Source organism: Dyadobacter sp. HNCC25DJ184 (assembly GCF_056895215.1).
On record NZ_JBXHAQ010000005.1, the window covers coordinates 346,029 to 403,699 of the forward strand.

Below are 57,671 nucleotides of genomic sequence, written 5' to 3' on the forward strand. Positions count from 1 at the left end.
AGGTATTTTGAGCTGTTGTAGGTATTTTCACTATACCATATCGGATGATGAATAATCACCTTGCTGCCTGGATATTTATTAAGTATTTCTGAAACAATGGTGTGCAGGTTTTGCCGGTATTGTTCCTTCGAAACAGGAGATCCGTTCGGACCTTGAATGGCACTATCATTTGTCCCAAGCTTCAAAGAGAATATCAGTTGATGGTCTTTTTTGGTTACCAGCGAATCAGCAGCTTGAATAACTTTGGAGAAGAGCGTCCCGGAAGCTGGTAGCCAGTCTACTGTCGTCGAGCCGCTTCTTCCCAAGTTGACAAATAATACATCTTCAATGCCTTTTTGTGCTTTTAGATAGTTAACTGCATAGGTGGGTGGAGGAAATCCATTCGGTCCGCCTTTTCCTTCCGTAATACTATTGCCAATAAAAACAATGGAAAATTTGGCTGACTTCTGCTGTTGAGCCAAGCTGGTCAGGGCAACCAATAAAAAGAAAAGTGACGACGTAATCTTGATTTTCATTTGAAAAACAGGGGGATAAGATATATTTAATATATGAAACCAGGCCAACACGTTTTAGAATGGAAGCGTTATCCTGGTTTACCTGATAAGGGAATAGGCTTGAAACTTTACCTATGACAACGAAAATTCCACTGCGGCCCGCGCATGAATTTTAGTAGTATCAAAGGCGGGAACCCGAATGTTTTCCTGATTGATTAAAAGGGGGATTTCGGTGCAACCTAATATAATGCCCTCCGCTCCATTTTCAATCAATTCTTCGATAATGGTAAGGTATCGTTGTCTCGTTTCCTCCTTAACAATACCCTTTCCAAGCTCATCTTTAAGAGTCTGCTGAATAAAATCGCGGTCTTCCTGTCGAGACGGGACATTTGCCTCGATGCCTTCATTCGCCATTTTGGAGATGTAAAAATCCATTTCCATTGTGAATTTGGTACCTAGTAACCCAACCCTTTTTAACCCTTGATTTTTAATTTCTTTGGCAGTGGCGGTAGCGATATGAATTAGAGGCACATGGATATTTTGTTCCAATCGATCGGCAACGGCGTGGGCGGTATTGGCACAAAGGACAATGGCTTCGGCCCCACTTTTTTCAAGATTAAGGCAGGCTGCCAGCAGCAACTCATAGGTTGCAGCCCAATTACCAGCGAGATTATTTGTTACAAAATCATGAAAGTTAACGGAATAAATAATGCACTCCGCGAAGTTGATTCCGCCCAGCTTTTCATTTATTTCTTCATTGATATAGCGATAATAATCAACGGTTGACACCCAGCTGATGCCACCGACAAGCCCGATTTTCTTCATTTTAAGTTTGATTTTGGCGGCCTAACAGCCACGCCGAATATAATCAAAGGTATAGATATTGTCCTGAGCGGAAATACGAACTAAATACTAAAAAAGAGAAATTGCTATATTCAATGAAAAAATGGCAATGTACCCTAACGTACATTGCCATTTTTGAGAAACTATTTTCATCAAGCTAGTATGAACTTGGTCTTCACCCTAATATTTGCCGGAAACAATAAATGACTAGGTGTCCCCAACTAGGCGTCCCCAACTAGGCGTCCCCAACTATTTCCTGACAACACCTGACTAAGTCATCAGACTATTGTTAATCTTACCTAAGCCCGAACTCCCGCTTTAATAAGATTGCTAATTGGCCTGAGCCTTCTTCTTTTTTGTGTGGTCCACGATTGCGCCTGTAGCCGCGCCAACACCACCGCCGATCAATCCGCCAACTAAGGCACCCTCTCCACGTTTTTTGTCTACTAAGGCTCCGGTAATAGCACCGGTTCCGGCTCCAATCACAGCACCCTTGGCCGTATTATTCCATTTTTTCTTTTTCTTAGCCGATGTTGCGGGAATGTTGTTGTTCACCACAACCTGACGGTCTTTTTCCTCACGAATTGCCTCTTTTTCGGCTGCCAATTGCTCTTCACGTTGCGCATTTGCGGCAGTCACGGAGTCTATAATGGCCTGTTTTGCCATTACGAATTTCAAAGAATCTATGGTGTTTTGTTTGACCTTAGCCAAGTCAGCATCACTGTGACTCTGTGGGTTACAAGCATATAGCAGGCAAACAAACGATAGCGTCGCAACTAATAATTTCATGATTTCGATTTTTAGGTTTTAATAACGTTTATTAAACCTGGCGAAAAATTTTCATGCCAAAACGTTTCCTGTATATCGAAATAGTGAATTTGCTACCGCGCTTTTTCCTTTCAATTACTACTTCAGTTCCTGAAATTTTATGGATGAATCATATTCGGTATAATGGATATACTTCCTGTTTTCCATCCAGAGAAGCACAGTTTTATCGCCTTTTTTCTTGTATCTCGGAATAACGGGTCTGACATTGTCCAACTTTGAATTCCGGGTAATCGGTGTGATTTTCCAGGTTTTTCCCAAATCTTTTGTTTCTCCTTTTGACAGCTCAAAAACGTTTTCTATTTCATGTGAAAAATAGACTATTGACGGGTTGAGCGGGTCAATAGTAAGCCCTCCGGAGTAGTTTTGCTCACGCTCGATAGTGCCGTCTGGAGTTTGCGGGAACCACTTTCCTGAATTGATCAGAAAGTGATCATTCCATTTTTTACCGTCGTAAAATGAATAATAATATTGATGCTGCAAGTTGGTGGGATACCTTGTATAGGCTATCACTGGTCGTCCTTTTGGGTCAATAACAATATCAAATATCCACGCCTTCCCGCTTTCCGGAGTTGCCTGGTAAACAACTGTCGCATCGGAAGGGTTAAATGGCAATTTATCAACATCGGCAATTTTCGATCCGTCGGCGCGCCAAAAAGCTCCTTTTTCGTAATAGCAATAATATACCGAGTTAAGCGGCTCTGCATTTGGGTGTCCGTCCGTGAAAACCAGGTGAATTTTGGACTTGCCATCCGAATAGTACTTCACATATGGGCGGTTGTTGGTATCCAATTTTTTGGATGTGATCACCACAGTTGGGTCAGACCAGGTTTTTCCGTTGTCAGTTGAAGTTATAAAGTTGGGTTTAAAACCAATCCAGCGCCCAAAGCTGTAAATTTCGTTGTTTTCATTTTCCAGCTTAAACAGGTTGGCGTATGTATACGTCTCACGAGCAAATTTTTGGAGAAGTTCGGGAGTTTGAGGTTTGAACACCGTTGAGTCTGAAAAAGAACGGATATCAAAAGGATTGGCCGTGATATTCTGAATGATACCCATGCCATTTTTTCCTCCACCATGCCAGGTATATTGGGTTAGAATCTCATGATTAGCGAGTTCAAGAAAAGCAGGATTGTCGTGATCGTCAATTTCCAGTTTGGTATATAATCTTTTTTGGATGGTTTTGCCAGTTTTGAGGTCGAGAGACGCCGACACAATATCTCCGGATTTTGTCACCCAGCCCGTAATGATATGTCCATTTTTTTCACTCGTATATATCGCCCTAGGATCGCTGAACCAGCACCATGCACCGTCGTTGGTTAGAGTTTGGGGAGTTTGAGCGAAAGTGATTTGTTGAAGAGTGATAAGGGTTGCAAGTAGGAAAGTGGCCTTGGTCATATGATATAGATATTCTTTTCACGGTTCTACTTTGTGCTCGGACTGTTAAAATTCACTTGACGCATTTTCGCCGATTAGGATTTCCCTCTCCTTGATTTCTTCTTGAAGATTAACAATGTAATAAATCACCAAAAAGGCAACTATGTTAAATCCGATCTTGATCATGTTGTCATCAGTGGCAAAATTTAACTGAAAAGATCCGAAAGAAAAGTTAAACAAAATGCTAAGTTTTTCAGTAAAATCGAAAGAGATTACGAATGATAGACCAGCTTCAAACTTATATTTAAATCCAGGAATCGCTATACTAACGGTCTGGATAATCTGATTCGCCAACGAAAGTTTTAGCCAAAATTTAGGGTCTTTTTGCTTTCGTAAATTATTACCACAATAAATCGAAAACGAATAGAGTGCTGTAATAAAAAGTATTAGGAGCAGAACTAAACCGGTGATAGTTGAGGTTTTTGCGAGAAGCCAAATTACCATCCCGATCCCAATAGCTCCCCCGGCGAACTGATAGTACGCCAGTCGATCTATCTTAGATTTTATTTCCTTACTTAAATTATGGCTCATTATATGGAGCGAAGGGTTTGCGGCCAAAAGTTGCGCATTGACCCGCAGCAGCTTAAGTTTTTTAAACCTTCAAATGCCAATATTATTTAACAGTATTGGCATTTGAAGGTTTGAAAAAAGGACTATCTCGTCATTACCAACCTCGTTTGGGCTTCACCGTTTTCTCCGTCCACAAGTTGAACATTGAGATTGCCGTCTTTGAATTGATCACGATCAATTGCGACTACATAAGTGTGAATGCCTTGCGGGAGGTCCGCGGAAATGCCTTTATCATTTAATTTCACTGGCTTTCCATCTATCCAGCCAGTTAATCCTGTCAATGCGTTGAAAGCAAGATTGACATTTCCTTTGGTTAATACCTCTATATCGAACTTAATGAAAGTGTATTTTTTGCTGGCACCGGCTTCTATAACAGGTAGCTCATCCAAAGGCAATTCGCCTGAAACCTTACTATATATAGGCTCAAAAGCCACCTTTGAATCTTTGGCAATATAACCCGGGCCGTCAGACAAGAGCTTTTTGCTTACTTCCTTACTTGGAGAGACAGTGTTCCAGCGGCGTACAAATCGTGCGGTTGGAACACGGAATTTACCGGATTCGCCTAATTTTGAAAGGAAGCCAACGAGATTGATAAACTCGTCTTTACTCAATCCGGCAGTCAGTCCTGGAGGCATTAGTGAGCCCGGTACTTTTTCCATTACCTGCACCTGACTTTTAGGAATTGAAACCTCCTTGCCAGTCACATCGCGAATGACAATATCCGATGCGCCATCGCTTGCCAGATATCCCATCAATTCAGAACCGTCTTTTTTCACGACACGTTTCAGGTCATAACCTTCTTTGATTGACACATTCGGATACAAAATGGAACGGATAATAGTCTCTGCCGGAGAACTGGTACCCAAACTGCTTAAATCCGGACCAATACGTCCACCAGCTCCACCAATGGCATGGCAAGTGGTGCAGCTTAGCGCAGCTTTTCGGAAAATCAATTCTCCTTTTTCCGGGTCAGCTTTTTCGCTCACCAACGCGGCAAGTCCTGCAATATCCTTATCACTGAGCTCCTGAGGCATCTTTTGTTGTGGCAACATACCACCAGAAGCTTCTAGTGCTTTTTTAAGTGCTAATATTTCGGTGATGTTTTGACGAGTCCAGCCAGCACGATTTTGAACTAATATCCGGCCTGTTTTAGCAACAGATTCCGGTATTTTTTTCGCACTTACCGCTTCCGCCAGTGCATTGGAACCAGGATTGGATGGAATAAATGCAAGGAAAAGCTCTGACATGTCCGTTTCGGCTGGCAAAGTTCGCATCAGATCCGTGGCAATTCGTGCTGCTTCGGTTGGGTTCAACGGAGCAAGCTGAGCCGCGGCGATCATTCTCACTTCCGGCGTATTTTTCGAACCCGTCATGGCAGTGATCAAGTCGATGGCTTTGTTTTTATCAATTGAAACCAAGGATGCCAGTGCCGCTTTCTTCGTATTCGGTGTTCCAGTCTGAATCAGGGAAGTCAGGCGGTCGCTCAGGGATGTAATTTTCCAGAGTCCTGCTAACCGAATTGCACTCAGGTTCACAGCTTCATCTTCGGTACCGATTAAAGTAGCGATTCGTTCAGGGTTTTTATCTGGTTTTGTACTACGTTGACGTGCCGCATTCTCCAGGGCTTCCAGTTCCATGGTTTGCTTCTTGTCCTTGCTTTGTAAAGCCAGATCGAGAAGTATATTCATATCGGCAGTCTGGCCAGCCCGGGCAATGTTATTAAGCACATCTTTTTGATACTCTTCAGGAACCTGCCCTTTGCCATATAGTTGAACTAATTGACTCACCGCCGCAACTGAACTTGAAGATTTCAAAGCATATACGGTTTTTTTCGCATCTCCGAGGAAATTCGGATCTGTTTTCAATCGAGCCATCCAAACTGGTTCGAGTTCGCGGATGGTTTGCCAAAGCGCGAAATCCAGGAATTCATCCATTTGAGAATTCAACGCGGTCAGAGCCGTGCGTGCCGCTTCGGGTGTTTTTGTTTGACGGAGCGCTATAACAGCTTCTAGCCGAACCTGAGCGTGTTGATCCGATACTGACTTAGAAAGCAACGCAGGGACGTTGGCTATTTTGTTATGCCAGAATTCAAGTGCGCGCAATCCCGCTGCTCTCGCATTATGACTTTGCGCATTGATCAAATTCAGTAGCAGCGGTTCGTTGACTGTATTCAGTGCCTGATATACCCACAGTGCCTCCAGTAAATTGTGTTCATAGTTGGTATCCTTTTTATCAAGAGCGCTCACCCATTTGTCCAAAGCAGGCACAACTTCCCTGGCACCGCGTTCCTTCAAAACCTGACGGGTTTGTTGGCGCGTCCAGTCTTCCGGCACTTTTAAATATTCTAGAAGTTCATTAGCAGGCAGTTTGCTCAATTTTGGCACTTTTACCAACGGACGACCTTTGGCAGTTATCCGCCAGATACGACCATGCTGCTGATCACGACGCGGATCATAAAAATCTACCTCTCCATGTTGTATAATCGGATTATACCAGTCGGCTACGTAGATCGCGCCGTCAGGCCCAACCGTGATATCCACCGGGCGGAAGGCTACGTTATCTGTCCACATCAGATCTTCCGCTTGTTTGGAAGCATATCCGCTGCCTTGTTCTTCCAGCTTGAACCTGTTAATCCGGTTTGCCCGAAAATCGTTGGTAATCACACTTCCCTGCCACGATTCCGGTAAATGCCTTCCGGAGACAACATCTAAACCGCTATGTTTTGGTTGTCCCGGATTTAATCCTCGGATCACTCTTTCAGCACCTGGGGCAGTTACAAAAGTTGCTCCCGGAAAAGCATAGTTAATTCCTTCTCCCCCGGCACCGTCCGTTAAAAATGATTGTCCCCATTTGTCAAACTGGAGTCCCCATGGATTGATCAACCCTCTGGCATATACCTCCATGTCCAACGTTTTTGGATTCAATTGCCAAACGCCGCCGCCTTCCAGCCGTTTCACACCCTGAGGCGTTTCCACGTGGCTATATATGTATATGGATTGGTTGAAATACAGATGCCCCTCCGGCCCCCAGCGAAATGTGTGGATCAAATGGTGAGCGTCTCCCGTCCCGAAACCATTCAGAATTCTGGTTTTTTTATCGGCTTTTCCGTCACCGTCGGTATCTGCGAAATGTAGAATTTCAGTGGAATTTGCTACATATACACCACCGTCTCCTGGCAATATACCTGTTGGGGTAAACAGACCTTCCGCGAAAATGGTCGTTTTATCAGCCTTTCCGTCGCCATCCGTATCTTCGAGGACATAGATTTTGTCATTCGCGGCTTCTCCTGTTTTTAAGTGGGGATAAGCAGTACTGCTTACGACCCAAAGTCGTCCGTCCGCATCCCAGTTCATTTGAATGGGCTTGGCAACAAGTGGTTCGGCGGCCCAGAGAGTTACCTCAAAGCCATCTGCGACTTTGAAGGAGGCCAGTTCTTTTTGCACATCAGAATCCGGATCTTCCTTTTTATTTTCATGATTCACCGACGAAGTGCCGACCAGAAGCATGGGAAGAATGATAAGGGTATAAAGTATTTTAGATGATTTCATATGTTTGAGCTATTGGCGGTTAGTTACGGTCCGTCGCACGGTTAGCTTTTAGTTTCTTTTAAATGCAGATATATTGTTTATTCCAATCGAGGCAGTTCATGGGTAGCCTGACAGCTAATTGCTGACAGCTAAAAGCTTATAAATATGCACCCTCGGGGATCTGTTCAAAGCAATTTGCCCTTCCAGCCACTTGATGAGAATATTTTGTTCTTCCAGCCCTTTTACATGACGTCCTTGTTCGTAGGAACGAAAGCCGATGATATATGTCTCGTTCATAGGACGATATTGGAAAAAATGTAAGTCGTTCTTTTTCAATATCATATCACGAACAAGAGAGGCTTGAGAATAGGAAGGCCCTTGTTTGATTTCAATTCCTTTTTCCCAATCGGCGGCAGAAGCGGTTACGATTTGCATATCGTCGGCAGTCAGTGTGTAAAAACCCTTTTTCAGACCTGAGATTCGGAAAATCGGTACGTTGCTGGCTACCCAGCTGCTTTGTTTTGGAAGAGGCAATGGCAAATATTTTTCTTTGATCTCAAAAGTAAGGCCACCTTTTTCGCTGCCGGATTCCAGAATTTTCGCGTTTGCAGATGCAGTTGAACCTTGTTTGGCAACCGATATTCCAATCGTTTCTTTTTCCGATTTCAATCCCAATCCATTTTCGAGAATGTTGGCCAGATAATAATATCCAACTTCGTTCAGATGCACACCGGCTTCAATAATCGCCTCTTTTTTACTGGTTTCCCAGATAGGTGTATAAATGTCGATATACTGCTTTTTCCTTGTGGCAGCAATTTTTGCAATCGCTGATGCGTATAGTTCGATATCATGATTTCTTTTCGAAAGATTGATCGAAGTATCTGTGCTAACGACAGGTATAGGTGATAACAAGATTGACATTGCACCCAAAGAGTCGATTTTATCAAGCAGCTTGTTCAGGCCGTCATTAAAATGTGACAACCCGGCTTCTCCGTCTTGCGATTCCACACCACCATATGCGAGGAAAACGATATTGGGCTTCGCCGTTGCAATATTCTGCATCAGATGCTGATATGCTGTCGGCGGGTTGGTATAGGTACTTCGCGCCTCGCCCCATACGTTATCTCCCGTCCACCCGAGATTCCTGAATGTCAGTTCACGGTCGTTGTAACGGGTTGTCAACGCATATTCCAGATATCCATATTGGAAATCATTTTCAAATAGCGAATTGCCCAGAAAAACGATGCGGTCTCCGGTTTTTGGATCAAACATTGCTGGATTCGAAGGAGAATTTCCTTGCGCATCACAGGTGCAAATTAGTGATGGAATAAACAATAGGAGAATTGTAAATAATTGATACTGTCTTCTCAACATACGTGTTATTGGAAAATAAGAATAATGCTTTGTCCGGGTTGGATTTCGAATCTATCGATCCTTCCGTTTCCGGTATTCAACAAAGAATGGAATCCCCTAAAAATACCGTAAATGAAAAAGGAAAGGCTACCGATTTTCGGTAGCCTCATGGAATTTTCGAAAAAAATATTGTCGAAATTTATTTCGCCGGTGTAATAGTAATGTTACGATATTCAACCGGGCCGTGATCTCCCTGAACCAAAAGTGGTCCTGGCTCGCTTTCGTTGCTATCGATTGCGCCACCTGTAATACCCGGAATCTCCTGATTGCTGATTACCGTTTTGCCGTTAGCGACTATCGTTACCATTCTTCCGATCAATGTAATATCATAAGAATTCCATTCGCCAGCCTCTTTTGATACCATCTCACTTGGCGTCAGAAATCCGTAGATCGATCCCATTTGATCCAGTGCAGGCTCCATACCTTTAGCGTCAGTCACCTGAACTTCGTAACGGCCGCGGAGGTATACACCACTGTTACTTCCTTTTGGAATACGGAATTCGATATGCAGTTTGAAATCGTTGAATTTCTCTTTTGTTACCAAATTTGCACCTGATTTTGGGCTGCGAAGAATACCATTCTCAGCGATCCACTGATTAGTACCTTCGGCATGCCATGCATTCATTTGATTTCCACCGGTCAACTGGATCGGTTTTCCCCAGGTTGGTTGCGTAGTTCTGCGAAGCGAGGGAGCACGAACGCCAGTCCAGCTTTGTGTTTTTCCATCCACAGTCACTAAAGTTCCAGAGATTTTTTCACCCTGAACAGTGCCTTCCACTTTCAGGTCGTTGTCTCCTTTTTCCCATTGTGGTGGAATGGCGAAGTTGAATTTGCCATCTTTGAAATGCACTTCTGATATCGGACGCGCGCTTCCAACAACGCATACAAACTGCCCCACCAAAGTATGGTTGCCGGAATGTCTCACCTCCAGCCAGGCCGGAACGGCCTTTCCTTCAGCGTCAATGGTAATGTCCCAACGGCCTTCTATTGGAGAAGCGAGAGGCGCTTTTGCCTGCGCGGTAAATGCAAAGGCCAGTATTGTTACGGCCGCCAAAGTTAATTTTTTCAGCGCCTGAAACTGGGGAGCTGATTTTAATAGGTTTGTCATTTTGCAATAGAATTTATTAAAATGAAATGCACTTATCTTGGTTAAAGATATTCGGATGCCAATATATTGATATAGATCGAATCCTTAAACAATTATTTTTTCTTGCCATATTGGCACATGGTGTTATCTTCTTTCACGAAGTAAGATTTATAATTAATCGCTTTCGGATCTTTGCAACCTTTTAAATCAAGAAGCTCCACTTTTCTGAACTCAACTGGGTGGCTTTCGCTTTGCAGTGATATTGATCCATGGTCCAACAGTTTTCCGGCGATCATCAGAGACGGATCATTTCCGCTCACATTTCCACCTCCAAGTTGTGGTTTTGAATATTCCAGTACTTTTTCTCCATTCACAAAATGTTGAATCAAAGAGTCGCCCAGTACAAGTACTTCAGCTTTCACCCATTGATCTCCGTCATAAGTTTTTGAAGTTGAGTTGAGGCAATGTTGTGTGAAAAGTTTCCCATCGATGACGACGTTCGTACCTGGTGTGCACAAATTACAAGTGCTTCTTTTTTTGCCATTACCTCCCAGGAGTTGTACTTCGATAGAAGCCGGGAAATCCTGATCTTTGCCCATTGTAGCTGCTGGCTGGCCGTGAACCATGATGCCGCTGTTTCTCCATGCCCAGCCTTCCCCTTTCGGAGCCTGTTCGCCGACAAAGCGATATTCGACAGAGATTCTATAGTATGAGAAATCGCCTTTATAAAAAATGTGGCCGTATTTCTGTTTGAAGTCGTCGTATTGATCGTAGCTCACCACCATTTTTCCATCCTGAACACGGAAGGTGTTGCCAAAGTTATCGTTGAGGTCATTACCCCGGATTTTAACATCCCAGCCGTCCAGGTTTTTTCCATTGAACAACTGTTTCCACTCTTCTTTTTCTGCCTTTTTTTGCGCTTCTGCAGTCATGCACATTATGCACAGAAGTAATGCGGCTAGGATTTTCATAATTTCAATTAAGGATTAAGGTTTTTACATTGTTGGACCAATTAGAACTTCGCTCTCAGAACTGGCCCGGATTTTGAGAAGGTACGAAGTAACTATATTTATTGTAAAGTTCGGTAGCCGTTGGGACAGATCATACCACATTCAGTTAATTTTAGCATTTCAAAATCATTTAAGTTTAATAATCGGGTTTTATGAAGGAAGTCGGAGGTCAAGGTGTTGCAGTTTTTTGGTTTAGAAGAGATCTTCGTCTGCATGACAATGCGGGGCTATATCGCGCTCTTCGATCAGGCTATAAAGTGCTGCCCGTTTTTATTTTCGACTCGAATATTCTCGACATATTACAAAATCGAGAGGATTCGAGGGTCACTTTTATTTACGAAGAAATATTAAGGCTGAAAAACGAGCTGCAGACTTTAGGTTCGGATATGGAAGTCAGATATGGAAGTCCGCAGGATGTTTGGGACAAATTGCTGTCGGAGTACGATGTAAAAGTGGTTTATACCAACGAAGACTACGAACCATATGCGATCGAAAGGGACAACAATATCGGGCGACTGCTGACGAGAAATGATATCGAATTCAAAGCATATAAGGATCATGTTATCTTCGCGAAAAGAGAGATATTGACAGGACAGAATAACCCATACACAGTTTTTACGCCTTACAGTCGGTCATGGAGGGAAAAATGTACGGCGTTTTATATGTCATCATATCCTACGGAAAAGTACTTTTCGCAATTTTTTAAATTTAAAGCTACTCATGAAATCTCTTTACAGGAGATGGGCTTCAGTCCTGCACAAGGCAAATTCCCGTCGCGTGAGGTGGATACCGCTATTTTGGAAAACTATAAAGAAGAGCGGAATTATCCGGCAATCGATGGCACTTCGAGGCTGGGTATCCACCTTCGATTTGGTACGGTCAGTATCAGGCATATGGTACGTAAGGCATTTAAATCGAGTGGTGTGTGGCTCAATGAGCTGATATGGCGCGACTTTTACCAGCAGATTTTAGCTAATTTTCCTCATATCGGGGAAGGTAAATCTTTTCGACCCGAATATGACCAAATAAAGTGGCGGAATAATGAGCAGGAGTTTAAACTCTGGTGTGAAGGCAAAACGGGATATCCGCTTGTGGATGCAGGGATGCGGGAGCTGAATGAATCCGGGTATATGCACAATCGCGTCAGGATGGTGACCGCAAGTTTTTTATCAAAACATTTGTTGATTGACTGGCGTTGGGGCGAGGCTTACTTTGCTGAAAAGTTACTCGACTTTGATTTGGCAGCCAACAACGGAGGCTGGCAATGGGCGGCAGGCTCAGGAACCGATGCAGCTCCATATTTCCGGATTTTTAATCCGATGACACAGGCAACTAAATTCGATTCTAAGGGCGAGTATATAAGAAAATGGGTTCCGGAATTCAATAGCTTGAACTATCCGGAACCCATTGTGGATCATGCATTTGCAAGGGAGAGATGTCTGCGTGTATATAAGGAAGCCCTGAAAGGCGGGTAATTATTTTCCTCCGATCACTACTTCCACCATCGATTCTGGTCGAAGGTACTTGCCTGCCATTTCCATAATTGCCTCACTGGTTGTGGCGTGTATTTCGTGGATATACTGATTAAAGAAATCGGGTGAAAGTTTGTCGAGTAAAATAATTTTCTGCCTGTCAGCCACATCGAACGCAGTATTGAGCGAGCCGGCAAGCTCTCCCGACATAAAGTTCTTGACGGTTTGCAACTCATCTTCTCCAACCAGTTCCGTTTGCAAACGGAACATTTCTTTATGAATCTCGTCGATGGTTTGCTGGGTAAATTCCTTTTTTACATCGGTACCAATCATCAGATACCCATCTTTTGAAAGAGATACCATATGCGAAGAAATGCCATAAGTCAGCCCTTTTTCTTCTCTGATATTTTTCATCAACCTTGACCCAAAGTAGCCTCCGAATATTTCATTGGCAACCAGCATCGGAAAATAATCCGGATGATTACGAGTAAACAAACGGCGACCGATACGGATCGATGACTGAACACTGTCAGCCTTTTCTACCAATATTGCCTTACCAGCGTAGTCGTCAGGGACTATATGCTTGCTTGCCACATCTGAATCAGAAGACTGAATACCACCCAGATACTTTTTGGCAAAATCGATTTCTGTATCAGAGATCTGACCGGCCAGGATCGCAGTGAATTTCCCGGTTTTGATATTGGAGGCGTAATGGTCAACAATCTGATCCCGGGTCAGGTCGGTGATCTCTTTTTCGTTTTGAAATTGTCCATATGGATGTTCCTTCCCGAAAAGCGCAACCCTGAATTCGGTAGTGGCAAGATATGCCGTTTTTTCCCTGTTGACTTTCAGGTTTTGGAGCATGATATTTTTCAGTTCGTCCAACTCCTTTTCCGGAAATATAGCCTCATTGATCAAATCTGAAACAATTTCCAATACTTCCGGTAGAAAACGGGAAAGACAATAGATCACAACGCCAATGCGGTCGGCCGTGTGGTTCATTTCCGAAAAAGCGCCAATTTTCTCGAACGCTTCGCTTATCTGGGCAGAGGTTTTAGAGGCAGTGCCCTCGGTAAGCATTTTAATGGCAAAATGAGAGGAGAAGGGGTACTTCTCAAACCAGTTTCCTGCATCAAAAATGACTTCCAGTCTCAGAACTGGCTGGTCACCAATATTGATGACATGTAATGGATTCCCGTTTGCCAGCGTGTAAGTTGTTGCGTTGGGCAGGTCTATGGATTTAATAATCTGATAGTCCGGTGCTATGGTACGATCTAGGGTCATATTTTAAAAGTAAAAAAGCGAATGATTATCTCAATCATTCGCTTAAATTAAAAAAGTTCGGGAATCTTCTAGTTGTTCTCGTCCGAAACATCCAGTTTTTCCGCTTTATTCAGATAAAGCGCTACCGAGATACGTAATGTCTGCGAAAGCGGGCTGTTGCCGACAGTTGGGAACATATAAGCAAAATCTATTGCATAACGATCCTGGATACGCAATCCGGCTCCAGCGGTGAAGTACTTGTTACCAGCTTTCATTTTATTTTCGCCATGATATCCGGCACGAATTGCAAAGATGTTATTGTACCAATATTCTCCACCCACGCCCAAAGCAACTTCCTGCATTTCTTCTTTCAATCCATCCGGTGCATCGGTAAATGAACCGAATGCAGCGGCTAATGATCCTTTGCTGCTCAAATCAGTTCCGTCCGGAGTCGGAGCCATTAATTTATAGGCATCCAAAACAAAATTGAATTTGTTACGTCCATCGGCACTGAAGGATAGTCCACCACCCAAGCGAAGATTGGTAGGTAAAAACTGAGCGTCCGCGTCGTTTCCTGTATAGTTTACTTTTCCACCCAGGTTGGAAATAACAGCTGCCAAAGACCATGTTAGCCCTCCACCTGTGTCAAGATTTTTGTATTCCTTCGTGTAAAATGCACTTATATCACCTGCAAAAGTTCTGGCAGGCTTGATAGATGAACCTGCTACCAAAGCATTTCCTGCCAGGTTAGAGTTAATCCATTTCAAAGTTAACCCCATCGAAAAGTTTTTGCTCAATTGACGGGCATAAGTACCGTTAATTGCAAATTCTTTCGAAGTAAAATAACCCATTTGAGTACCTACTCCATCGCGCAAATCTATCTCTCCATTGTTCATATAGTTAACAGAGAATGCAACCGCTTGTTTGTCAAATTTTTTGTAAGCAGAAATATATCCCATCCACATATCGTCGGTCAAATTTCTAAGCCATGGGGTATATGAGGCTGAAACTCCAAAATCTTTCGTGTTATATGGTAGTTGCGCTGCATTCCAAAATGTAGAATTGGCATCCGGGCTTGAAGCAACACCTGCTTCTCCCATCGCTGCTCTTCTTGCGTCCGGTGCAAAAGTCAAAAATTGCAACGGTGTCTGTGGTATTCTAAGCGTGTCCTGGGCCTTCGCAGAGTATATGGCTCCGCCCGTTGTTAAGACTAAAAGAGAAGATAATCGTACAAAAAAAAGTTTCATATAATTTGATTTGCTAAAGGAAGTGCGTTAGTCAGCTTCTTTTTTAAAAGGTTAAAAATACGATGAAAGAAATTTATTATATATAAAAATGTCAGTTATTATGGAATTCTGAAAAGCCTACCCGTCTTCCTTGTTGTAGAACTATCTCTTAATGATCTGATTTCCAGAATGTAAAGATAATTTGTAAGGTAATTCAGATTCTTTGTTAAAGGGTTGGAGGTGATCGTTTCTTCGATCTTATTGTTACTATTATAGTATATCCAGTGCTCTGATCCTAAAATTTGTCCTGTTAGCAAAAGTATTTTAAACGTTATTTCTACATCTTCATTACTCCGACTATGAGTTAACGTGAACGAATAGTCGTTTTTAAAAGGATTAGGATATAAGGCAAAGGATTCTATCTGAATTCCGGGATTGGTATCTACCTGAAATCCAAACGTCAGTTTTGAGGAGTTATTATAATTGTCCCATACTTTTATAGTGATCGAATATTTGCCAACCGGAAGATTATCGAATGGATAATAAACGGTTCCTTTTGTAAAATCGTTGAGATCCGCGTAATAGTAATCCGTCAGATCAATTTCAAGCGTGTCATTTAACATCGCAGTTATTCCATATCCTTTTTCCGACGAGAGATTAATCCCGCTTTCATCCGTCAGCCGTAAGATAAGCGTGGAAGCGGGCAGAATCATATCGCCATCACGAAAAAGAGAATCATTCATATATGCCTCAATGGCTGATGGAGTAGTATCGAAACCAGATTCCTGCTCACCGCCAACGATGATATCCAATTGTTGGGAAACCGAATTTCCTGAGGTGGAATCATATGCATAAATGTTGGCTCTTCCGACACCAAAGGTTTTGTCAACTTCTTTTGGTACAACAAATTGACAGGCAAAATCGCCTTTCACTACGCTGACCGTGCCTTCAAATAATTTGTTTCGAAATTCTGAATAGGTTTCGGGGTCATCCTCGTCACCCAGTGTCTGAAATTTGGTTGCTTGGTCGTAAATGGTGATATAGGCAATTCCGTTAAAATCCTTTTTTTGCGAAGAATCTGAAGCATTGAATATTTTCCCTTTTAGATTGAGTTTGCCCAACGCCGAAAGTGTATCAGGCTTTTCTGCCCAGTCGATATATCGTTGTTTCGATACTAAAAGCAAAGTCGGATCTCCTATTAAAGTGAAATTTCTGTTAAGGCTTCCGACGAGAGAATTGTTTTTGGTCACTTTAATAATATCTCCAAGTCGTTGATTTCCAGTATTATTTTTAATGGATTCGTAAAAAGCTTTATTCAGAGTGAAATTTGTACTTGAATAGACCGGGCGCGTAGTGCTGAAGGAGGCCACTGCGCCACCTCGTGGGCTTAGTACCATTAATTCCCCTCCAGCAACCAGACTCATGTCATCATACCGCCCAAAATCGCATGTGGCTGTAACCAAAACGGGCAGGTTATCATATCCCCGGGCATTCACCATATCCGAAAGCGTGAGGATTTGCTCCTGGCTCCAACCCGTTGTTCCGCCGTGGCCGGTGTAGTTAATGATGAGTGAACCTTCGTTAATGGCTTTTAGGATCAAGTTATTAACATCGGGCGCCTTTTGACCCAAATTCGTTTCTGTCTGAGGATATTCGTCTATAAAGATCCGGGTTGGAAAGAAATCTTTTCCGATCATCCTCGCGAGACTGTCGGCATGCATTTGATGAACATTTCCATCGCCGTCGTCGGCAACAAAACGAATATCATTTTTCCATTCACCGGTAGAAGAGGCGTAGTGAATGAGCTTGTCCACTACTCCCTTTGCTTCGGACGCTGATTTAATGGGCAGTCTGCCAATTCCAATAGAAAGTTTTTGGTCACCGGCTGTTGTCTCGATCCACTCTCCGTCTTGATTTTCCAGGAACCCGAAGTAATCGTCTGAAGAATAGGTATATACCGGATGCAATGATTCGCGGCTTTCATATACTGGCACCCAACTCGAACGTTGCGCAGACGTTTGGTTCAGATATATGTTTTTGTAATCATAGGTAGCATCTCCGAAGAGCAAAAGATATTTTAGTTGCTTTGCCGATTTTTCATAAATATACCTGGTGAAGTCGCGGATGGCCGTGATATCGGCTCTGCCCGAGGCATATTGATTATAGATATCATAGGTCGTCACCACCTTTACCTTCAAATGATCATTCGTCCTCCGAAAATCTGCAAGTCGATTGGCTTGTGCCTTATATGCTGGTGCTGTTACAATCAGCAGGTCAATTTCTGGATTAAGGTTGATATCCTGATTGGCAATGATGATTGAAGATGCTGGTGACTTTGCCTGCGCGGTAGTAAAGCCAATAAATCTACTGGATGAATTGGGTGTGGCCAGGTTTAGGTCAACTTGTCCGGAGCTTGTTTTCATCAGAAGACCTGCATTGGTTGGATTGGTGACATCCCAAAGTTGCCAATCGGGTTTCAGATTTTGAAACCGATAAGTGGTGGTGGCCGATGAGTTTGAGAAAAAATAGTAAAGCTGTTGATTATCATATGGTTGCAATTGCCGCTTCGACTGAATTCCAATGAAATTCAGATAAGCGAGTGCAGAGTTTTGCCCATTTCTGTTATATACCAAACCAACCGTAGGAGGGGTTGTGGATTGATCCCAGTCACTTGAAAAGGTTTCTTCTGACTGTAGTGCTCTTAACGCATATGTCCCCGATGTCACCGTACCTACGGTGTCTGTGCCCACGGTCTTTCCATTAATGAGCCAGCTGAACCATGATTTGGTTGGCGACGAAGCAATTCCTGAGCCAGTCAGCAATATCTTCGATGATGGGACAATATTAGTGATGGTAGTCGGAAAGGTTAAAACTGATGTGCCCAGGTATTCTCCCCACCATTGCCGCCCCGACCGGAGAATATTATAACTGTCTTTTTCATGGTACCAATAATCATCAAAGGATTCGATGATATTGGCTGATGTGCCTGGTTCCTGTGAGACGACGGCCAATCGTTTTCCAGGCGTCGAGCCGATAGTCAGAAAGTAGAAAGTGGTATCAGAATAAAGGTTTGTTTCGTGGTGTAATGTTTTGGTTTTAGGGTCTGCTTTAATCAAATTAGGCCCCTCGGCGAAGAAATATATGGCGTCTTTTTGATCAAATTTACCGTCCGATTCTCCGTCAATCCAGATTGCATTTTCAAGCAGATCTTTCGGCCGTTCAGTTTGGTTGCTTTGAGGAAGCATCCCGCCACCATTCCCAAAAATCCTGATTGCTTTTGGGTTAGCTTCAAAATCTTTGACCCCAAGCTTTCTCAAAAGTGAAAAATCGATTTTATAAACACCGGATTCAGTGACGCCGAATTTATACCATACACCAGACGAGAGGACGGAATGATCCTGAGCTTTAACAGGGTATGAAAAAGAAACTGCGATTATGCAGTATATGACTAGCAGGAAATAATTAACATGCTTCGACCAGCGCATGGGCAGGTATAGTGTATTTTCTCATGGAGACTTTATCAACGCAAAGAACCCGGGTTCTTCTTACGGCTCCTCTTACGAATCTCCTATTTTGAAAAACGAAATCTGCGCCTTCGATGAGTTGAATCAACTCTGTTTTATTTGTTCTGTCACCAATATTATCAAATCTTTTAATTGCACTATATAACGCAATATCAGCGCCAGTTGATGCTTTAGGATTGATCGAGTACTTTCTTAATGGTCCAAGGATATCTTCCGGAAAAAAAGCAGGAGTCAAAACAGGAATTAAGAGTATCCTGAATTCATTCTTCCACTCTGTTCCGTGTGGTTGAACTCGTTTCCTTCCAGTCTTCGTGTATTTTTTATGGACCTGATAATGTGCAACTTCGTGAAGATATGTAATGAGGAAGTTGTATGGATTGAGATTGATATTGACAGTAACTCTTGGCATGAAGCCGGGTTTTACCGTAAAATCTCCAAGCCGTGTCCTGCGCGGTCGGGTGATGACAAACTGAAATAAATTATCGTTATATAAATGTTGACAGTAAGTCACAGCGGCAGCCGGTACATATTGCTCAAAATTTATCTTTTGTCGCATCATGGGCATAAAAAAAGAAAAGCTCTATAAAAATAGAGCTTTTCAATAATTTCGACGTTTGTCGCGAATTATTTTTTTGTTGTATCAGCAGCAGCAGTATCAACAGCAGCAGTAGTATCAACAGCGATAGTATCAACTGGAGTTTCTACAGTTACAGCAGTAGTGTCAGCCGATTCTTCAGCTGGTTTGCTAGTACAAGCAGCGAAAGCTACCATTCCGGCAACAAACGCAAATGCAAAGAATTTTTTCATTTCTTGGGTGTAATTAAGGTTCGATGCAAAGGTAATACCATAAGATTCAATTATCCCAATTTTTTGGATTGTATTTTTCTAAGAACTTAAAAATTCCTTAGAAAATATCTCATTGACTTGGTATAATCCAATTATGTATACAATTTTCGCTATTAAACAGCCTCCTCGCTTTTATTAAATGCTTTAACACAAGCTGATATCTCTGGCAAAATCTCCGGATTTTCTTCAATTCCATTACCAACCACAATTACATCTGCTCCAGCATCCAGAGCGGAATATGCTTTTTCATAGGAATTAATTCCACCGCCCACAATGATGGGTACATCAACAGAATGTCGCACAGCTTCGATTGTATCAGCCGGTACTGGATATAGTGCGCCACTGCCCGCATCGAGAAAGATATTTTTTAGCCCCAACATTTCACCAGCCATTGCAGTGCAGGCGGCTATACCTGGCTTATCTCTCGGAATCGGAATCGTATTGCTGATATAGGAAACGGTAGTTGTTTTACCACTTTCAATAAGCATATATCCTGTTGGAAGTATTTCGATCTTACTGCTTCGCAATAACGGAGCTGCTATAACCTGCTGACCAATAAGGAGATCCGGGTTTCTGCCGGATATCAGTGACAAAAACAGGATAGCATCAGCAGAAGCATCGATATGTAAGCCATTGCCCGGAAAAAGGATGGCGGGGATATTAGTATGTTCGTGAATTGCTGCGATCAGTTGCCCGATTGCATAATTGGTAATGAGGCTGCCTCCGACAAAAAAGAAGTCTACGTTTTGATGTTTTGCAAAATCCAAAAATTCAGGGAAGGTCCTGATATCAATTTTATCAGGATCCAACAGTACTGCAAAAGATTTTCTTTTTTCTGTTCTTCTGGCGAGCAGAAGCTCCGCAATTTTAGTATTTGCTGTTTTCATCCGGTTCTCCGTCATCTGCAATATATTTCTTTAGCTTCTGTTGCGCCCAGCCTACCGCCAACGTCCATACCAAACTCTGAATAGCTCCTTTTACAGGATAGCTACTTTTTTTAGGGGCAACTATTTTAACTTTCTCGTCTTCTTTTAGACTTTTCTCCTTTTTGTTCTTTGGAAGTACTGCACGCATCAACAAATAGGATGTCGTCACCACTCCGCCTATAATCAAGGCTTGCTTGCCATATTGACCGGCTTCGCTTTTGATTCCGTTCCACTGTTTCTCAAGCTTTTCCTTATAGTGCTCGGCTTCCTCCATAAGTTCCTGTTTTTCCTCTACTGAATCAGAAGAGAAAGGCTGGACGGATATTTTGGATTTGAAATAGTTCGACGAGCTCATTTTAATTCCTTTTAATGGTGAAAAGGGAAATTATCAATAATGAAACCAAAATTAGTGATTCAGGTGTAAAACTTTTATCCGAAACGAATTTACGGTTCAGTTATTTCTTCCTTGACATGTACAAATTTAACAAGTACCCGGCGGATTACCAGAGACAACTTTTCCCGGAAAATGATCCAGATTGCCAGTTTTAATATAAGTAATCCCAGCACAATGACATACCCAAGATACTCGCTTTCGAGCCTTTCGTTGAGATAAATCGCCAGCATAACGGAAATGATTGTAGCTATAACCGTAAAAATGCAAAGCACTATCACAAGATATACCGCTCCGACCAGTACGCCCTCAATTTTGCTCCTGGTCTCAATTTTTACGATATCAATACGCGTTTCAAAGTATTTTAAAAGCGTATCTTTTATTTCGTCAAGTTGGTTAATCATCTGTGTGTGGTTTTCTTTGATATAAGCTTACAGACGGTCTTATGCGGAACGACCTCCTCTAGTACTAGTCAAGAAACATACCAAGGATCGCAGATATGATAGAAATGACGAAACTGAATAGCAGGGCAGCAATAAAACCACTGACATGGAAACCATCTACCAAATAAGAGGTGAGGTAAATAATCAGAACATTAATAACAAAATAGAAGAGCCCTAAAGTTAGAATCGTAATAGGCAGCGCAAGAATCTGAAGAATCGGCTTTAGAAAGGTGTTTAAAATACCCAGCACAACTGCAACAATGACTGCTGTCATTGTACTGTCGACCGATACTCCCGGAATGATGTGTGCGGCAACCAGAATGGCTAATGTGCTTATTAAGAGTCGTATTATGAGGCCCATTTAGTGTTTTGTTTATAAGTGTCTGCCACGAAGTACGCCAATAATGTCGTCTAAGTCAATGTTTTTTTGCTCCAAAAGCACCAGTAAATGAAAAAGCAAATCTGATACTTCGTTCTTAAAGAGGTTGTCGTCATTGTCTTTTGCTTCAATCACAACTTCAACTGCTTCTTCCCCAACTTTCTGAGCAATTTTGTTAATTCCTTTTGCAAAAAGGCTGCTGGTATATGAACTATCACTCGGATTTAACTTCCTGTCTCTGATCACTTTCTTTTGAAGATAATTCAGAAAAGCAGCTTCTCCTTTTTGAGAAACAGCATCAATTGTTTCACCAAAACAGGTATCGTCACCCGTGTGACAAGTAGGGCCAGCCGGATCTGCTTTGATCAAAATAGTGTCTCCATCGCAGTCAACCAGGATTTCTCTCACCGCGAGAAAGTTATCGGAGGTTTCTCCTTTGGTCCAAAGACGTTGTTTGCTGCGGCTATAAAAAGTTACTTTACCTAATTCCTTGGTTTTTTGCAGTGCCTCTGCATTCATGTATCCCAGCATCAAAACTTTATCTGAAGTATTGTCCTGAACGATAACCGGAACTAGCCCGTCGGGTGATTTTGAAAAATCTATATTGGAAAGGGAATTGCTCATTAAATTGATTAATATATGTAATCTGACATTCTGTATAAAGTTGAATTTGAGTAACTTAAATTCAATATGCCCGAAAATCAGATCGTTAAGTTAAAACAAATTTATAATATAGCCCGAACGATGCGGTATTTGAATCGAATTACCTTGTCATTCGCATGGGAATATTTTTATTATTCAGGTAATCCTTGAGATCCGGAATATCGATTTCGCGAAAATGGAAAATGCTGGCAGCAAGCCCGGCGTCTGCTTTTCCAGTCGTGAAAACATCATAGAAATGGTCCATATTTCCAGCTCCACCCGAAGCAATTACCGGAATATTTGCATTTCCCGAAATCGTCGAAGTCAGTTCCAGCGCGAAACCGTTTTTGGTACCATCTGTATCCATCGATGTGAGTAACAATTCTCCGGCACCGCGCTCTTCAACTTCTTTAGCCCAGGGAATGCTCTTCAAACCCGTTGGTTTTCTGCCACCATGGGTATGCACGATATGCTGCCATCCTTCCTCAGTCTCGATATAGCGGGTATCAATTGCCACAACAATACACTGACTTCCAAACTCATGGGAAAGCTCATTGACCAGATCAGGATTGCGAACCGCTGAGGAGTTAATCGAAACCTTGTCCGCACCTGCATGAAGCAATGCGGACACGTCCTCAATTGAAGATATCCCGCCCCCAACTGTAAACGGTATATTAATCGTCTGCGCGACTTTCCGAACCAGTTCAATAAAAGTGGAACGCCCTTCGACGGTGGCGGTAATATCCAGATATACCAACTCGTCGGCGCCATGCGCTGCATATAGGGCACCCAGCTCAACAGCATCGCCAGCATCACGAAGATTTACGAAATTGATACCCTTTACAGTCCGGCCATCTTTTACATCCAGACAAGGTATAATGCGTTTAGTAAGCATATTATGATATGATAAAGCGCTGTAAATCTGAAAGTTTTATTCTGTTTTCATAAATAGCCTTGCCGATAATCACACCATATATGTTCATTTCTGCAAGCTTCTCCACGTCAGCCAATCCGCTAATTCCACCACTGGCAATGATATGAATACCAGGCGTTTTGTCCTGAATGTTTTTGTAAAGATCAAAAGAAGGGCCTTGCAGCAGTCCGTCCTTCGCCACGTCGGTGCTGATGGTATATTTGGCTCCTTTTTCTACATATTTTTCAATAAAGTCATAAACCCAAAGATCAGTACCTTCTTCCCAGCCGCTCACAGCCACTTTTTCTTTGTTTGCATCAGCACCCAAAATGATCTTATCGCCGCCGTAATATGACAACCAATGCTCAAAAAGATCGGGCTGTTTTACAGCAACACTTCCACCAGTAACCTGCTTTGCACCGTTTTCAAAAACGATTCGAATATCCTCATCCGACTGTACGCCACCTCCAAAATCCACGTGCAACGAAGTTTTGGAAGTAATTTTTTCAAGCACTTTCCAGTTGACTACCTTCTTGGCTTTCGCGCCGTCCAAATCTACCAAATGAAGCCTTGTCAATCCGGCATCTTCAAACTCCAGCGCTACTTCCAGCGGGTTCTCGTTATATATCGTTTTTTTACTGTAATCTCCCTGTGTGAGTCTGACACACTTTCCGTCAATCATGTCGATGGCCGGAATAATTTCAATTTTCATTACGGGGTATATGATTAAATATGTAGTTCAATGGTTGGTTTAAAGTGCAAGAAAGTTGCCCAAAATTTGTTGGCCCGTGTCGCCGCTAATTTCGCAGTGAAACTGAGCCGCATAGAAGTTATCCTTTTTCAGCATCGCACTAAATGGCTGAATATAGTCACAAGTGGCCACGGTGTATTCGCAAACCGGTACGGCGTAGCTGTGAACAAAATAGACATAAGAGTTGTCTGCAAGGTTTTCTGTAAGCGCTGTTTTGTAATCCGTAATATTGTTCCAGCCCATGTGAGGTACCTTCATGCCCGGCGTGGCAGGGAAGCGTTTTACATCTGCATTGAATATGCCCATACAAGTTGTGTTGTTTTCTTCCGAAAACCTGCACATCAGTTGCATACCCACGCAGGTTCCAAAAACAGGTTGCGTGAGCGAGGGGATGAGTAAGTCAAGTTTTTTGTCTTTCAGATAAGCCATCGTAGTACTGGCTTCACCAACTCCCGGGAAGATTACTTTATCTGCCGACCGGATTTCACTTTCGTCGTCGGTGTATAAATAAGAGGCGCCAAGCCGATCCAGGGCGTACATCACCGACTGGACATTTCCTGCGTTGTATTTAATAATTACGGTTTTCATTCAGAAAAAACGGGTAAAATCCTCCAAAAACGCCAAACACGATAAAACGAGAGGCGAAAGTAAAAAGAAAAAGCCCGATTCTTAGAGAACCGGGCTTCTGGGATACTATGTATTCAACCTTATTACAACACTACTTGCAAAAACATATCATCCAAGACGCCCGAAAACCAAATGGTTTTGATGAAATTGATGAATTGTTTCAGTTTTAAACATGTGCAAATGTACTCAAAATTTGGGAGAGGCAATAATAATTTGAGGAAATAAAATATTAGAATTTACTTAGAGAAATGCAAGAAAGTCCAGCTTGTCCCGTTGCTATACGTCATCACCAGCACTGGCACTCGTGTTTATGAAAACAATTCTCTTTGTAACTTGCGTTTTTAATGAAAAACATGGAGCCGCTTTTTGCAGGGAAACTTTATCATCGAAATACTGAAACGACAAATGAAAAAAACAGCCGGGTCGATTATTTTCTTTGTTATGATATCTTGCGCGGCCATCGGCCAAACTACCAATATGCCTGATCGTTTATTTGAAGTTCACAAAAAATTTCGCGAATCAAGCCTGACACAACGCAGGTTCAAACAAGCGGATATCCTTCCACTTATTGCAAAAAGACTGAACAACCCGGCTTATCAGATCGAAAAGGTGGGAAGCTCTTTTGAGGGACGGACGATTCAGATGATCAAGGTTGGAAACGGTGCGAAAAAAGTATTGCTATGGACGCAAATGCATGGCGATGAGCCCACGGCGACGATGGCAACGTTCGATATCTTCAATTTTCTGGAAGGGAAAAATGATGGTTTCGACGATTTTAGAAAGAAACTGCTGACCAATACCACATTATATTTTGTTCCAATGCTTAATCCGGACGGTGCAGAAAGATATCAGCGACGGACAGCACAGGGGATTGATATGAACCGCGATGCCGCAGCACGTCAAACTCCGGAGGCGCAAATATTAAAAAGTCTGGTCGACAAACTGAAACCGGATTATGGATTTAATCTTCATGATCAGAGCCCGAGATATTCGGCCGGCAGAAGTCCGAAAGTGGCAACGATATCCTTTTTGGCAACTTCATATGACTACGCGCTTTCTGTAAATGCCGTTCGCGAAAGGTCGATGCAGCTGATTGCGGGAATGAACAAGATACTTCAGAAGTACATTCCGGGACAGGTGGCCAGATATGCAGATGATCACGAACCACGTGGCTTTGGGGATAACGTTCAGAAATGGGGAACGACTTTGGTACTGATCGAATCGGGAGGATATGTGGGTGACCCTGAAAAGCAGTATATCCGTCAGCTCAATTTTATGGCCATTTTGTCGTCGCTTGGAACGATCGCCGACGGTTCGTTTGCGAAAGAAGATCGTGAGAAATATTATGATATCCCTGAAAATGGAAAGTGGGTATATGACCTTGTGGTCAGAAACGCGACAGTTCGCCAATCAGGCAAGAGTTTCACTGCCGATTTGGGGATCAATAGAAACGAGGTCAACTATTCAAATGCGACCAAGTTCTTTTACTATTCTAAAATAGAAGACTTTGGCGATCTCCATCCGCAATATGGGAGCCAGGAGCTTGACGCGACAGGCCTGACTATTGAAAAAGGGAAGATATATCCGACGACTTATAAAAATCTGTCAGAAGTGAGCAAGCTGAACGCACTGAGCTTGCTTAAAGAGGGATATACCTACGTTCGCCTGACGCCAGACAGCAATACACGAGCAACCGGACTTTATTTTACGGCTTCGCCTCTCCATATTTTGAGAAACGGACAGCCGGCTCCAAGCGGAACACCAGGTTTGGGGAACACCGCGACCTTTATTTTGAAAAAGGGATCGGTCGTGAAATACGCAGTGGTGAATGGATTTGTCTACGATTTGGATAAGTTTTCCGCGGCGAAAGGGCAGGGAATTGTAGAATAACCAGAAGAGCTTGTTCTTTAGTAATTTAGAAAACAATAGCTAACCAATCCATAACTCTGTGTTAACATTGGGGTAATACTGCCGATCTACTTTTGTGTCGAAAATTGACACCTAAGTATGAAAATCAAATTACTAGTTCTAAGTTTCTTCATTGCAACCGCTGCCATAGCGGGCCCCGGAGTAATCAGGGGATCAATTAAAGATGCAAAATCAAAAGATCCGTTAATCGGAGCGACAGTTCTTCTTGAGGGTACACAAATCGGTGTAGCAGCCGATGTTGATGGAAAATTCGAAATACCGAGTGTGCCAGCTGGTACATATAAAGTAATCATATCCTTTGTTTCGTACAAAAACAAAGAGATTCCAAATGTAAGAGTTGAATCAGGCAACACCACCGTCATCGATACCGAAATGGACGAAGAGGGAGCCACACTTAATGAAGTAGTTGTTCGCGCAAGTAAGGTAACCAATACCGATGTTGCCGTGATCAGCGAAATCAAGCAACTCAAGCCCATCGCAGTAGGGATATCTTCTCAGCAAATTCAAAAGTCACAAGATCGTGACGCAGCTGCAGCTATTCGCCGTGTGCCGGGTGTAAGTATTGTCGACAACCGTTTCGTGATGATTCGCGGTTTAGGTTCACGGTATAACTCGGTGTTAATCAATGATGTAATTACTCCTTCAAGTGAAGTTGATACACGTTCATTCTCATTTGACCTGGTACCGGCCAGCATTATCGACAGAATGATCGTTTACAAATCTGGTTCGGCAGAATCTCCGGGTGATTTCGCGGGTGGTATTATTAAGATATATACTAAACGTCGTCCGGATGAGAACTTCACTAACTTATCAGCGACAGTTGGGGTAAGAGGAAATACAACTTTCCAAAATGTTCAGACCCATACGCGTTCCGGGGCCAATTTCCTTGGATTGTGGTCGGCTGATCAGCAATTGTCCAGCGCATTCCCAGCTCACGCTGCTGATTTTAACGCGATGCCAGCGCCAGAGCGTGCCTCTTATGCCAGATTGATGGATAATACCTGGGGCTTGAAAAACCTGAGTGTAAATCCAGATATCCGCATCGGTTTGAATATGGGCCGCAGATTTGACACAGGAAATGTTGGCATTAGTAATATTACAAGTATCAATTACTCCCTTACTAATCAGTTTGCCGATATAGATTTGACACTATACCAAAACGGTTTAAAAGCAAACGACGTTTTTGAGAAATATAAAGACTCAAATTATTCACGTCAAAGCAGATTAGGGTTACTTCACAACTGGACTTTCCGTTTCTCTCCAACTTTTACGCTTGAGTCGAAAACGCTGTTCAACCTTGCTGGAAATACAGAAACTGTCGTAAGAAATGGACAACGCGTAGTTGACGGATATGACGTTCTTAATTATTCTGAAAGATTCGAAAACAAAGCGATATTGACAACTCAGGTTTCAGGGGATCACAAATTGAGTGATTTGACGAAGCTTAACTGGATTGCAGGATATGGTTACACAGGTCGTTGGGAGCCAGACTGGAAAAGAATCAGATATCAGCGTGTAACAGGTCAGCCCGGAGCACAGGAAGCACCTTTTCAGGCTGTAACTCCGGTTGATCCGAACCCGGTGGATATTGGCCGCTTCTTCTCCAAACTGGACGAAAACCTTGGTACGTTGTCGGTTAATGGTGAACATACATTTGGAAACCCGTCAGACAGAGAACCTAACCGCGTAAGATTCGGAGCATATACGGAACAGAAGGTACGTAATTATTCTGCACGTTTTTACGGATATAACAACATTGGTAATGCTTCTACGGTTTTGCAGCAAGGCGTAGGTCAGGTTTTTGATCCAGCCAATGTAACAGGCCAGAATGGTGGACTGTCCATAAAAGACGGAACGAAAGATCTCGATTCTTACCAGGGCATTAACAGATATTATGCTGCCTATGCCAGTGGTGATGTTAACTTCGGCAGCAAAGCGGTTTTAACCGTCGGTTTCAGAGGAGAATATAACGTTCAGCAATTGAGCTCGTATATTGTCAATGAAAAACAGTCGCTGGTTAACTATAAATTATTTATACCGCTTCCTTCTTTAAACTTTACCTACAAACTGTCTGACAGACAAAATCTGAGATTGGCATTCTCTTCTACCTTGAACAGAGCCGAATTTAGAGAGATCGCACCGTTCTCATATTTTGACTTCAACTTACTTGCGGATATCAGAGGTAACACAGCCCTTAAAACTGCGAAGATCCAGAATATCGATGCGAAATGGGAATTTTATCCATCAGCGAACGAGTTGTTTTCTGTAACGGGATTTTACAAGTATTTTAAAAATCCAATCGAAACATTCTTGTTGCCAACGGGTAATGGACTTGCATATACTTTCATAAATGCGGACCATGCTCAAAGCTATGGCGTAGAAGTCGAATTTAGAAAGGGCTTCACAGAATCTACAAGCCGTTTCTTCCAGAATTTAACATTGGTTGGAAATGCATCAATCATTAAGAGTACCGTGGAACTTGGGCAGACTGTGAAAGGTCCAGACTTGAGTGGTGCTATTCAGGACTACGACCTGACCGGAATTGCCGACAAAAAACGCCCAATGCAAAACCAGTCACCATTTTTGGTAAATGCAGGTGTTTATTACGACGATCCGTCGTCTGGATGGAATTGGAATATTCTCTATAACGTATTTGGTCAACGTATTTTCGCAGTGGGAGGTCCTCAAAACCCATCGGTATACGAAATGCCGAGAAACGTGGTAGATCTTAATATCGGAAAAAGAATGGGCAAGCGTCTTGAATTGAAATTAGGTATTCAGGATATACTTAACCAGGCTACAAGATTTGCCCAGGATTTTAATCAGGATGGCAAGATTGGTAAAGACGTGACTTCGGCGAGCGCTGATGCAGACCAAGTTGTTCGCAAGTTCAAGAGAGGTAGCTATTATACATTGACAGCAATTTATTCTTTCGGGAAATAGAAAAGTATTTAGGTTTTGCAGCCGCCGAGCCTTGATAGCATTGAACACACATTATTAATTAACCAAGATTAATTGCAAATAAACAATCCAACAAAATGGCTAAATTAAGAATCCAACTGAATGTATTGCTCCTATTGCTGGGGTTTGTAACGGTGATGTCATCTTGTAAAAATGATGACGAGCCAACGCCTCCAACAGTAGTATTAACAGTAAGCTCCGTGGCTCCGTCTTCTGGTGTCGCAGGAACGAAGGTGGTTATCACAGGTACTAAATTTGACACGACTCCTGCCAACAATATCGTAAAATTCAATGGTACACAAGCTACTGTAACTGCAGCAACTACCACTACCCTGGAAACAACAGTGCCAACAGGTGCAACGACAGGTACTATATCTGTCACAGTGGGTTCAAGCACAGTTACAAGTACCACTCCTTTCACAGTTTCTGCAACAGACAAAGCAACTGTTGACGTTCAGGGCGATATCACTGCCAACACAACATGGACCAAAGACAAGATATATCTTCTTAAAGGATTTGTATATGTTACATCAGGTGTGACTTTGACAATTGAAAAAGGAACGATTATCAAGGGTGCTACAAAAGAAGCGGATCCAACTGCAAGTGGTAAAGGCGGATCTCTGATCGTAGAGCAAGGAGCAAAATTGATGGCAATCGGTACTGCTACTGAACCGATCGTTTTTACTTCAAGCAAGGAACCAGGCAGCCGTTTCTACGGTGACTGGGGTGGTGTTGTTTTGATTGGAAAAGCGGCTCATAACCGACCAGGAAGTACAGGCCCGGAAGGTGGTATCAGAGGTACATTGGGTACATTTGATATTGCCGATGATAATTCAGGAACACTTCAATATGTTCGTATCGAATTTGGCGGTATCGCGCTCACAAACGCTGCGAATAGTGAAATCAACGGTCTTACACTTTACGGTGTAGGTTCAGGAACAACAATCGATCACGTCCAGGTTTCATTTAGCGGTGACGATTCATATGAGTGGTTTGGTGGAAATGTAAACGCCAAGTATCTGGTTGCTTTCCGTGGTTGGGACGATGATTTCGATACGGATTGGGGCTTCACTGGTAAAATTCAGTACGCAGTTTCATTGAGAGACCCTGAAATCGCGGATCAATCAGGATCAAACGGTTTTGAATCTGATAACTTCGCTAACGCAGAGCCAGCCAACGGACCAAACGATGGTTTGCCATTGACTGCTCCAATATTCGCTAACGTGAGTCATTTCGTTACTGCCGGAACACCTTCAACAGCTACAATTAAAGGTAGTGGCGGTTTCCAATCAGGTGGTCACTTGAGAAGAAATACCTCCATCAGTATCTTTAACACGATCACGGTGGGTGCTCCTGAAGGTTTGAGATTGGACGGAACAAAAACGGGTACGCTTAATAATATGACCAACGGAGGTCTTGATTTGAGAGGTATCGTTTTGTCTAACAACATTACTGCTTTGGTACCAAAAGGAGAAATCGTAGATGCAGATGTTACTTCATATTTCAATATGGCAGATCGCAAAAACGAAATTAAGGACCTTTCAACATTGTTGTTGAATGCCTCTAACTTTAACCTTACGGCTCCAAATTTCCTTCCACAAACTGGCTCTCCATTATTGACCGGAGCAGTTTGGACAGGAAAAGGTGACAATGCTTTCTTCACAAAAGAAGTTTTCAGAGGAGCATTCGGAACTGACGACTGGACTAAAACATGGACCAACTGGGATCCACAAAATACGATCTATAAGTAATTATTAGGTTCATAATAAGAGATATATTCAGAGTAACAGACACTAAGTGTCCAATGGAGATAGCTAGAAGTTAACTCTATATACTCAACGAAAGAAAAAATAATTGGTGTCAGAATGTTGAAAGGCCGTAGGTATTTACCTTCGGCCTTTTTTGATGCCTGCCAAGTTATAATTTTATCTTAGCCCATGTCGGAAAGGAATAATCTAATATCAAGCGCGAAACAGATGCCTTGAGGCAGTTCTGAATATCCTTTTTTGATATGGTGATGTTGTCAAAAAGCGAAATATTTTACTGTATAAATGTAGAAAGATAGTTAAATCCCTAACTTTGTTCGGATATGTCGGTTGTCGGCAAAACTTTGTACTATAGAATTATTTAATGTCAGAATTTCAGGCTTACCTCCAGTTAGGGTTTGACCACATTACCGATTCCAATGGCTATGATCACATATTGTTTATCATGGCGTTGTGCACAATTTATACGCTTGTCGACTGGAGAAAGGTAGTTATCCTTGTCACAGCATTTACGATCGGGCACTCTGTAACACTGGCGTTGTCGACATTGAATATTATTTCGGTGAAGCCAGCTCTAGTAGAGTTTTTGATTCCGGTGACGATTATGATCACCGCCTTTGCCAATTTTTTTTATAAACTGCCGAAAAGCACCTCCTCAAGGTCAGGCGCTTTTACATACAGATATCCATTGGCTGTAATATTCGGTCTTATACATGGAATGGGTTTCTCGAATTACCTGAGGGCACTTTTAGGTAAAGAATCGTATATCGTTCAGCCGTTGTTGGGCTTTAATATCGGGCTCGAAGTAGGACAACTGGTGATCGTGTTTGTGATATTAACCGTTGCATTTATACTGGTTGAATTATTAAGAGTGCAAAAAACTGCGTGGAATCAGATCGTATCCGGTATCATCGTCGGAATGGCGCTGTCTCTGATTTTGAATAATGATTATTTCCGGGAAATGGCCGGAATGCCTTTGAACTAAACAACAATTAACCATAATCTAAATGAAGCAAGTATTGTCCACCCTGCTTGTAATGTTTAGCGCCGGAATCGCCGTAGCTCAACAAATGCCAGCTAATCCAAACTACAAAGCCAACGACCGTTTTGAACAACTCGGCACGGTCTTGCCAACTCCAAATACTTATAGAACTGCATCCGGAGCTCCCGGCCGTGAATATTGGCAGCAACGCGCTGACTACGATATCAAAGCGGAACTTGACGACGACAAACGCAGGATTACTGGCGTCGAAACCATTACTTACTACAACAATTCGCCAGATGATTTGAAGTATATATGGCTCCAGCTTGAGCAAAACCTCTTCAAAAAAGACGGAATCGGAGCCATGTCGCGGACTGGCGCTATCAATCCAAAAGGAATGAGTCCGAATCAGATTGAAAGTCTGAGCAATGGCCGCGGCGCGTCGCTGGATGCAAACGTTACTTACGGATATGAGATCAAATCGGTAAAAGATAAATCGGGCAAAGCGCTTCCTTTTACGATCAATAATACTATGATGCGTATTGATTTGCCTTCAACCGTGAAGCCAAATACGAGCTATGCATTCTCCGTTGAATGGGCTTACAATATCACCGAATATTATGGAAGAAGCGGTTATGAGTTTTTCCCAAAAGATGGCAACGCAGCGTATTTCATCGCGCACTGGTTTCCTCGTTTGGCACCATACGACGACGTTAACGGTTGGAACCACAAACAATTTTTGGGGCAAGGTGAGTTTGCCTTGATCTTCGGAAATTATAAAGTAGCGATCACAGTACCCGCTGACCACGTCGTTGCAGCAAGCGGAGAATGCCAGAATCTGGACCAGGTTTTAACGGCGACTCAAAAGAAACGTTTGAAGCAAGCTGAAACCGCGAAGGATCCGGTTGTAATCGTCACACAAGAAGAAGCAGAGAAGGCTGAAAAGCGTGAAAACAAGTCTCCTGGTAAGAAAACATGGGTTTATAAAGCAGATAACGTTCGTGACTTTGCTTTTGCAAGCAGCCGTAAGTTTATATGGGATGCCAAGCTGAGCGATGTATATAACAACGGCAGGAGAATATGGAGTATGTCATTTTATCCAAAAGAAGGAAATCCGCTTTGGGGACAATATTCAACCCGCGCTGTGGAGCATACTTTAAAATCTTACGGTAACCGTACTTTTGAATATCCTTATCCGGTGGCGATTTCTTGTCACTCGGTCGCTGGCGGTGGTATGGAATATCCGATGATCAGTTTCAACGGAGGTCGTCCTGAAGAAGACGGAACATATAGCGAAGCTACCAAATATGGTATGATCGGAGTGATTATCCATGAAGTTGGGCACAACTTTTTTCCGATGATCGTGAATTCTGATGAGCGCCAATGGGCTTGGATGGATGAAGGTTTGAATACTTTCTGCCAATATCTGGCTGAAAAAGAGTGGGATTTCAACTATCCAACTCGTCGTGGAGAACCAAGTCAGATCACCGACTATATGTCGTCTGATAAATCCGTTCTTTCACCAATCATGACTTCGGCTGAAAACGTGATCGGTCTTGGGCCAAACGCGTATGCAAAACCTGCAACAGCATTGAATATTCTCCGTGAAACCGTAATGGGACGGGAGCTTTTTGACCATGCTTTCAAGGAATATGCAACCCGCTGGAAATTTAAGAGCCCGCAGCCAGCTGACTTCTTCCGTACATTGGAAGATGCGTCTGGAGTAGATCTGGATTGGTTCTGGAAAGGTTGGTTCTATGGTGTAGAGCCTGTAGACCAGGATTTGGTAAGTGTTGACTGGTTTAGCATCGATACCCAAAATCCGGAAATCGAGAAGGAAATAGCACGTAAGGAAGCAGCAGCTAAGATGAATACCATGAGCAAAATCAGAGATGCGAAAACGAAAGATCAGACCGTTGTAGCGAAGGATTCAACCATGGCTGATTTTTACAATACCTATGATCCATATAAAGTGACGGACGCCGATCGTGAGAAATATGATCAATATCTGGCCGGATTGTCTCAAAGTGAAAAAGCACTGGTGCAGGGAAATACTAATTTTTATACACTTTCGGTTAAAAACAAGGGAGGTCTTCCAATGCCTGTTATTGTGAAGATGGTATACGAAGATGGAACGGATTCAGTAGCAACCTTCCCGGCCGAAATCTGGAGATTCAACGATGCAGGTGTATCCAAAGTGATTTCAACCAAGAAAAAGGTTGTCCAATGGACATTGGATCCATATTCTCAGATCGCAGATATTGATACTGAAAACAATTCTTTCCCAAGAATAGCAAAACCAACCCGTTTCCAGATCTATCGTCAGCAGCAGCGTAAGGCTCAAAACCCAATGCAGCAAGAAGGTGGGGCCGCGAAGATCGGTACGGCGCCGAAGAACTGAGGTAAATATTTAAGTAGAATGGGCCCTCTGGACGATTCAGAGAGCCCATTTTTTATGTAATTTCAAAATTGATCTTATGTAATTTCAAAGTTGAAGTTATGTATATTCAAAGTTGAGCTTATGTATTTTCAAAATTAGAATTCATTTATGAAAATTGTCATCCTGGACGGATATACTTTAAATCCCGGAGATTTAGATTGGTCACCGATTTCAAATCTCTCGGAGCCGGTAATATATGAGCGTTCGGCAAAAGATGAGCTTGTTGAACGGGCGAAAGGTGCTGAAATCGTATTGGTCAATAAGGTGGTGTTGTCCGCCGAAACGCTGGAGCAGTTGCCTGATCTGAAATACATTGGAGTAATGGCCACAGGATATAATAATGTGGATGTGGTGGCGGCTAAACAGAAAGGTATAATCGTTACCAACGTAAAGGCATATGGTCCCGCCAGTGTTGCACAGCATACTTTCGGCCTTCTTTTAGCGCTTACCAATCATTTGGAGCTGCATAGCCAAAGCGTGCATGCAGGTGATTGGGTCAATTCGAAAGATTTTTGTTACTGGCATACTCCACTGATTGAATTAGCGGGAAAGACCTTTGGACTGATCGGTTTAGGAGACATTGGAAGCAAGGTTGCTAAAATAGCTCAGGCGATGGGAATGCGAACAATAGCCTATCGCCGTAATCCTGAAAAGACAGTGGAAGACAACGTGGAAATGGTGTCGCTCGAGAAACTATTTCGTCAAAGTGATGTAATAAGTCTGCATTGCCCGTTGACAGACGAAACCCGTGAGATAATTAATAAGAACAATTTGGCCAAAATGAAACCAACCTCTTTTTTACTAAACACGGGAAGAGGGCCCTTGATCAACGAAAAAGATCTGGCTGAGGCGTTGAATCAGGGAATTATAGCCGGAGCTGGCCTGGATGTACTCTCTTCCGAACCACCCACCGCCGACAATCCTTTACTCAAAGCACCCAATTGCATCATAACGCCTCATATCGCCTGGGCATCATTCGAAGCAAGAAAACGTCTTCTGCAGTTGGTAGCCTCGAATATTGAAGAATTTTTAAAAGGCACCCCAACAAACGTAGTATCATAAGCTAACAGCTTTTAGTTATTGGCTGTTAGTGATTTGAAAAGTTCTGATATTAACTTTTTGCTATATAACACAAAATCAACTAACTGATTTTCAATTAGTTGATTTTGTGTTATATTATTTAGAAGGAATGATTAGATGTCTTGGAATCTCGATTTTTACTAACCGCTAACCACTACAGCCTCACAATCTCCGCACCAATTGCGTTTAAACGCGTATCAATATTTTGATATCCTCTGTCGATCTGTTCGATATTGTCGATGATGCTCACGCCCTTTGCAGACATTGCAGCGATCAATAGCGCAACCCCGGCACGAATATCGGGAGATGTCATACGAATACCTCTCAATTGGGTTTCTCTGTTATGGCCGATTACAGTCGCTCTGTGAGGATCGCAAAGAATGATCTGAGCACCCATTTCGATCAGTTTATCCACAAAGAACAAACGACTTTCGAACATTTTCTGGTGAATCAATACCGTTCCCTGCGCCTGAGTTGCTGTTACCAATACAATACTCAAAAGATCAGGAGTAAAGCCAGGCCATGGAGCATCAGCAACTGAAAGGGTAGAGCCATCCAGATAATTTTCCATACGATAATGCTCCTGAGCCGGAATAAAGATATCGTCTCCACGGAATTCCATCTGAATACCCAATCTCTTAAACACATCGGGGATAATTCCCAATTCAGGAATCTGGCAGTTTTTGATTGTTATTTCAGATTGAGTCATCGCTGCCAAGCCAATGAAACTCCCGATTTCAATCATATCAGGAAGCATGGTATGGTCTGTGCCACCCAATTCGCTCACACCTTCAACGGTCAGCAAATTTGAGCCGATGCCCGATATTTTAGCACCCATGCGATTCAGCATTTTGCAAAGTTGCTGGAGGTATGGTTCGCAAGCGGCGTTATATATTGTCGTGATTCCTTCGGCCATTACAGCCGCCATCAAGACGTTTGCGGTTCCAGTTACAGATGCTTCATCCAGGAGCATATACGTTCCTTTCAGATTGGTTGCATCTACTTTGTAAAAGCCACCATCTTCTTCATCATAACTAAATTCAGCACCCAGTTTTTCAAATCCTAAAAAGTGGGTATCCAAACGACGGCGACCGATTTTGTCTCCACCAGGACGTGGTATACGTCCTTTTCTGAACCGGGCAAGCATTGGCCCCAAAAGCATAACAGAGCCTCTGAGCGCCGCAGCTTTTTGTTTATATGACTCAGATTCAAGGTAATCCAGATTGATATTGTCGGCTTCGAAACGAATTGATGATTCGCTCAGTCGGGTTTTTCTAACACCCAAATCGCCCAACAAACTAATCAGCTGGTTGACATCACGGATATTAGGTATGTTGTTGATTGTTACCGGCTCTTTCGTCAGAAGTACCGCACAGATAATCTGCAGTGCTTCGTTTTTTGCACCCTGCGGTACGATTTCACCTTTGAGACGTCTGTCTCCAATAATTTTAAATGAAGCCATATGGAATATTTGGCGTTAGATATGTTGCTCTTTGTTCCAAAGAGTACCTCCTAAATACCCGGTTTTTTTCTGTTTCGGTTGTTATTGTTGTTGTTATTATTATTTCTGCCACCAAACTTGTTGTTGGGACGGTTTCTGTTTTGGTTGCCGGAGTGATTTTGGCCACCTTGCCTTTCGTGGTTATGACCCTGAGCACGGAATCCGCCACCACCTTGCTGGTTTCTCGGACTTCTTTCCTGATTGTTGTTGCGATCCTTTGGCGCGGCATCAACAGGTCCGTTCAGACGGATATATTCGATTTCGTCTTTCAACCGGCCTTTTGCCAATTGAAGCATCTGTCCAATCAGGACGCTGTCCTCGGGATTGTCCTTGTTCCACGTATTGAAGAAAGAACGCATCAAACGGAAGATATAGGAAACAAAAGCTAGCCTGTCGTCAGGATTTTCAGTTTGGGTGGCTTTTTCAAGAAGAAGATCTATATTCTTTCCGTAATGTCTGAAGGCTAGATTTTGTTGATTGTAACCAACTTTTAGCGGTTTTTTACCAAGAAGTTCTTTGGACGGCGGTGGGAACGGGCTGTCAACATCCAGCTCAAAGCCGGACATAATATATAGGTCGTCCCAAAGTTTGTTTGTGTAGTCCTGATTATCCCTCATGTTCGGGTGAATTTGGCGCATGAGTTCTATCAATATATGAGCGTATAATGTACGCTTGGTCCGATCTTCCATTCTGACAATTTGATCGGCCAGTTTTTGTACGTTGCTACCGTATTCTTTCAATGCTGTTGCGTTAGTATGAGAATTGGCAAAAATAAGAAGTTTTTACCGAAAGAAAATGGAAGATATGGAGCTGAGCACTTTATAGTAATTAATATTCGCTGATAGTGTGGTCAACTCAGGTCATTTTTGTTTTTGTATAGAAATTGGGAGAATATAATGAATACTAACGCGTCAGGTTTTGTCGGGAAATGGCCAAGCGTATGTGAATTGATAGGCTCGGTCGGACTATCCACTATGTTATACTCGAGTTTGTTATCAAGGTGACCACACTATTTTTCCGCTCATCCGTGTTCGCACATCTCCCGGTATTTGCCAGCTATCATCTGTTTCCATCTTGTATACATAAATGCCAGTGGGAAGGTTATCGGGTTTCCAAAGCCATTCATTTCGTCCTAAATGCACTTTTGAATCCAAATGATATACCTGGTTGCCCGACTGGTTATAGATCTTTATACTAAACGACGATGGTGGGCCTTCCCCTTCAATATCTGCGAAAAAATGAAAGTCATATGAAGATGGGTTTGGCGATACACCCGCATCTGCGACGGTGGCTTCGTTGGTGATTCTGAAATTGATATGATATGGAGCCACACGATTGCCATTCATATCTGCTGCTTCGACGCGGAGATGATATCTGCCTTTTTCCAAATTAGCAATTGCAGGTAATTCTAAATCGTAATTATTGGGCGTACGAAGCAATCGTTGGCCTCCTGCAAGGTATATCCTGGTTTCTACGCAATTATCACAATCTTTTCTCAACCACACTTCAATTCCAGTAGTATCAGTTCGGATATTAAAAGGATTTTCATCAATGATCTGCAGTTTGATATTAGGCGATGGAGAAACCACATCGTTGTCAACCAACTGCCTGGAATCGACTTGAACAGTTAATACCGGTGGTATTTCGTCGGGATATACTTTGTAAGTGAAATTGATTTCGTTGTTGGACAAAGATTCCTCGGGGAGTTGCCATGCGTTAAAAAGGATGTTTATCCTATGCTCTCCAACCTGAGTAATTGTTGGGAAATTCATTTGAAATTGTTGTGAACTTTGGCCTCCGATGGTCAGATATTGGAATGACTCTTCGAGCAAATTGTTATTTTCAAAATGACGAATTCTTACTGCAACAGAATCTTTAAATGCAGCCGATGTGATATTGGAAACCAGTGCTTTGGCCTGGAAAATATCTCCTTCCCATATTCTTGGATATGGGATGCTTTGGTTGTAAACAATAAGCTCCGGCAATATCTCGGGGATCAGTGCATTGGAGTTATATGTAAATGCACGACTCTGTGAAGGTCTTTCAGCGTCTTCTACAATATAAACTCTCCAATAAATCGTTGTTGTTTCTTTTGTGGAAATCTGGATGGAATGTTTTGCCAAAAGATCCACAGCGTTCTCCGTCTTTTTTTCAGAATTCTTAAAATCAAGATTTTCACTCCATTCAAAAACCACATTTGAACCCTTTCGTTCGACGGGAATTTGAGCGACTAGTTCGATCGTCTTGGCACTTGTCGTAAAACCATTGGCAGGAAGCAAAGGACTCGCCCCGCCTTCCGGCATCAGATAGTCGATTTGATAGGTGTTATTGGTTTTGTCTTCCTCTGTCAATTTCACTTTTGGGTCAATACTGAAATCCCAGCTTTCTGTTCCCGCATATGGAAAAGAATTTGGTATTTTGAAGTTAAGCTTTGCGGAATTCTGAGGCGAGGGTAATGTGTACTGATATATATTTTCCGAGGTCGTACCTTTTCTCCTTTTGATAGTCAGGTCATAATTTTCCTTCCTGAAACGACCATTATTTTCAATAATCATCGAGACAGATATAGAGTCGCTCCAGGCGGAAAGCAGTTTTCCGGATGGAGTGCCGAATGTGACTGAGCCCGATTGAATAGTATAATCGGGCAATCGCGCTGGGAAAATCTTGATTGCCGGATCGCCGTGGAGAACCATCTGTTGCGCTGTAATTCCTTCCAACAAATTGGGATATCGTTGCAAATTCCTTCTGATGGCCTCTTTTTGAATGATACCAAACGGCTGACTGACAAATGCACTATCAGCCAACACGTCGTAAAATGAATCGGTATAATGCTTCAGATTCGCGGATATACCGTTAAAAGTATGAGCCAGAAAAAGAACAGAACCACGGTTGGGAGTTAAAATCCAGTCGTTGCTGAGTGCGGAACTGGAATAGAAAATACTGCCGGAAGCGCAGCCATTCACCAAAACTGCCGGAAAAAACGGTTCATTATCATACTGCCGCCGGTCATCGGTTACATATCCAATGTCAATATCTGTGACATCGACCGAAGAGTGCCCGAACATGGTGATCAAACCCGCTCCGTCATTGACATTCTTGTAAATCGGGAATTCTTCAACCGCTTCGTCAGTCTTTTTAGAAATCGTTGTCACCTTAGCCCCAATGCTACTGTTCTTGATTTTATTTTCAAATGAATTGACATATTCCTTAAAAACGGACAATTCAGCGATTGACCTGCCTCCGCTCAGGTGCAGCAGGTTTTTTCGCCAGGCCGCAGCATTAGGTTGGGCTTCCATCTTTTTGACTTTATCAAGATAATCCCGTATCTGTTGTGCTTTCGTAGCATTAAGCCGGCCGATAGGAACAAGGGGTACATAGATACTACTTCCTTCCAGGTTCATGGATAGTGCGAGGTCAGAACCTGGCCAACCAGCATTTGGGATCATATTGATGAGCCAGGCATCTGGCGTTCGTCGAACACTTTGCGGGTCAGAACCATGGCCGACCAAAAACACGAAACGCAGGGCCGTGTTTTTATGAAACCAGCCGATCATGTTCCTGAGTCCATGCGGTCCGGGTTCTCCATAATTAAACGTATTGAAAACCTCGTCTATATTGATAATGAAGGGATTATAACTACCTCCCTGCGCCGATTTGCGATAAGTGGCATAATCACTAACGGGATCCGAGCCAGCCGATAGTTCTCGTAGGGCGGGATGGCTTACAATCAGATAGTCGATGGCGGGTATATTCAGGTCAGTAAATTTGACAAGTCGGGGTGTCAGTATGGGGAGTGATTGTTTGACGGCGATGATCCTTTTTACACCATTAAGTGCTATTCCCGGATTTGCAGCGACTAACTTGACATTTGTCGCATCGGATATATCATAAAAACGCCAGTCATTGTTGTTCTGAATATTCCAGGTGGCGGGCTGAGTTTTGATATCAAAAAGGAATTCTTTCTGACTGAGATTCGACGGTAATATTGACGTCTGCGGATAGGTAAGTTTAGCCAGTGAAAGTGATACTGAGCCAGTATTGTTATGCGGCTTGATGGAGACTTTTATGGAGCCGTCAGCGAGTAAATTTTCCGATGAAAGGTTGATCTTTATCGTTCTTGAGTCATAATTGCCGATACTCATTGTGGTGACTTTTTGCGATTCGCCGCCAGCAGTTTCGGCTAAAATGTCAATTTGGTGATTGCCAGCAGATCTGCCCACAATCGTCAATTCCACGACGGCCATATTCATGTTACTCCGAATGGCCTCGGTTGTAGTAAAGACAGCCGTAAATTCTCTTCCATTCGAAATAGACTCGCCAGTCCAGCCTTCGCCTGTATCATATGTTGAAAGTACCGACCCGTTGTCAAAGTTGCTGGTAGCAGGATAGAAATTACCGACGGCATAAAACCGATTGTAGAGCAAAATGTTTTCTGCAAAATGAGAGTTGAGCAGACTGGAATTTGTTGGGGAAGAAGCCTCGGAGATTCGCTTTCCTGCAATCTCAGTGTTTTCCCAACCCAAAAAATACGCAGAAGTGTCAGAATATAAACTGAAATAAGTATGAGGGATAACTGCGGGAGGCACATATAGCGCAGTATCCCGCATCCCATCATTCCGCTCGCCATAGAATCCGATATAAGACAAAGTGCCTGATTCTGTTGCTTTTACCTCAATTCCTAATTCCTTTCCACGTCTGAATAATTGAAGGGAGGAAAGATAAATGGCCGATGGAGATATACCCGCCTTTTCGAGATCCTGAGGCGTAATATGATAAAACCCGGTCTGTGTTACAGGAATTCGAAGATAGCTTCGCCCGGGTTCGATCCACTCATTCCCATATACCCGCTGTGCAACAGCAACATTTCCGCAGCCTACTATGAATAGTAAAACGATGGCGAGGCGCAGATTTTTCCCGATCATACTCAATACTGTAAGGTGTTTAAACAACCACAAGTATATCCAGAGTGGTTAGTAAATGGCTTTTAACCAGGTAGATAAAAGCACCTACAACTAACCGCTATGAGCTTGCAGCTCTCCGAACATAGACATTCATAGAAAACGAATATTGATGTCTTTCATCGGCTGAGTGGTATTCTGATTCTTCAATTTCCCATTCTTCGCTGCTAACGGGCGGGAAAATTGCGTCACCTTCAATGTGGGCATGAACGACGGTAAGGTACAGTTTTTCTGCCAGATGAATCGTTTGCCGAAATACCATTTCTCCACCCAGAATAAAAATCTCGTCTTCATCTGCAAGCAATTCGAGTGCTTCCTCAATACTGGTCACGAATACAGGTTCGTCACCAGGTTTTTTGTGGGAAGTCAGAATTACATTCTTGTAGGAGGAATGCAGGGCGTCAGGGGCCTCAAAACTTTTACGACCCATAATGAATGGCTTCCCATCGGTGGTCTTTCTAAAGTGCTCCCATTCATCGGGAAGATGCCAGGGTAATCTGTTGTGAATCCCAATCACATGGTTTTCACTCATGGCTGCAATCAGGTATATGTGTGTCGCCAAGACAAAATCAGCTAGTTTATTAAAGTTTCTAAAATAGAATTTTTAAACGGAAATAGATAAAATAAGTAACATTATTTACCGACCACACGATTATTTTGCCATTCATCCAAAGTTTAAAATTATTTTAGCATAGTACCTTGCATCACAAAGTACCTGAGTATACCTTTGTAATGTATTGTGGATAAAACCTTTACGACACCATGGACTTATTACACTTAATTAACTTATGAAACCGATATGAATATTGAAAATGCCCAAGTGCAGATGCGCAAAGGAATTCTTGAATTCTGCATTCTGCACATCATTTCCCGAGGGGAAGTATATGCCTCTGATATGCTGGATGAATTAACCTCAGCGAGGATTATGGTTGTAGAAGGAACGCTTTATCCATTACTTACCCGCCTGAAAAATTCCGGCTGGCTGGATTATAAATGGGTTGAGTCATCGTCGGGTCCTCCCCGCAAATACTATGTTTTGACAGACGAGGGAAAAATATTCCTCGATGCGATGCAGGCGACATGGTTTGAGCTCGCCGACTCGGTTGCTGTTGTCATCAAGCGATCCGAAGAGCTAAGCAAACAGCAAGCCACTCCTGACTCTAACTGATTAAAATAAAGATATTTGATTCTCAATCATGAAAAAGACCATAAGCATAAATATAGGTGGTGTAATCTTTCACATAGAGGAAGATGGCTACGAGAAACTAAAAAACTACCTGGCATCTATCCAGCGATATTTTTCTTCATTTGCGGACAGCAAAGAGATTATCTCGGATATTGAAGCGAGGGTAGCTGAGCGGTTTTTGAACAAACAAAAGGCTGAAAGCAAGCAGGTTATTTCGCTTGAAGACGTTGAAGAGCTTATTAAAGCAATGGGTACCGTCGCTGATTTTGAAGCGATAGAACAGGCTGAGGATATTTTGGCTGAACCGTTGGGCGTTTCAAACGGAGATGTCGGTGAACCTGCTCCATATACTCAGCCTTCTCAAGAAAAATCAGAACCGAAAAGAGAAGCAACGGCACCGACAACCGGGCCACGTAAGTTGTACCGCGACCTTCGCAGAAAACTTGTAAGTGGTGTTGCGGCTGGTTTAGCCAATTATTTCACCATTGACCCTATTTGGGTAAGGCTGGCGTTTTTATTCGCCGTTGTCGGCTTGCCTGCCGGCTCCGGAATGCTTGATCTGGACATGGAAGATGAATTTGGCCCATTCTCAGGATTCGTCGTTTTGACCTATATAGCCATGTGGATCGCTTTCCCAGGGTCTATGACTTTGGAAGAAGATTCGAAAGTAAAGAAATTTTACCGAGATCCCGATCGTAAAGTGGTTGGTGGTGTTGCTGCCGGAGTAGCTTCTTACTTTGGCCTTGATCTTGGAGTTGTTCGGTTTTTGTGGGTACTTTCTGTATTGCTTTTTGGTACAGGTTTAGTTATCTATCTGGTTTTGTGGGTGATATCTCCGAATGCCAATACTCTAACCGAGAAAATGGAAATGCAGGGGGAGCCCATTACGCTGTCTAATATTGAGTCCAATATTAAGCAGAACCTGGATCCCGATGCAAAGCCAGGAGAAGAGAATGTACTATCAAGAATTGTGTTGTTGCCCTTTCGCATTATCGGAGCGGTAATGAGTGCGCTGGGAAGTCTTTTGAGAGGAATCGGACCTGTACTTCGGATATTTTTTGGGATTATTCTTGTTGGAATCGCTTCTTTGTCCCTTTTTGGAATCATTGTCGCAGCAGCCGTTGCCTTTGGGTTAACTACAGTTGATTTTGACAATATGCCTGTTCCGTTCATGCTTTTCCGCGAAATGCCGGGCGTTCTGGTATTTTCGGGTGTTCTCCTTGCAGCAGCCCCCATGGTTATTTTGCTTTTGTTGGGTCTAACATTGCTGGCTAATCGTAGGATCGTTGGGCCATCTGTCTGGATTACAGTGGCTGGATTATTTATCGTTGGTATTATAGGAAGTACAATTGGCGGAATAAACTTTCAACAGAATTTTGCAAGACGCGGAGAAGTAACGAAAACCAAGTTCTTTTCTGTCCCTCAAAGAACGCTTCTCCTGGATCACCATGATGATTACGATGATGATTTTGTCGATCTTCATATTGTTCTGGAAGGGTATGAATTACAAGACAGTCTTAAATTGGAAACCACCTTTTCGTCCAGAGGAAGAAGCCGTGACGATGCGGAGCGTATTGCCGGTCAACTAGCTTATGATGTCTCGTTCTCCGACTCCACAATGACATTCGGAGAGGCACCTCAAAGTAATAAGTTGGGTAAATTCAGAGATCAGGATATTCACGCAGTGTTGTATCTTCCTTATAACAAGCAGTTTGCGATGACCCGGGACTTTTATTACTCTACTGAAGATTGGGGTAACAATCGTAAATATACTTCCAGATATAATTTGGATGACGTCAACTGGAAAACGCTGAGATGGGAAATGCGCCGTGATTCTGGTTTAATATGCATCAATATTCCAGCGGAGTCTATTCGTGAGGAAGAGGAGGAGGATAACGGACATAATGATAGCTACGAATACGACGACAATAGCAGTGAATTGAATTTGGGTGAAAGAGGATCGTTTATCAAGCAATTTCCGGTGAGTGAGTTTACCAAAATAGATATCGGCGGTGCTTACTCTATCATAATCAAACAAGGAACGGAATACTCTGTTTCGGCAGATGGCGTGGAGGAAGATGTTGATGACCTTAAAGTAAAAGTTGAAAACGGAGAGCTGACCGTTAGCAGATCCAGCAAGTTTTCTTTGTTCGATGGAAGAAAATGGAATCGTGTCGGCCTTATTATCACAATGCCTAAGATTGAAAAGCTGGATTTATCGGGAGCGAACAAAGCGCGAGTGACAGGTTTCAAAGGATTAAATACTTTGGATGTCGGAATCACAGGAGCTTCGAAAGCAGAGATCAATGTAGAAACTAATCAATTGAAATTGTCGGTTACCGGTGCTTCGAAGGCTACTTTGAAAGGTTCGGCAAAATCTGCAGAAATGGATCTGGCAGGAGCGTGTAAAGTAGAAGCGACCGAAATGAATATCCAGAATGCGGATGTATCAGCCTCGGGAGCATCGAAAGCTCACTTGGGAAGGGTTGCCAATATTGTTAAAAATGAAATCGGAGCGAGCAAAATAGAGGTTCAGGAATAGGAATTTTTTACAAACCTTTCAAAAGGTTGTGCAACATTTCGGGCTTGCTTTACATCTGTTAGTAAAATCAATGACCAAACTAAGTTTCCCAATGAAAAGAACGATCATCACATTTATCGCCGTCCTCGCTGTTACTTTTGCAGCCATCGCGCAGGACACCCGTAATTTCCCGGTGTCAGGTTTCAGACAATTAGCTATCGGCAGCGCCTTTAAAATTGAAGTGAAGCAAGGCTCATCATACAGCGTTTCCACGTCCGGAAGAAAAGAAGATCTGGAGGATATTCAGGCGACTGTGAAAGACGGAAGACTTAAATTGGGCTATAATAAAGACAACTGGAACAGAAACCGTAAGACTGTGACCGTCAATATTACAATGCCAGCTTTGGAAGGTGTTGATTTTTCAGGTGCATGCACTGCCCATGTCGGAAACTTCACCGGAGTAAAAAATATGGGTATCGATGTGTCAGGAGCATCGTCAGTTACCATGAGCTTCAAGGCATCCAAAGTGAGCTTTGATTTATCCGGAGCATCTAACCTTACCCTGACAGGATCGTGTGAAACGCTTCTTGGAGATGTATCAGGTGCATCCAGTTTCAAAGGAAGAGAGTTTTCAAGCAAGGACGTGACTATTGACGCGTCCGGTGCAAGTAGCGCATATGTAATGGCAAGTAATGTTGTTAACGCAGAAGCGTCAGGGGCAAGCAGTGTCAGATATTCGGGATCTGTAAAAGACATCCATTCCAGTACTTCCGGCGCGAGCTCCGTAAGAAGAGATTAATATATTTTTCACCATGAATGAGTAGAAGGCCGGCATTTTTGCCGGCTTTTTTATTTTGCTACAAAGTAATGAAGGCGCGAAGGTTGGTGTTGAATATATACCAGTTTGCTACACCTTAATTTTTGTCTTAATTCATTGGATTCCATTAGTTTGACGTCCCTGACAGCTAAAACCTAACACCTAAAAGCTGCAAATTAACCCAAGAGTAATATATTTACGATTCGTTATCTTCCTTCTGTCATTTGAACGTTATGAATTAAAAACTTCAAGGTTGTTTGCCGGAGAAGTAAATGAACTATTAAATGAGAGAATAAAATTGCTGATGAAGAAGTTTATACCACTATTATTGCTCGTTATCATATCTCAGGCGAGTTGGGCGCAGGGAAGAAGCAAGTTTGGAAACAGATATATTCCTCCTTTCGGAGTATTGACTTTGACCGGAGGCGTCGGCGTTGCATATTATATGGGCGACTTGCGTGACGGGGTGGATATGGCACATTTGGGATTGGGACCATCGGTTTCTGTCGGTGCGCTATATCGTCTGACCGAAAATGTGAGTGCCCGCGGTGAAGTTCGTTTTTACCAGGTAACCGCCGACCAGAAATATTCCAAAAATTATGAAAACAATCTGTCATTCCGCACGCGAAACCCGGATATTAACCTAGGTGTTCAGATTGATCTCTTTTCATTTAGCAGACAGGCGCGAATTAATCCGTATCTAATGGGTGGAGTTGGTGTTACCTATATGTCCCCAAAAGCTAAACTGGATGGAGACTGGTATAGTCTTGCTCCTATTACAACAGAAGCCGTAAAGTATAGTCGTTTACCTTTGGTTTTTACCGGTGGAATCGGAGTTTCAGTTCAGGCACGAGAAAGATTGAGTGTAGGTTTGGAGCTTTGCAACAACTGGGTAAAATCTGATTATCTGGACGATGTAAGCACCGTATATCCCAATCCTGACGCGCTTCCAAACGATCTGGCAAGAAGGTTGTCGGACCGGAGAGGAGAAATCGGTTTACCTGCTGCTACTGTTGGTGCGCCAAGAGGAAGTGCCAAAGTGAAAGATAGCTATTTGTTTTTTCAGGTCCGAGCGAATTATCTGATCGGAAACCGTGCTCAGGCCATTGAAAGAAAAAAGACGAGATGCCCCAAATTTTGATATAGTCTACCCATTGATTAATATGCTAAAGCCCAAGAAACCAGCTAATTCAGACGTTACAATGACCGAAATGGTATTGCCTAACGATACCAATACATTGAACAATCTGATGGGTGGGCGTTTGCTGCATTGGATGGATATCTGTGCAGCTATTGCTGCCCAAAAGCATTCCAACCGCATTGTAGTGACGGCTTCTGTCGACAATGTTTCTTTCACAGAACCTATTCGTCTGGGTAATATTGTTACGATGCATGCAAAGGTAACGCGCGCATTCAGTTCATCAATGGAAGTGCACTTGCAGGTATGGGCAGAAGATATCCCAGCTGGCGAGCGTGTTAGTACAAACAGTGCATTTTATACATTCGTCGCGGTGGATCAAAATGGCCGTCCCATTGAAGTTCCGGCTCTGGAACCTGAAACCGAAGAGGAGATTTCTTTTTATGAAAGTGCACTTCGCAGAAGGCAGCTCCGCCTGGTTTTGGCGGGAAGAATGAAGCCCTCCGAAGCAAATGAGCTCAAAGCACTATTTGACTCAGAATAATCCATTCCTTTGCCATAATTTTTGGTAATTTTGCAGCCATCATTTTCAAGAAAGTGTAGCACGGTAACATCTTTATCGACTGCTATGCGTTTGAATTCAATATATATAAAATGGCAAAACAGATAATTTTTTCGGATAAAGCTCCGGCTCCGATAGGTCCTTACAGTCAGGCAGTTAAGGTGAATGGTACTTTGTATGTTTCAGGTCAGATTGCTGCTGAACTTGCAAAATCCGGAGATATCAAAGCGGAGGCTGGTGTGGTAATGCAAAACATCGGACACATCCTTGGCGCGGCAGGTCTTTCCTTTTCACACGTTGTAAAATCTTCAATTTTCCTGAAAAATATGGATGACTTTGCTGCTGTGAATGAAATATATGGCAGTTTTTTCAAGTCGGAACCGCCCGCACGTGAGACTGTCCAGGTAGCACGCCTTCCCAAAGATGTGAATGTTGAGATATCTGTTATTGCAGTAGAATAATATCGACTGATCCGTCGCTCATCTCTCTTTTAGTTTTGATAAGTATTTAATGATCAGTAATTTATATTGAAAATACTATCGGCTAAATTTCAGGGAAATACTTAAATAGAAATAGATGATTGGTATTACCCAGTCATAACGGGTTCCAGGAATCCAGAAAATATAATAAAATGAGTAACTCATCGGTAAGAGTGCGCTTTGCACCAAGTCCAACAGGTCCGCTTCACGCTGGTGGAGTGAGGACTGCTTTATATAATTATCTTTTTGCCCGTCAACACGGCGGACAGATGTTGCTTCGTATTGAAGATACTGACCAGACTCGCTACGTTCCCGGAGCTGAGGAGTATATCATGGAAGCCTTGGAATGGCTTGGAATTGCTATAGATGAAGGTCCGCAAAGAGGTGGTCCTCATGCGCCCTATCGCCAGTCAGAGAGAAAACCGATGTACCGTGAATATGCTGAAACCTTGGTCGCAGAGGGAAAGGCATATTATGCTTTTGATACGGCGGAGGAACTGGATGCAATGCGCAAGAGAATGGAGGCTGCAAAAGTGGCAGCCGTTCAATATAATGCGATCACAAGAATGGAGATGACAAACTCCATCACGCTTTCTCCGGAAGAAACCAAAGCCAGGCTGGAGAGTGGAGAACCTTATGTGATCCGGATGAAAATCATGCCGAAGGAAGATATTCGTTTCAACGACTTGATTCGCGGTTGGGTAGTTGTTCATTCAAGTCAAATTGACGACAAGGTATTGTTGAAGTCAGACGGAATGCCGACTTATCACCTTGCCAACATCGTGGATGATCACCTGATGGGGATTACGCATGTGATCAGAGGTGAAGAGTGGTTGCCGTCAGCACCATTGCACGTATTACTTTACCGGTATTTCGGTTGGGAAAAAACGATGCCTCAGTTTGCGCACCTCCCGCTTTTGTTAAAACCTGATGGTAATGGAAAACTATCGAAAAGGGACGCAGATTTGGGCGGGTTTCCTATTTTCCCGCTGGAATGGACCGACCCCGTTACAGGCGACAAGGCTAAAGGCTTCAGAGAAGAAGGGTATATGCCTCAAGCGACTGCTAACTTCCTGGCCCTATTGGGTTGGAATGCCGGTACTGAACAAGAAATTTTCAGCATGGAGGAAATGATTAAATCCTTCAGTTTCGAACGTGTTCATAAAGCAGGGGCTCGTTTTGATATCAACAAAGCCAACTGGTTCAATCAGCAATACTTAAAACAACGGTCAGAAGAATCGATTGTGGAGGAGGTTAAACCGCTCTATGCTTCCCGTGGCCTGGGTGTAAGCGATGCTCAGGTGACTCAAATTGTCCATTTGTTGAGAGAAAGAGTTCATTTGGCTAAAGAAATAGTAGATGAGTCGCTATTTCTCTTTTCATTACCTGTAGAATATGATCAGGATGTAGTTATCAAAAAATGGAATGAGGAAGCGGTTAATGCGATTTCCGGTTTTGCCGACGCATTAAAAAATGACGGAGGGGAATTCGTTGCAGATCATATCAAATCGGTACTTTCGGCAACGATGGAATCGTTGGGTATCAAGATGGGGAAAATCATGCAGGCATTGCGTCTGGCAGTGACCGGACAAGGTGCAGGCCCCGATTTGATGATCATTATGGAGATTCTTGGTAAGGAAAACGTAATAAACAGGCTCGAAGTGGCACTGGCGCGTTTGCCAGCGCAGATCCGATTGGCATAAATTTAATGAGCGATTGAGTGAATGCGGGGAAACTGGCCAGGATGCATTAATCTCATTTTGGTTGAAAGCAAAAGATAAAATATCCCAGCTGATATACCTAAAATTTTTTCCGCGTAACTCAGCGAAAAGCTCCAGTCACTCTGCGTTTAAACCACCAAAAGCTCAAACTCATCCACACAATCACTCATTAAACTATGGCAAAAAAGAAAGCGACTGATACTTCGAAACCATCTTCTGAAAAGCCAAAGGTGCACAAAGACCTGGATGGTTTTGATATAAAAATCAACTCGTTCGGAGAGATAACGACCAGTTTTGATATGGATCGGATCAACGAGTTTTTAAATAAGAATGTGGACGATAAAAAGCTTCGCGACAGGGAAGATATCCCTGGCCGCAAAACTCGGAAGTCTAAAAAGAAGGTTGAGGAGAACGAGGAAGAGGAATAGTCACGCGGACAGTCTTATTAGGTTTGTAACACCTGACAAGTCTCAAATGAGGTTAACTCTAGTTTTGAACATACTTTATACCTTGGAATAATATGAATTCACACGAAATTGATTACAAAATCATTGGTGACGATATTCAAGTAGCAGAAATTGAGCTTGATCCCAATGAGACCGTTATTGCTGAGGCCGGCGCCATGCTTTTTATGGAAGACGGTATACAGTTCGAAACAAAGATGGGAGATGGCTCTGAGCCAAACCAGAGTATAATGGGTAAGATTTTTCAGGCCGGTACTCGAGTATTGACGGGAGAATCGCTATTCATGACGCATTTTACAAACCGTGGAGTTGGTAAAAGAAAAGTGGCTTTCTCCGCTCCATATCCGGGAACGATTATGCCGATTGATCTTTCCAAGATATATGGCAATGAATTGATCGTTCAAAAAGATGGCTTTTTATGTGCTGCCAAAGGTACGAGTATGAAGATCCACTTTAATCAACGTTTTGGTTCAGGTCTTTTTGGTGGAGAAGGCTTTATATTACAGAAGCTAAAAGGTGACGGAATGATCTTCGTTCACGCGGGTGGCGTGGTGATGGAGAAACATTTAAACAATGAGACTTTGCGCGTAGATACGGGCTGTGTGGTCGCTTTCGAGCAATCGTTAAGCTTTGATATCCAGCGTTCAGGTAGTTTGAAATCGATGGTTTTTGGCGGGGAAGGTATGTTTCTGGCGACTTTGCGAGGAACTGGTCGTTGCTGGATTCAGTCAATGCCAATATCTAAGCTGGTGCAGAGACTATCCGTCGGCGGCCCAAATTCCAAAAAGGAAAGCGGATCGATTATCGGCGGATTAGGAACCTTGTTTGAGGATTAATATCTATCAGGCGAAAGCTTTGATGTTTGAAAGGCGGTTGTTTCTGTATTGGAACAATCGCCTTTTTTATTTCAGAACGCGTGTTAATACAGGTTACAGGAATTAGTAATTCTGATATATATCATACGAATCAATTGTCCGTATTTTTCTGGCTTTAGGAAAGGTATGACCCAATATAGTTTTAGGTGTCTGATTAGTCTGGGTGATGACGTACTTTATTTTATTTTCCTGAATGAGGCTATCAAGTTTTCTGTAATCAAAGGTGCGATTTCTGTTGCCGAGGAAGACAATATCAGCAAATGGCGCAATTGTATTTTTGAACAGAAAATGTTTTAGATAATTTCCGTCCATTCCGTCTGACTCTGTTAGGTATACGTACTGGTTGTCTTCTAGTCCTAAATCGACTTTAAGATATTGAGCGACTCTATTTTGTTCGATATACTGAGATTTGAAGCTCTCTAGCGGAATGGCAGTGTAACGCATGTAAACAAACAAAAGACAGTGAACGGCTACAATCCCTAAATAAATGAAAGCGGATAGTTTTAGAAGATTATTTTCCATTGACTCGTTATTGTATTTTTTCGAAAGAAAAATAACAATCTGGGTCACTGACACCACCAGGTATCCTTGATAATACCCAACTCCTGACCCAATTTTGAAGGCAATAATGGTAGAGAAAGTGAAGAAGGTAATGCTGGAAATAGAGAGGAATTGAAGGAATTTATCTTCAGAATTTCTGATACTATATATAATGCAAACTAAATTTAAAGCGATTAAAGGAGCAAATTGGAATAGTAATCGTTGTAATGTCCAGTCATAAAACCAATTCCAACTTATGGAATTAGACACTCCGCCTACGATGTTGAGAAAAAAGGAGGCCAGGGAAGGAATGGGCAAAACCAGTAAGTAGACAAGAAAAAAAACGATACCGAATCCAAACAATTTTAAAAAATGGATCCACTGATTTTTCGATATCAGGTAAATTCCAATGCTTATGCAAAGTGTAGCTCCATTTTGCTTCGTAAAAAAAGCGGTAATTCCGATTAATATCGCCGCTATCCACCAAACATTTTCTTGATTTTCTTCGCTAATAGCTTTGTGAACAAATGCAACGAAAATTGTGGTAAGGAAAAAAAGCAGACTGTCTGGTCTTGAGCTGGTCAGAAACCATTGAGATAGAATTTGGAAGATGAAACAAGCGGCAAGAATGGCGGTGGGTTTACCGATTTTTACTCTGGTGTAAAGAAATAGACCGATTATTAAAGAACCCGCGATTGTGATCAGAATGGAGGTAAATCTGCTAACAATGAATACTTTATGAACTTCTTCGGGCGCGACGCTCAATATTTTTGCTGCACTGGATATCAATGAAAAATAGAGCGGTGTGTATTGACTGATTAAAAAGGGGATTTCCTGAGGATCGGTATAGATCGGGAGGCCGGCAAGTTGACGCTGAATAGGGAGAATGGTGCTTCCCTCGCTTCCGGAAATATCGGGAATGAAACTAACCGAAATATAGAGTTTTAAGACAACCAGTAAAAAGCAGATAAATAGACTGAAGAAAGATACCAGTGCAGGAACACTTCTTTTTAAGGAACAAGGCATATAAGATCGTTAGTGGTTAGGTATGAAGTTCGTTTTACCGCCACGACTGCCAATTTTTGAAATTGCGGAAATCCGGGCTTATACGTCGGGCTGTTTGGGTGCTGCTTTTTCCGTTTTTGGCTCTAAAACAGAGATTGTTTTAATCAAATGACCAAATGTATGATTAAGACTGCCCAAATAGTTAATTATTGAGATAGTATATATTGGTAATAAAACGTTTAATTATTACTAATTATGCAGTAATTCAAGATTTAGTTTGCTTGTGTGTCAGCTTTGCTATGCGGAACCCAGGGCGCTGCAACTGGAGGTGGTTATGTTGAAATTTTAAAATCAATAGCATCGCTATATCTTCTGCCTTACAGAAGGACAACAAAAAACGCCTTCCCCAATTCAATGGAGAAGGCGTCTTCTTAATTTAATCCCTATTAATTATACCCCGGATTCTGAGGTGTAAGATTCGGGTTGTTTTTCATTTCCTGAACACCCAATGGGAACAAAAGGTGTTTTTCCTGTAATGCCACACCAGCACCAACATTCAGGTTCAAGTGACCTACGAAGTTGTCAAAACCTTTAGTTTTTTCGTTGAACACTTTCCGCAGACGTACCATGTCAAACCAGGTAATACCTTCGTAGCAGAACTCGTACCAACGTTCTCTCCATACAGCCTCTCTGAAAGATGCCTGACTGAAAGTGCCTAACGCAGGAGTTGTAAGAGTTGCCCTGTCGCGAATCATTTTGTAAGCATCATAAGTTTCCTGTGTTGGACCACCTACTTCGTTTTGCGCTTCAGCAAAAATCAGCAAAACCTCTGCGTAGCGAATCAATGGAACGTTCAGGTTGTTGTTACGCGTTCCCGGAACTCCCTGTGAGCCATTAGCGGTTTGGTTGAAGTGTTTGAATACATAAGGAGCACCCAAATCAAATTTCGCACCATCACCATTCGTGAAATAGGTTGTATAGAACCATCCTTCCTGATCCTTGGTTCTCAAATCGCCAGGTTCAAAGGAACCGTAAAACGAAGGTGTTGGAATAGTACTTCCCGTTCCTCCCGGACCTGAATAAGTCACAGGTTTGAAGTTAGGATAGTAGTCACCAAGTGGATTTCCAGCTACAGCTACGTTGTATTGAATCTGGAAAATGTGTTCCAATCTGTTTTTCAGGTTTTCCTGGTGAACCTGCTTGTAAGTTGGGAATAACGCGATAGAAGCAGGATTTGCTTTTGCGTAAGTAATTACCTCTAACGCCTTATCAGCAGCCAGCTTATAATACGCTGCTCCTTTGCTTAAAGGAAAGCCTGCCATAGTAAGGTAAACTTTCGAAAGCAAAGATTTAACGGCCATCTGAGTAGCACGACCCGTTGCGTCGGTAACAGGTAGCCCTGCAGCCTCAGCAGCTTTCAAATCTTCAACGATCAAATTATAGACGTCTTCTTGTTTCGCACGAACAGGTAGGAAGTCTTCTGATGCGGCAGTTTGTGGTTCTGTTACCAAAGGAACATCGCCCCAAAGACGCACTGCATAGAAATAGGCCCAGGCGCGAAGGAATCTAGCCTCTCCAATTAACTTTACCTGTTGAGCCTCGGTAGCAGGTGCAAGGAACGGAATTGTAGGGATTTTGTTTAGTGCCAGGTTGGCATTGGCAATCATCCGATAAATTCCGTTATACCAGTTAACGATATGGGCAGTGTTACCATCATATGTTAAAGAATACAAGTTGTTCAAATCTGAGTTTTGACCTGTTTCAGTCGTAGCAGTACCAGTTACTGCTTCGAGCATTTGCCAGTTAGCAGAGAAAATACCAGCTCCATCGCCATAAAAGCGCATTCCGGCATATACTGACGCTACAGCAGCTTCAGCGTGGTCAGGAATGGTGTAAAAGCTTTCCGGAGTAAGGTTGGATGGATCTTTCTCATCAAGGAAGTCGGAGCAACTCGTTGGCCCGAGCAACAGAGAGCCCGCAACGAAAATCTTCGCGATACTTTTTATATTATATAACTTCATAATTAATGCTTTTTTAAATTTAACAGGATTGCCTATCCATTAAAGTGCAATTTGCAAACCGAATGTGTAAGTAGTCGGTTTTGGATAACCGTGCCAGATCATACCCTGAGAGAACACGTTGCTGTTTTGATCACCATTGGTCGGTGTAACTTCAGGATCGCCATGTGGGTATTTCGTAAGTAAGAAGAAGTTTTGAGCCGAAACATATAGTCTCAATTTGCTCAATTTCATCTTGCTAACCATTTCCGATGGGAAGTTGTAACCCAAAATTGCATTTCTACCACGTAGGAATGATCCGTCAAATACCCAGTGAGAGTCAACGTTTGTTACGTAACCCGCACGTGTTTCTCTGATCTGTGCTACAGGCGTATTCTGGTTTGTAGGAGTCCATGCATTTAACACAGTAGTGTAGCTGTTTGCGATAGCCTGACGGTCTTCACTTGGGTGAAGTGTCATATCCAGAACGTCATTTCCATATGAATAGGCAATGTCAACAGTCAAGTCCAGTCCTTTGTATCTCAACGTATTACTGAAAGATCCCCAGCCTTTAGGGCTTCCGTTTCCGATAATGCTACGGTCGGCATCAGTAATTGCCTTATCTCCATTGAAATCCTTGTATTTGATATCACCCGGCAAAATGGTCAGGTTATTACGGTAGCTAGTAAATTTCGCAGCTTCGTCTCTCTCTGCTTCGCTCCATGTACCCAATCTTGTAAGACCCCAGAAAGATCCAACTGGCTCACCGATACGGATAATACCTGTTTGGTTAGTGAAGTTAGGCCCACCCACACCGAAGATATCTGAAGGTGTCGCAAGAGATAAAACTTTGTTTTTGTTCAGGGAGATGTTAAAGTTGGTTGTCCAGCTGAAATCACCATTTTCGATGTTAACAGTATTCAAGGCAAATTCAAAACCTTTGTTCTCCATCGAACCGATGTTCTTTCTGATTACCGCATAACCGCTTGTACGTGGTACCGGCGCATCCAGAAGCATGTCTGTAGTTTTTCTATGATAGTAATCCGCTTCAAGAGAGATTCTTCCTTTCAGGATGCTGATTTCTAAACCTGCGTCTGTTTGAGCGGTTTTTTCCCATTTCAAATCGGGGTTGGCCAAACGGTTAATACCGGTACCATTCACACGTCCGTCGTTGTAAATCGTAGCATAAGTTGAACTTAGCAATGACAGCGATGAATAAGGAGGAATTTCGGAGTTACCAGTCAAACCGTAGCTAGTACGAATCTTAAGGTTCGAAATGATCGGATTGTTTTTCAGGAACTCTTCATCTGACACCTTCCATGCCAAGGCAGCTGACGGGAAGAATGCAAATTTATGGTTGTCCCCGAATTTAGATGAACCATCCGCACGACCTGTTACTGTGAAAAGGTATTTCTCTAAAAGCGTATAGTTTAAACGACCGAAATATGAGTTAAATGCAAAACGTGAAGCTCCTGAACCAGAACTCGGCAACGTTGCACCTGCACCTAAGTTGTTGAATGTGAAGTAATCCGTAGAGAAGTTACGTACACCTGCAGCCGTCGTTGACACATTAGTTTCCTGCCAGGATATACCTGCAAGGGCATTGATCGCATGAATTCCGAAAGTTTTGTTGTAGGTAAGGTAATTTTCCCATGACCAGAACATTTCCTTGCGGTTATCTTTGCTTGCAGTTCCGTTTTCAGAAATAGCCAGTGTTCTTGTTTGAGACTGGTTTACTTCCTGATTAATCACGTTAACACCAAGGATCGAACGCAATTCCAGGCCTTTGGCAAGAGTCAGGTTTCCGTACAAGCTACCAAGTGTAGTTTGAGTGTTAACAATATATTTTCTGCCATTCAAACGGTGAATGGAACTGAATGAACCTTCAGCCTGTGGATAGTCACGGTTGTTTGCATAAACGCCGTTAGGGTATTTTACTGGTAGGAAAGGGAAATCCTCTACCATTTGACGTGCAACCGCATCGTTGATATCGACAAGGTTTTCAGATTGATTGTTGTAGCTCAATGTAGCACCAATTTTCAACCATTTCTTCACCTGATCGTCAATACTGAACCTTGTAGCGTAACGTTTCAGATATGATTTTTGAATCAAACCCTGATCGTCGCGATAGTTAAGAGATAGC

The 57,671-nt window shown here is 42.7% G+C and carries 44 protein-coding genes (2 of these 44 cut by a window edge); 16 read left to right on the forward strand and 28 right to left on the reverse strand.

The genetic code is table 11. The features are described from left to right. The 8 genes from AC1XUD_RS10295 to AC1XUD_RS10330 all read right to left on the reverse strand — a co-directional run. Positions 1-515: the 5' portion of a GDSL-type esterase/lipase family protein gene (locus AC1XUD_RS10295; protein WP_483360899.1), read on the reverse strand. 253 nt of this gene lie to the left of the window's left edge; only the first 515 of its 768 coding nucleotides appear in the window; it begins with the start codon at positions 513-515; its stop codon lies off the left edge, out of view. 111 nt (positions 516-626) lie between these two features. Then, on the reverse strand, positions 627-1,319 hold the full coding sequence (locus AC1XUD_RS10300) for an aspartate/glutamate racemase family protein (RefSeq protein WP_483360900.1): 693 nt from the start codon (positions 1,317-1,319) through the stop codon (positions 627-629). Positions 1,320-1,667: 348 nt separating this feature from the next. After that, a complete protein-coding gene (locus AC1XUD_RS10305) occupies positions 1,668-2,126 on the reverse strand; it encodes a YMGG-like glycine zipper-containing protein (protein WP_483360901.1) in 459 nt (152 codons plus the stop codon). A gap of 117 nt (positions 2,127-2,243) precedes the next feature. Further along, positions 2,244-3,557: a BNR-4 repeat-containing protein gene (locus AC1XUD_RS10310; RefSeq protein ID WP_483360902.1), complete on the reverse strand. Its 1,314-nt coding sequence runs from the start codon at positions 3,555-3,557 to the stop codon at positions 2,244-2,246. A gap of 692 nt (positions 3,558-4,249) precedes the next feature. Continuing rightward, positions 4,250-7,714: a PVC-type heme-binding CxxCH protein gene (locus AC1XUD_RS10315; protein WP_483360903.1), complete on the reverse strand. Its 3,465-nt coding sequence runs from the start codon at positions 7,712-7,714 to the stop codon at positions 4,250-4,252. 114 nt (positions 7,715-7,828) lie between these two features. After that, complete coding sequence (locus AC1XUD_RS10320; RefSeq protein WP_483360904.1) at positions 7,829-8,965, reverse strand: GDSL-type esterase/lipase family protein; 1,137 nt, start codon at positions 8,963-8,965, stop codon at positions 7,829-7,831. A 280-nt stretch (positions 8,966-9,245) separates the two neighbouring features. Continuing rightward, complete coding sequence (locus AC1XUD_RS10325; protein ID WP_483360905.1) at positions 9,246-10,214, reverse strand: 3-keto-alpha-glucoside-1,2-lyase-like domain-containing protein; 969 nt, start codon at positions 10,212-10,214, stop codon at positions 9,246-9,248. Positions 10,215-10,306: 92 nt separating this feature from the next. Then, the gene (locus tag AC1XUD_RS10330; protein ID WP_483360906.1) at positions 10,307-11,164 is read right to left on the reverse strand and encodes a 3-keto-disaccharide hydrolase; all 858 of its coding nucleotides are present in this window, start codon (positions 11,162-11,164) and stop codon (positions 10,307-10,309) included. Between the two features lie 191 nt (positions 11,165-11,355). On the opposite strand from AC1XUD_RS10330, the gene AC1XUD_RS10335 reads away from it, so the two are divergent. Then, positions 11,356-12,678 carry a cryptochrome/photolyase family protein gene (locus tag AC1XUD_RS10335; RefSeq protein WP_483360907.1) on the forward strand — a complete coding sequence of 441 codons (1,323 nt, stop codon included), beginning with the start codon at positions 11,356-11,358 and terminating at the stop codon, positions 12,676-12,678. Here the strand turns inward: AC1XUD_RS10335 and AC1XUD_RS10340 are convergent, their stop codons facing one another. The 13 genes from AC1XUD_RS10340 to hisH all read right to left on the reverse strand — a co-directional run bounded on the left by AC1XUD_RS10340 (position 12,679) and on the right by hisH (position 24,567). After that, complete coding sequence (locus AC1XUD_RS10340) at positions 12,679-13,959, reverse strand: M16 family metallopeptidase (protein WP_483360908.1); 1,281 nt, start codon at positions 13,957-13,959, stop codon at positions 12,679-12,681. Between the two features lie 68 nt (positions 13,960-14,027). Further along, positions 14,028-15,185 carry a type IX secretion system outer membrane channel protein PorV gene (porV, locus tag AC1XUD_RS10345; protein ID WP_483360909.1) on the reverse strand — a complete coding sequence of 386 codons (1,158 nt, stop codon included), beginning with the start codon at positions 15,183-15,185 and terminating at the stop codon, positions 14,028-14,030. A gap of 98 nt (positions 15,186-15,283) precedes the next feature. Beyond that, complete coding sequence (gene porU, locus AC1XUD_RS10350; protein ID WP_483360910.1) at positions 15,284-18,649, reverse strand: type IX secretion system sortase PorU; 3,366 nt, start codon at positions 18,647-18,649, stop codon at positions 15,284-15,286. Further along, positions 18,627-19,097: a hypothetical protein gene (locus AC1XUD_RS10355; protein WP_483360911.1), complete on the reverse strand. Its 471-nt coding sequence runs from the start codon at positions 19,095-19,097 to the stop codon at positions 18,627-18,629. The genes porU and AC1XUD_RS10355 overlap by 23 nt, the downstream gene beginning before the upstream one ends. Positions 19,098-19,312: 215 nt before the next feature. Further along, positions 19,313-19,495 carry a PG1828 family lipoprotein gene (locus AC1XUD_RS10360; RefSeq protein ID WP_483360912.1) on the reverse strand — a complete coding sequence of 61 codons (183 nt, stop codon included), beginning with the start codon at positions 19,493-19,495 and terminating at the stop codon, positions 19,313-19,315. Positions 19,496-19,647: 152 nt separating this feature from the next. Then, a complete protein-coding gene (locus AC1XUD_RS10365; protein WP_483360913.1) occupies positions 19,648-20,421 on the reverse strand; it encodes a phosphoglycerol geranylgeranyltransferase in 774 nt (257 codons plus the stop codon). Then, positions 20,402-20,815 (reverse strand): hypothetical protein, encoded by a 414-nt coding sequence (locus AC1XUD_RS10370; RefSeq protein ID WP_483360914.1) that lies wholly within the window; start codon positions 20,813-20,815, stop codon positions 20,402-20,404. The genes AC1XUD_RS10365 and AC1XUD_RS10370 overlap by 20 nt, the downstream gene beginning before the upstream one ends. Positions 20,816-20,904: 89 nt before the next feature. Beyond that, the gene (locus AC1XUD_RS10375) at positions 20,905-21,255 is read right to left on the reverse strand and encodes a phage holin family protein (RefSeq protein ID WP_483360915.1); all 351 of its coding nucleotides are present in this window, start codon (positions 21,253-21,255) and stop codon (positions 20,905-20,907) included. A gap of 64 nt (positions 21,256-21,319) precedes the next feature. Continuing rightward, the gene (locus tag AC1XUD_RS10380; protein ID WP_483360916.1) at positions 21,320-21,655 is read right to left on the reverse strand and encodes a phage holin family protein; all 336 of its coding nucleotides are present in this window, start codon (positions 21,653-21,655) and stop codon (positions 21,320-21,322) included. A gap of 12 nt (positions 21,656-21,667) precedes the next feature. Continuing rightward, the gene (gene hisIE / locus AC1XUD_RS10385) at positions 21,668-22,297 is read right to left on the reverse strand and encodes a bifunctional phosphoribosyl-AMP cyclohydrolase/phosphoribosyl-ATP diphosphatase HisIE (RefSeq protein WP_483360917.1); all 630 of its coding nucleotides are present in this window, start codon (positions 22,295-22,297) and stop codon (positions 21,668-21,670) included. Between the two features lie 139 nt (positions 22,298-22,436). Continuing rightward, a complete protein-coding gene (hisF, locus tag AC1XUD_RS10390; protein WP_483360918.1) occupies positions 22,437-23,210 on the reverse strand; it encodes an imidazole glycerol phosphate synthase subunit HisF in 774 nt (257 codons plus the stop codon). Position 23,211: 1 nt separating this feature from the next. Beyond that, positions 23,212-23,934, reverse strand: coding sequence for a 1-(5-phosphoribosyl)-5-[(5-phosphoribosylamino)methylideneamino]imidazole-4-carboxamide isomerase (hisA, locus tag AC1XUD_RS10395; protein WP_483360965.1), 723 nt, complete (start codon positions 23,932-23,934; stop codon positions 23,212-23,214). Positions 23,935-23,979: 45 nt separating this feature from the next. Further along, entirely contained in the window at positions 23,980-24,567 is a 588-nt protein-coding gene (gene hisH, locus AC1XUD_RS10400) for an imidazole glycerol phosphate synthase subunit HisH (RefSeq protein WP_483360919.1), read from the reverse strand. Between the two features lie 444 nt (positions 24,568-25,011). On the opposite strand from hisH, the gene AC1XUD_RS10405 reads away from it, so the two are divergent. The 6 genes from AC1XUD_RS10405 (at position 25,012) to AC1XUD_RS10430 (ending at position 35,746) form a co-directional block, all read left to right on the forward strand. Next, the gene (locus tag AC1XUD_RS10405) at positions 25,012-26,496 is read left to right on the forward strand and encodes a M14 family zinc carboxypeptidase (protein WP_483360920.1); all 1,485 of its coding nucleotides are present in this window, start codon (positions 25,012-25,014) and stop codon (positions 26,494-26,496) included. Positions 26,497-26,613: 117 nt separating this feature from the next. Beyond that, complete coding sequence (locus AC1XUD_RS10410; RefSeq protein WP_483360921.1) at positions 26,614-29,478, forward strand: TonB-dependent receptor; 2,865 nt, start codon at positions 26,614-26,616, stop codon at positions 29,476-29,478. 95 nt (positions 29,479-29,573) lie between these two features. After that, on the forward strand, positions 29,574-31,247 hold the full coding sequence (locus AC1XUD_RS10415; protein ID WP_483360922.1) for an IPT/TIG domain-containing protein: 1,674 nt from the start codon (positions 29,574-29,576) through the stop codon (positions 31,245-31,247). 379 nt (positions 31,248-31,626) lie between these two features. After that, complete coding sequence (locus AC1XUD_RS10420; protein WP_483360923.1) at positions 31,627-32,247, forward strand: HupE/UreJ family protein; 621 nt, start codon at positions 31,627-31,629, stop codon at positions 32,245-32,247. Positions 32,248-32,269: 22 nt separating this feature from the next. Further along, the gene (locus AC1XUD_RS10425) at positions 32,270-34,645 is read left to right on the forward strand and encodes a M1 family metallopeptidase (protein ID WP_483360924.1); all 2,376 of its coding nucleotides are present in this window, start codon (positions 32,270-32,272) and stop codon (positions 34,643-34,645) included. Between the two features lie 147 nt (positions 34,646-34,792). Continuing rightward, positions 34,793-35,746 carry a D-2-hydroxyacid dehydrogenase gene (locus AC1XUD_RS10430; protein ID WP_483360925.1) on the forward strand — a complete coding sequence of 318 codons (954 nt, stop codon included), beginning with the start codon at positions 34,793-34,795 and terminating at the stop codon, positions 35,744-35,746. A gap of 172 nt (positions 35,747-35,918) precedes the next feature. Here AC1XUD_RS10430 and murA read toward each other — a convergent pair whose 3' ends face one another. The 4 genes from murA to AC1XUD_RS10450 form a co-directional block, all read right to left on the reverse strand. Then, entirely contained in the window at positions 35,919-37,226 is a 1,308-nt protein-coding gene (murA, locus tag AC1XUD_RS10435; protein ID WP_483360926.1) for a UDP-N-acetylglucosamine 1-carboxyvinyltransferase, read from the reverse strand. A 50-nt stretch (positions 37,227-37,276) separates the two neighbouring features. Beyond that, on the reverse strand, positions 37,277-38,038 hold the full coding sequence (locus tag AC1XUD_RS10440; protein WP_483360966.1) for a DUF4290 domain-containing protein: 762 nt from the start codon (positions 38,036-38,038) through the stop codon (positions 37,277-37,279). A 222-nt stretch (positions 38,039-38,260) separates the two neighbouring features. Continuing rightward, a complete protein-coding gene (porU2, locus tag AC1XUD_RS10445) occupies positions 38,261-42,187 on the reverse strand; it encodes a putative type IX secretion system sortase PorU2 (RefSeq protein WP_483360927.1) in 3,927 nt (1,308 codons plus the stop codon). A 97-nt stretch (positions 42,188-42,284) separates the two neighbouring features. Beyond that, on the reverse strand, positions 42,285-42,785 hold the full coding sequence (locus AC1XUD_RS10450) for a dihydrofolate reductase (protein WP_483360928.1): 501 nt from the start codon (positions 42,783-42,785) through the stop codon (positions 42,285-42,287). Positions 42,786-43,022: 237 nt separating this feature from the next. On the opposite strand from AC1XUD_RS10450, the gene AC1XUD_RS10455 reads away from it, so the two are divergent. The 9 genes from AC1XUD_RS10455 to AC1XUD_RS10495 all read left to right on the forward strand — a co-directional run bounded on the left by AC1XUD_RS10455 (position 43,023) and on the right by AC1XUD_RS10495 (position 51,947). Next, on the forward strand, positions 43,023-43,391 hold the full coding sequence (locus tag AC1XUD_RS10455) for a PadR family transcriptional regulator (RefSeq protein ID WP_483360929.1): 369 nt from the start codon (positions 43,023-43,025) through the stop codon (positions 43,389-43,391). Positions 43,392-43,419: 28 nt separating this feature from the next. Further along, positions 43,420-45,951, forward strand: coding sequence for a PspC domain-containing protein (locus AC1XUD_RS10460; protein WP_483360930.1), 2,532 nt, complete (start codon positions 43,420-43,422; stop codon positions 45,949-45,951). 91 nt (positions 45,952-46,042) lie between these two features. Further along, entirely contained in the window at positions 46,043-46,729 is a 687-nt protein-coding gene (locus tag AC1XUD_RS10465; RefSeq protein WP_483360931.1) for a head GIN domain-containing protein, read from the forward strand. Between the two features lie 322 nt (positions 46,730-47,051). Continuing rightward, on the forward strand, positions 47,052-47,888 hold the full coding sequence (locus tag AC1XUD_RS10470) for an outer membrane beta-barrel protein (RefSeq protein WP_483360932.1): 837 nt from the start codon (positions 47,052-47,054) through the stop codon (positions 47,886-47,888). A gap of 22 nt (positions 47,889-47,910) precedes the next feature. After that, positions 47,911-48,429 carry an acyl-CoA thioesterase gene (locus AC1XUD_RS10475; RefSeq protein WP_483360933.1) on the forward strand — a complete coding sequence of 173 codons (519 nt, stop codon included), beginning with the start codon at positions 47,911-47,913 and terminating at the stop codon, positions 48,427-48,429. A gap of 110 nt (positions 48,430-48,539) precedes the next feature. After that, positions 48,540-48,908 (forward strand): Rid family detoxifying hydrolase, encoded by a 369-nt coding sequence (locus tag AC1XUD_RS10480; RefSeq protein WP_483360934.1) that lies wholly within the window; start codon positions 48,540-48,542, stop codon positions 48,906-48,908. 170 nt (positions 48,909-49,078) lie between these two features. Next, positions 49,079-50,629, forward strand: coding sequence for a glutamate--tRNA ligase (gltX, locus tag AC1XUD_RS10485; RefSeq protein ID WP_483360935.1), 1,551 nt, complete (start codon positions 49,079-49,081; stop codon positions 50,627-50,629). A gap of 194 nt (positions 50,630-50,823) precedes the next feature. Then, positions 50,824-51,075, forward strand: coding sequence for a hypothetical protein (locus AC1XUD_RS10490; RefSeq protein ID WP_483360936.1), 252 nt, complete (start codon positions 50,824-50,826; stop codon positions 51,073-51,075). A 92-nt stretch (positions 51,076-51,167) separates the two neighbouring features. Then, the gene (locus AC1XUD_RS10495) at positions 51,168-51,947 is read left to right on the forward strand and encodes a TIGR00266 family protein (RefSeq protein ID WP_483360937.1); all 780 of its coding nucleotides are present in this window, start codon (positions 51,168-51,170) and stop codon (positions 51,945-51,947) included. 102 nt (positions 51,948-52,049) lie between these two features. Here the strand turns inward: AC1XUD_RS10495 and AC1XUD_RS10500 are convergent, their stop codons facing one another. From AC1XUD_RS10500 to AC1XUD_RS10510, 3 genes are all read right to left on the reverse strand, one after another. Continuing rightward, complete coding sequence (locus AC1XUD_RS10500) at positions 52,050-53,552, reverse strand: glycosyltransferase family 39 protein (RefSeq protein ID WP_483360938.1); 1,503 nt, start codon at positions 53,550-53,552, stop codon at positions 52,050-52,052. 425 nt (positions 53,553-53,977) lie between these two features. Further along, entirely contained in the window at positions 53,978-55,552 is a 1,575-nt protein-coding gene (locus AC1XUD_RS10505) for a RagB/SusD family nutrient uptake outer membrane protein (protein ID WP_483360939.1), read from the reverse strand. Positions 55,553-55,591: 39 nt separating this feature from the next. Continuing rightward, on the reverse strand, positions 55,592-57,671 hold the 3' portion of the coding sequence (locus AC1XUD_RS10510) for a SusC/RagA family TonB-linked outer membrane protein (protein ID WP_483360940.1). 1,157 nt of this gene lie beyond the right edge of the window; 2,080 of the gene's 3,237 nt are visible here — the last part of the coding sequence; its start codon lies beyond the right edge, outside the window; it ends in the stop codon at positions 55,592-55,594.

Bases quoted from the DNA above. Each gene is read 5' to 3' on its own strand.
- AC1XUD_RS10300 (WP_483360900.1), bottom strand. From the start codon at position 1,319: ATGAAGAAAATCGGGCTTGTCGGTGGCATCAGCTGGGTGTCAACCGTT.
- AC1XUD_RS10370 (WP_483360914.1), bottom strand. From the start codon at position 20,815: ATGAGCTCGTCGAACTATTTCAAATCCAAAATATCCGTCCAGCCTTTC.
- AC1XUD_RS10420 (WP_483360923.1), top strand. From the start codon at position 31,627: ATGTCAGAATTTCAGGCTTACCTCCAGTTAGGGTTTGACCACATTACC.
- AC1XUD_RS10315 (WP_483360903.1), bottom strand. From the start codon at position 7,714: ATGAAATCATCTAAAATACTTTATACCCTTATCATTCTTCCCATGCTT.
- AC1XUD_RS10460 (WP_483360930.1), top strand. From the start codon at position 43,420: ATGAAAAAGACCATAAGCATAAATATAGGTGGTGTAATCTTTCACATA.
- hisIE (WP_483360917.1), bottom strand. From the start codon at position 22,297: ATGAGCAATTCCCTTTCCAATATAGATTTTTCAAAATCACCCGACGGG.
- porV (WP_483360909.1), bottom strand. From the start codon at position 15,185: ATGAAACTTTTTTTTGTACGATTATCTTCTCTTTTAGTCTTAACAACG.
- AC1XUD_RS10355 (WP_483360911.1), bottom strand. From the start codon at position 19,097: ATGCCAAGAGTTACTGTCAATATCAATCTCAATCCATACAACTTCCTC.
- AC1XUD_RS10470 (WP_483360932.1), top strand. From the start codon at position 47,052: ATGAAGAAGTTTATACCACTATTATTGCTCGTTATCATATCTCAGGCG.
- AC1XUD_RS10490 (WP_483360936.1), top strand. From the start codon at position 50,824: ATGGCAAAAAAGAAAGCGACTGATACTTCGAAACCATCTTCTGAAAAG.
- AC1XUD_RS10320 (WP_483360904.1), bottom strand. From the start codon at position 8,965: ATGTTTGATCCAAAAACCGGAGACCGCATCGTTTTTCTGGGCAATTCG.
- AC1XUD_RS10340 (WP_483360908.1), bottom strand. From the start codon at position 13,959: ATGACCCTAGATCGTACCATAGCACCGGACTATCAGATTATTAAATCC.
- AC1XUD_RS10505 (WP_483360939.1), bottom strand. From the start codon at position 55,552: ATGAAGTTATATAATATAAAAAGTATCGCGAAGATTTTCGTTGCGGGC.
- AC1XUD_RS10475 (WP_483360933.1), top strand. From the start codon at position 47,911: ATGCTAAAGCCCAAGAAACCAGCTAATTCAGACGTTACAATGACCGAA.
- AC1XUD_RS10425 (WP_483360924.1), top strand. From the start codon at position 32,270: ATGAAGCAAGTATTGTCCACCCTGCTTGTAATGTTTAGCGCCGGAATC.
- AC1XUD_RS10310 (WP_483360902.1), bottom strand. From the start codon at position 3,557: ATGACCAAGGCCACTTTCCTACTTGCAACCCTTATCACTCTTCAACAA.
- AC1XUD_RS10455 (WP_483360929.1), top strand. From the start codon at position 43,023: ATGAATATTGAAAATGCCCAAGTGCAGATGCGCAAAGGAATTCTTGAA.
- AC1XUD_RS10500 (WP_483360938.1), bottom strand. From the start codon at position 53,552: ATGCCTTGTTCCTTAAAAAGAAGTGTTCCTGCACTGGTATCTTTCTTC.
- hisF (WP_483360918.1), bottom strand. From the start codon at position 23,210: ATGCTTACTAAACGCATTATACCTTGTCTGGATGTAAAAGATGGCCGG.
- AC1XUD_RS10480 (WP_483360934.1), top strand. From the start codon at position 48,540: ATGGCAAAACAGATAATTTTTTCGGATAAAGCTCCGGCTCCGATAGGT.
- porU2 (WP_483360927.1), bottom strand. From the start codon at position 42,187: ATGATCGGGAAAAATCTGCGCCTCGCCATCGTTTTACTATTCATAGTA.
- gltX (WP_483360935.1), top strand. From the start codon at position 49,079: ATGAGTAACTCATCGGTAAGAGTGCGCTTTGCACCAAGTCCAACAGGT.
- AC1XUD_RS10465 (WP_483360931.1), top strand. From the start codon at position 46,043: ATGAAAAGAACGATCATCACATTTATCGCCGTCCTCGCTGTTACTTTT.
- AC1XUD_RS10380 (WP_483360916.1), bottom strand. From the start codon at position 21,655: ATGGGCCTCATAATACGACTCTTAATAAGCACATTAGCCATTCTGGTT.
- AC1XUD_RS10325 (WP_483360905.1), bottom strand. From the start codon at position 10,214: ATGACAAACCTATTAAAATCAGCTCCCCAGTTTCAGGCGCTGAAAAAA.
- AC1XUD_RS10415 (WP_483360922.1), top strand. From the start codon at position 29,574: ATGGCTAAATTAAGAATCCAACTGAATGTATTGCTCCTATTGCTGGGG.
- AC1XUD_RS10360 (WP_483360912.1), bottom strand. From the start codon at position 19,495: ATGAAAAAATTCTTTGCATTTGCGTTTGTTGCCGGAATGGTAGCTTTC.
- AC1XUD_RS10305 (WP_483360901.1), bottom strand. From the start codon at position 2,126: ATGAAATTATTAGTTGCGACGCTATCGTTTGTTTGCCTGCTATATGCT.
- porU (WP_483360910.1), bottom strand. From the start codon at position 18,649: ATGCGCTGGTCGAAGCATGTTAATTATTTCCTGCTAGTCATATACTGC.
- AC1XUD_RS10495 (WP_483360937.1), top strand. From the start codon at position 51,168: ATGAATTCACACGAAATTGATTACAAAATCATTGGTGACGATATTCAA.
- AC1XUD_RS10430 (WP_483360925.1), top strand. From the start codon at position 34,793: ATGAAAATTGTCATCCTGGACGGATATACTTTAAATCCCGGAGATTTA.
- AC1XUD_RS10405 (WP_483360920.1), top strand. From the start codon at position 25,012: ATGAAAAAAACAGCCGGGTCGATTATTTTCTTTGTTATGATATCTTGC.
- AC1XUD_RS10330 (WP_483360906.1), bottom strand. From the start codon at position 11,164: ATGAAAATCCTAGCCGCATTACTTCTGTGCATAATGTGCATGACTGCA.
- hisH (WP_483360919.1), bottom strand. From the start codon at position 24,567: ATGAAAACCGTAATTATTAAATACAACGCAGGAAATGTCCAGTCGGTG.
- AC1XUD_RS10365 (WP_483360913.1), bottom strand. From the start codon at position 20,421: ATGAAAACAGCAAATACTAAAATTGCGGAGCTTCTGCTCGCCAGAAGA.
- murA (WP_483360926.1), bottom strand. From the start codon at position 37,226: ATGGCTTCATTTAAAATTATTGGAGACAGACGTCTCAAAGGTGAAATC.
- AC1XUD_RS10335 (WP_483360907.1), top strand. From the start codon at position 11,356: ATGAAGGAAGTCGGAGGTCAAGGTGTTGCAGTTTTTTGGTTTAGAAGA.
- AC1XUD_RS10375 (WP_483360915.1), bottom strand. From the start codon at position 21,255: ATGATTAACCAACTTGACGAAATAAAAGATACGCTTTTAAAATACTTT.
- AC1XUD_RS10410 (WP_483360921.1), top strand. From the start codon at position 26,614: ATGAAAATCAAATTACTAGTTCTAAGTTTCTTCATTGCAACCGCTGCC.